Here is a 41,182-nt window from a genome sequence, read left to right as displayed (position 1 = left end):
TCCCATCCTGATATCGTTTGGTTCCCACTAGAGAAAAATAAACAAATCCCAATCGGAAAAGAAGATAATCCGGAAGAGTTCAGTATTCGATGGTTGATCAGAACAAGACTATATTATAGGCCTCATCTTTCTAAGATAAGATTCATTACTATTCCGGATGCATCTTTGATCGGAAATGAAGCAGAGACTGCGCTTTTAAAATCATTAGAAGAAGCTCCATCATTCACACGTTTTCTTTTTATCGTGAACGATCTGGAACAACTGAAAGAAACGATCATCAGTAGAGCAGTATGTATTCCATTCGGATATCTTCCTCAGCAAGTAGTCAAAGAACTACATTCTAAAAATTCAGTCCCATATTATCCTGCTAAAGGTGGAAGTATGGTAAGCTTTGATTGTCCTCCTGATATTATAGAACAAATTAATCAAAAGATAGAAGGAAACTTAAGACAACCTTTAGATTATTTACGATTGGAAGAATGGATCCTGGAATACAAAGAAGATCCTTCCAATTGGAAAGAAGATTTTTCCTTCAAAGACTTTTTAGATCTAGTCGGTTTATTATTACTACAAGAGTTTGCTAAGTCGGATTTCGATTCAAATCTTCCTAAGATGGATGCGATCTTTCGATTCAAAGAAAAACTTCATGAAAAAATCCACGGGCAAGAGAACATCGCACTCTCTTTGCTCATACACGAGCTCTCTCTACTGGAACAAAAATAAAATTTTATCGATATTTACGTTACGTTTCCATTGTTTCACTTCGCATAACAATTGTTAAATACTAAGAAAAACTAGCAATTCTACTAAGTGACATAATGATTTATCTATCTCTAATCCTCTTTGTTTTTCCTAATGTTTCCTTTCCGATTTCCGAATTTTCATTTGTAGGTCATCGACTGAAGAAAAATAGTGTAATCTCGTCGGATGGTCCTTCGGACCGTTTCCTAATTCAGTTTTTTCTTTTCCGAGACAAATACGAGTTCTCGTATCTATAAAGTCGTCGGTGCGTTTTGGATTTTTTCATTGGAGTTTTGTTTGGACCCTAGCTGGAAGCGTGTATTAGAGGAAGTCTCCAAGGAAATTCCTCCTACTTACTTTGATAAGTTCATATATACCTTACAATTAGAAAGTTTAACAGACGATCGTTGTATCCTTATAGCTCCTTCTTCTAATATCAAAACGCATGTAGAGAAAAAATACCAAAATCATATAGAAGAAGCTATCTTCAGAGCAAGCGGGAATAGAGTTCCTGTCGAGATTGTTCTAGAAGCTCAATCCAATCTAAACGTAGTTTTAGAGGAAAAGTTCAAAGATAAGTCTTATTCTTTTAATCCTGATTACTCTTTCGAAAATTTTATCGTAGGAAATAGCAATCGTCTTGCATTCAGCGCGGCGATGGAATGTGTAAAAAATCCTGCAGAGATCAATCCTCTTTATCTTTTCGGTAAAGTAGGAGTAGGTAAAACCCATTTACTTCACGCGATCGGTTCCGAAATTCTTAAAAAAGAACCTTGGAAAACAGTACATTACGTAGATATAAAATCATTTATGAGCGAGTTCCTATTTGCTCTTCAATCTAGAGACTCTATCGAATCCTTTAAGATCAAATACCAATCCTATAATTGTCTATTGATTGATGATATCCAACTCCTAAACACAGGAGCGGAGAAGACCCAGGAAGAGTTCTTTACGATCTTTAATTTCCTTTTTGAAAGAAAAAGACAGATCGTGATCGCTTCGGATCGTCCTAGTTCAGAATTACCTCTTCATGAAAGATTAAAGTCCAGGTTTGTAACCGGAGTTCAGGCTGATATCCAGGCTCCTGATCGAGAGATTCGGATCGGGATTTTAGAAAAGAACTGCCAAATTTTAAATTTAGGCCTTTCTGCAGAGCATATCGAATTTATCGCAGACCTGATCGAAGACGATACTAGAGCTTTACTCGGAGCTTTGAACGATCTTGCACTTCATAAAAGGGCATTCTCACATTTATTCTTCACAACTTCCATGATAGAAGATATACTGAAGAATCGGATCTTCCGTAAAAAGAATTTCCTTCTTAGCCAAGACAAGGTCATAGAACATATCTCTTCTCTTTATAACCTGGATCCGAATGAGGTGATGGGAAAGAGTAGAAAACCTGAGTATGTGATCCCTCGACATCTTTGTATGTATGTTTTACATAAGGGTTTCCGACTGAATAAAAGTCAGGTCGGAAGAATGTTTTCCGCAGAACATACAACTGTGATTCACGCAGTCCGTAACATCGAAAATAAGATGAAAGATGATAAAGACTTCTCCATTAAAGTGGAAGAAGTGCTAAATCGATTCCGTTTCCAATAAAAAAGTAAGTTTCAAAAACTTCTCTAACGCGACATAGAGATATAAATAACCTGTAAATAAATAGTTAATATTATCTCTATAACAAGTAAATAAGACATAACACAAAATTACTGTCCCTTAAATGCTTTGAACTGAAGGTTATTATAGCAGATATATAGGAGTTTTTTTCGGCACTTGGAAATTGTACTTTTCAATATAAATGCGACATATTTCCCTTATCTAAAGAGTTATGACTCTTATCTACATATGCACATGTACAAGTACTACAACAGTACATATATAAGATACTATATATAAACCATTCATATAAATGGAGAATGCAAATTGAAGATCAAAGTGAACACATCTGAATTTTTAAAAGCGATTCACGCTGTAGAAGGAGTGATCTCTGCTAGAGAGATCCGTTCCGTTCTATCCAATTTAAAATTAGAGGCCGAGTCTTCTTCTGTTTCTATTTCTGCTACTGACTTAGAAATCTCTATTAAAACTTCATTAAATGCTCAAGTGGAAAAATCGGGAGATATTTCTCTTCCTGCAAAACAACTTTCTAGTATTTTTAAAACGATCCATTTTGAAGAGGCTTTACTTTCTACTGAAGATGCAGACGCGGATTCAAGCATCACTTATATCACTGACGCTACTAAGAAGAATGATTATAAGAACAAACTGAATGGAATGGATGCGGAAGAGATCAAAACAATCCCGAAAGTGGATGCATCTCAAATATCCGATTTTCCAACTTCTATGTTCGCAGAAATGTTCCGTAAGACCTCTTATGCAATTGCTCATGAAGATCAAAGATATATTTTTAATGGATTGTTCATGGTTCCGAAAGGTGACAAACTTGTTTTCGCTGTTACTGACGGAAGAAGATTATGTAAAATAGAAAGACCACTTTCTACAGCTTTAAAATTTAAAGACTCCGTGATCATCCCTGCTAAAGCGATTAGAGAGATCTCTAAAATGATCGGAACTGCAGAGTCAGGAAAGATCGGGATCATTGATAATCAAATCTACGTAAATGCAAATCAAATCGAATTACTTTGTAAACTGATAGAAGGTAATTTCCCGAACTATGAACAAGTCATTCCTAAAAGTTCCAAGTTCTTTGCTGTAATTCCTAAAGAAGGTTTTCAAATCTATTTGAGACAGGCTTTGATCGCGGCTGAAGAGCCTACACGTCAAATTAGATTAACATTCTCTAAAAATAATCTGAACTTCTATGCGCAAACGCAAGGAGTCAATGAAGTCAGCATCAACATGCCTATCGAATATTCAGGAGACGAGATCACTGTTGCATTCAAAGGGGAATATTTATCGGACGTATTCAAGTCGATTGATGATAATGAATTCAGAATAGAGTTCAGTGATTCAAGCTCACCAGTTGTATTCAAGGATCCTTCCGATCCTGATTTTATATCGGTTATCATGCCGATGAAAATTTAAAAGAGAAGATCGTGTTTTTACGAAGCCTAAGGCTTCTCAATTTCAGAAATCACGAACAGATAAGCCTGGAGTTTCATTCCAGGCTTATTTTCTTTGTGGGTGAAAATGGAGAAGGAAAGACTAACTTATTAGAAGCGATTTCTATGATTTCTTGGCTGAAAAGTTTTAGAGAATCCGAAGAAGGAAATTTAATTCGTTGGAATTCGGACGGATATTATATAAAAGCGGAAGCGGATCGAGACAATAAAAGAGAAATATACGAATTAGGTTTTTCTAAAAAACCAGTAAGCCGCAGAAAATTAAAATTTAATCAGGAAGAAGTAAAAAAAAGATCCGACCTCGTAGGAAAATTCCTAAGTGTTTTAATGACTCCTTTAGATCTGATCATCGTAGAAGGAGGACCCTCCGAAAGAAGAAGGTTTTTGGATAGTTTACTTTCTTCTCTTGATCCTTCTTACTTAAATGATCTGATAGAGTATAATAGGATCTTAAAACAAAGAAACGCACTTTTAAAAAGTGGATCTTCCGATCTCGGTCTATATGAAATTTGGAATCAGAAGTTGATCGAAAAAGGGATTATTCTATTTAACAAAAGAAAAGAATTTATATCCGAATTTGATCCAATTTATCAGGAAAATTTACGGAAACTTAGCGGTGGTAGGGACCATCTAAATTTAGAATATAAGCCAAGCTTTTCTGATCTGGATCATTTTAAAGAGACTTTGCATAGGAACTTGGCGAGAGATCGTAAACTTGGTTATACTTCCGTTGGGATCCATAGGGACGATCTATACATTGGGGAGGATAATCGTGATATTATGGACTTTGCTTCCCAAGGTCAAAAACGAAGTACCGTTATTTCCTTAAAGGCGGCTGCCTTCGAATATTACCGCCGAAAATTGGGCAAGACGCCTATTCTACTTATAGATGACGTTATTCGAGAATTGGATGTAAAAAGAAGAGAATACTTTGTGGATCTAGTTTTGAATTCAGGGCAAGCATTCTTCACTACTACAGATTTAGAAGGGATCTCGGATTATGTAGGAAGACTTGAGGATGAGAAACAGATCTTTCTTGTCAAAGACGGACTCGTGAATGTTTACCAATGAGCGAAGAATCTAAAGTAAATAAAATCGATCCGAATGAGTTCAAAAGTATTTTAGAGAACTTAGGTCTTACTCAAGAAAGTTTAGAGGCAAGAATAGCCGTTCAAACTTTAACAAAACGTTGGGCTGACATAATCGGTCCTATATATGCAAATCATTCAGAACCATTTTCGTTAAACAACGATACGTTGGTAATCATAACAACACATTCTGCATATAAACAAGAGATCTTATTTATGAGAAAAAGAATCTTAAGTTATTCGGCACGATATTTAGGTAGAGACGTCGTTAAAAAGATAGAAATTCGTATCGGTAACTTAGTTCAAAAAAGACAAAAATCCCCCTCGTATACTGCGGATAAAACCGGATTGGAGGGCAAACAAGACCTAGTTTCTTTAATAGAAAAAGAAACGGATCCAATCGCAAAAAAAAGACTTTTAGAACTAATTGAATATCTCTGAGAAGGACATTCTTTCTAAAATATACACTGAATTTCCTTGCCTCCTTAGCGAATTCAGGAAAACTATTCCTAGACTCCGGAGGACTGGATGAGCGAACCAGAAAGCAGTTATAGCGCAGGTCAGATCAAAATCCTAGAAGGATTAGAGGCCGTACGCAAGCGCCCCGGAATGTATATCGGGACTCAAGATGAAACAGGTCTTCATAAGATGGTGTATGAGGTCGTGGATAACTCTGTAGACGAGGCCATGGCAGGTCATTGTACCGAGATTAACATCTCCATTCTTCCTGATAATATTATAGAAGTAAAAGATAACGGGCGCGGAATTCCGGTAGCCATCCATCCTGAAAAAAATATCTCCACGATCGAAGTCGTTATGACCATTTTACACGCCGGTGGTAAGTTCGAGAACGATGCCTATAAGGTTTCCGGCGGACTCCATGGAGTTGGGGTATCTGTAGTTAATGCACTTTCTGAATCGTTGGAAGTGGAAGTTTACCAAAATGGAAAGATCCACCAGCAAAAATATTCAAGAGGTGTGCCTCAAGGTCCTGTGAATGTAATCGGAGATACTACCGAAAGAGGGACGGTCGTTCGTTTTAAGCCGGATGCAAGCATCTTCACCACTACTGAATTTCATTTTGATGTGTTAACTTCTCGTTTTAGAGAATTGGCGTTTTTGAATAAGGGTTTAAAACTGATTGTTCAAGACAAAAGAAAGTCGGATTCCGAAAAACATGAGTTCATATTTGATGGCGGAATCGTTTCTTTCGTAGAATACCTGAACGAAAACAAACATCCGCTTCACAAGACTATTCACTTTGAAAGAAATAAAGATGATGTGGTCGCAGAGATCGCGATCCAATACTCTGATACATATTCTGAAAATATTTTTTGTTTCACCAATAATATAAACAACAACTTAGGTGGAACTCACTTAGAAGGTTTTCGTGCTGCTTTAACTAGAACTCTTAATGATTTTTTAAAAAAAGATCAACAGCTCGTAAAAAAACAACCGACTGCACTGTCTGGAGAAGATTTAAAAGAAGGGATCACTGCTGTAATTTCAGTAAAAATTCCTCAACCTCAATTTAACTCTCAGACAAAAGAAAAATTAGTAAACGCAGAGATCAAGGGGATCATGCAAACTCTAACAGGAGAAGGTCTTTCTCTTTTCTTTGAAGAGAATCCTGCGATTACTAAAAAGATATTAGAAAAATGTATATTATCAGCTAAGGCTCGCGAGGCTGCACGTAAGGCTCGTGACTTAACCCGTCGTAAATCAGTATTAGAAGGCGGCGGTCTTCCTGGAAAATTGGCGGACTGCTCCGAAAAAGATCCTGCTGCTTCTGAACTTTATATTGTAGAGGGAGACTCTGCAGGTGGTTCTGCTAAACAAGGAAGAGATAGACATTATCAAGCAATCCTTCCTCTAAAAGGAAAAATCCTGAATGTAGAAAAAGCACGTTTAGATAAAATTCTAGGTAATGAAGAAATTCGTACTTTGGTTTCTGCGTTAGGCACTGGGATCGGCGAAGATGAATTTAATATAGATAAAGCTCGTTATCATAAAGTTTTTATTATGACGGATGCGGATATTGACGGTTCTCATATTCGTACATTACTTCTTACATTCTTCTTTCGTTATATGAAACCTATCATTGAAAAAGGTTTTCTATATGTTGCGCAACCTCCTCTGTATTTGATTAAACACGGTAAGACTTCCACTTATCTATTTTCCGATAAAGAGAAAGATGAATATTTAAAATCTCTAGGAACAGAAAAGGCAGTCATCCAGCGATACAAAGGTTTGGGTGAAATGAATCCGGAGCAACTTTGGGAGACAACTATGGATCCTGAAAAGCGAGTAGTTCTAAAAGTAAAACTAGATGATTATGTAGAGGCTGAAGATACATTTAATATACTTATGGGCGACGAAGTAAATCCAAGACGTCGCTTTATCGAGGTCAACGCGGCGAAAGTTGCAAACCTTGATCTTTAATATATTGGTAATAGGAAATTCTAAATACAAATGAGCGAAGAGCTAGAGAACGAAACAAAAACTTTAGGATTCAGCCTTTCTTCTCGTCCGGATATTGGCGAGGCATTGAAGAATGGCGTCAGGGTAATTCCTGTCGAAATCGAAGATCAAATGAAGGAAGCCTACCTTGGTTATGCGATGAGCGTAATTGTAGGAAGAGCTTTGCCTGACGTTAGAGACGGATTAAAACCAGTTCACAGACGGATCCTTCATGCAATGAATGAAAGGGCCTGGAGAAGCGACCGGCCCTACGTTAAATGTGCAAAAATTGTCGGAGAAGTATTGGGTAATTATCACCCACACGGAGATAGCTCAGTATACGATGCATTAGTGCGTATGGTCCAAGAGTTTTCCCTTCGAGTTCCTCTTATTGACGGGCAAGGAAACTACGGATCTATAGATGGAGACAATCCTGCAGCGTATCGATATACGGAAGCAAGGCTTGCAAAAGTTGCCGAAGAACTTTTAAGAGATATCGAAAAGGAGACTGTAAATTTTTCTCCCAACTTCGATGATACAAAAGAGCAACCGGATGTTCTCCCTGCAAACTTCCCGAACTTATTAGTCAATGGTTCTTCCGGGATTGCAGTAGGGATGGCTACAAACATTCCTCCTCATAACCTAAAAGAAACGATTGAAGCGGTTATCACAGTAATCAGAAATCCTGATGTAAGTATATCAGAAATTCTTAAAATAATGCCTGGCCCGGACTTCCCTACCGGTGGCACGATCATCGGCGGAGAAGGTTTATTATCCGCCTATCATTCCGGCAAAGGTTCGATCCGGATCCGTTCCAAGGTAGAAATAGAAGAGAATAAAAAGGGCAGAGAAGTAATCGTAGTTACTGAAATTCCTTACCAAGTAAATAAAAAGACCCTTCTAGAAAGAATCGGCGAGCTCGTTAACGAAAAACTAGTCGAAGGCATTTCCGAAATTTTAGATCTCTCCGACAGAAAAGGGATTAGAGTAGAGATCCATATTAAAAAAGATGCAAATGCTCAGGTAATCCTAAATCAATTACTGAAACTGACCCAGCTTCAAGTAAGTTACGGGATCACAATGCTTGCGATCTTGGATAATAAACCAAAGATCTTTAATATAAAAGAGATCCTGGTTGCTTATTCCATTCATAGAAAAGAAGTAATCGTCCGCAGAACTCAATTCGATCTAGATAAGGCCGAAAAACGGGCTCATATCTTAGAAGGATTGAAAATCGCTCTCGAAAATATCGAAGAAGTGATCAAAGTGATCCGTGCATCTAAAAATGCTTCGGAAGCAAAAGAACAATTGATGGCGCGATTCGTTCTTTCGGATGTCCAGGCTGACGCGATCTTGGAGATGAGACTCCAAAGATTAACATCTTTAGAAGTCCAAAAGGTAATCGACGAGTTGGAAGAAGTTCGGGCTCTAATTCTGGATCTGAAAGATATTCTCGCAAAACCTGAAAGAGTGTCCGACATAGTCTGCACTGAATTGTCGGAAGTTTCTGAAAAATTCGGGAACAAAAGAAAGACGGATATCAGTTTAGAAAGCGTGGAATCTTCTTCTTTTAACGCGGAAGATTTGATCGCTGACGAAGAGATCGTATTACAGATCACCTTCGACCAGTTCGTAAAACGACTCCCGATCGATACTTTCAAAAGACAACGTCGTGGTGGTAAAGGGATCCAAGGTCTTTCTCAGAAAAGAGAAGACGTGGTGAAGATCATGAAAACCGCAATGACACACGATCATGTGATGTTCTTCTCTAATATCGGTAAAGTATATATGATGAAGGCTTATGAACTTCCACAAGCTTCTAAAGAAGCTAGAGGGAAATCCTTAAAAGCGATCATCGGTCTTGGAGAATCCGAAACTATCTCAGCAATCTTCACATTCAGAGAAGAAGATAAGGACAAAGATCTTTTGCTCGTTACCAAAAACGGGTTTATCAAACGAGTCGAATTATCCGAATTCTCAAACGTTAAAAAATCGGGTATTATTGCAATCGGGCTTAGGGATGGAGATCAATTGATCCAAGTTATTTCCGTAATCAAAGGTGATAACGTGATGATCTTCTCTGCGAACGGTCTTGCTTTAAGGATCGAAATGGATACAATCCGCGCTCAGGGTAGAACTGCTCAAGGTGTTACCGGAATGAGACTCTCTAGCGAAGATGCAATTGTAGGGCTTTCTAAAGTAGTAGAAGGAGATGATATTTTTGTAATCTCCGAAAACGGATACGGAAAACGATTAGGCTTCGAAGAGTTCGGAACCAAAGGTAGAGGAGGCAAAGGAATGACCTTCTTAAAAACCGGAGAGAAGAACGGAGCGGCAGTTGCAGTAAGTTCTGTGGGAGAAGATGACGAGATCATCTTAGTCAGCCAGCAAGGAATGGTTATCAGAACCGAAGCAAATCAGATCTCTAAAATGGGAAGAACTGCTGTAGGAGTTAGGGTCGTGGATATCAAGGACAACGACAAGGTCCAAGATTGTACTGTGATCCGAGAAAGTAAGGAAAAATGATCCGCATCGGTTCTGTCGAAATTCCCGGTTGGTTGGCAATGTCGCCAATGGCCGGGATCAGTGATAGCCCGACAAGGACCATGGCCCGCAGATACGGCTCTGCATTCTCTTATACAGAATTCGTTTCCACAGATAGCCTCGCAGTAGGATCTAAAAAAGCGCTTTCTCTATTACGTTTTCGTGAAGAAGAAAGACCGATCACCTTTCAAATATTTGGCAATAAATTAGAAATCATCGTAGAAGCCGCTAAAAGGATCCGTGATTTAAACCCCGACATCATAGATCTCAATATGGGTTGTCCTGCTAGAAATGTATCCATGAGAGGTTCCGGAGTCGGACTTCTTAGGAAACCGGTTTATGCAGGCAAGATCATAGAAGAGATGAGAAAAGCCTTAGATATTCCTGTAACTGCGAAGATCCGCTTAGGCTGGGATGATTCTTCTAGAAACTATATGGAAGTATCTCGGATACTGGAAGAATCCGGAGTGATGGCAATCTCAGTTCATGGCCGCACCAGAGAAATGGGATACTCTGGAAAAGCAGATTGGGACGCAATCGCTGACATAAAATCAGAACGAAAAGTCCCTATCTTCGGCAACGGAGACGTGGCGAGTTATGAAGAAGCTGTTCGTAGAAAAAATGAATCAGGTGTAGACGGAGTCTTAGTGGGTAGAAACTCTATCGGGAATCCTTGGATATTCTCTAATGTAAAAAAAGAAGATCTAAGTTATGAAGAGATTTTGAGTACCACATTCAATCATCTACAATTGATGAGAGAAACATTCGGAGATAAATACGGACTGATCTTACTTAGAAAACATTTAGTTCGTTATATCCAATCTCGAAAAGAAGTAGAACCGATCCGTTTAGAACTTCTTAAATGTGAAGATCCAGAAAGATTGATCCGCTTATTGCAAGATGCCGGATCCGTTTTAGTTTAACTTTCCAAATCCTTAAAAGGCAATAAAAAACCCCACCTTCTCAGGCAGGGTTTTTCGAATGCGCTAAATCAGAGAATAAAACTCTGATCTTGCAAACTTAGATTATTTACCGATTTCTTGAGCTTTTGCTACGAGAGCGTCGCGTCCGCCAGGAAATTTAGCGTAAATAACACACTGACATTCTTCCCAGTTGTCTTTGGAAACGTCATTAGGATCGGAACCTGGACCAGTAGCTTTACACTCGTAAACCCCTACTCCTTTCACGATACCTGCAGAAGTACCAACGATAACGGAAGCAGTTGCTTCACCGTCAGAAACTCCGGATGCGGATTCAACAGTCTCACCGACCATTTTTTTAACTACGTCGGAAGCACCTTGTAAGCGGGAAGCTTCACGGCAAGTAGACTGCATCATAGCGAGACTTTTTTTCGCGACTGCTTTAGCAGATGCGCGAGAAGCAAACTTCATGTAATAATAGTCTTTAGGATTGGTGTCTCTTGGAGTTTTACCGTCGTTTCTTTGCTCAGGTGGTCCACCCCAGCCTTCGAAAGACCATCCTCCGTCGCCAACAGAAGTAGCGTCTTTTTGAGCAGTATTAGCTCCGCAATAGGTAAGTAATGCAGCAGATAGCGCAATAACGATTACTTTCTTGATCATCATTTTCTCCTTGATCAGATGGAATTGAGGAATATATCCATTAAACGGATTCCGCAAGCCATTTTTTAATGAATACGTTTAATTTTAAACTCAGCCAACTTTTTAGTAAAAAAATATTTATTCGCAGCGCACAATTGTCAAAAAATTTCCAAATCTTTCTTTTTGTTCTGCTAACCCTATCAGCTAGCGACGCAATAGCGACGACAGTAGTATTTCTTCCAGGAAATTGGGAAGGACAAGCTCCTCAATCCTTGGAAGGAACAGGAGAAAAACCTTTCGAGTTAGCAAAACTCGGTCAGTTTTATGCTACTAGGATCTATTCACTCCAAATAAAAGAACAGCTCTCTCCGATTTCCGATCCGGAAATAAAAGATTTTCTAGTTCCTCAGGTATCGAGAGAAAAATTCAAACAAACTTGTTCCAAACTAAAACCGGATTATGTAGTCCGAGATCAGTTAGGGATCGAAGAAAAGATCCGTATCGATCGCTCAGTCTATGATTGTAATCTTTCTAAAATGGAAGAGTACTCCATCATAGGAAGAAAGGATTTATTTGAGACCTTAGAGAAGTTGACCAAGGATTCATTTCCTTTGGTTCCCAAAAAGAAGATAAAAGAATATTATAGAGAACCGGTTCGAACTGCTAAATCCCAAATTTTTGTTTTGGATGCTTCCCATTCCTACGCTCCTGAAAGGAAAGAATTTATGTCTCAATTGGAAGCTATCTCTTGGCAACCTGAGACAAAGTTTCGTTTAGTTGTGTTTAGCGAAACCAGTTCGAAAGTTTATCCAGAATCAAGTCGTTCAGAATTTATCAAACAATGGAAGGATTTTAAATCTGAAGGTAAATCGAATACGGAAGATCTTACCAATGCACTTATTAGATTAAGAAGGATTCTAACTTCGGAAGATTCTCCCGGAAAGAAAAAAGATAGAATGATCAGCATTCTCACGAATGCGAAAGCTTCTAATTCTTCTAGCGGATATGGAGCTTCAATCGAAGGTTTAAGTCAGATCGGGGCAAAAATCTCTATTCTATATTCTTCTTACGCCGGACCGGATTCCAGGAGAGAACATAAAGAAGCCGCTAAAAGAGGTGCAGAATTCCGAGAGATCTCCTACTTTCAGAAGATCGTAACTCCTCGAGATTCTAAAACATTGGTCTTTAAAGAAGGAAAACTGTTCAGTACGAGCTTATCTCCGGATTCTAAAATGAGAATAGAGGATTCTGCGCTGGAGAAAGTGGAATTTGCAGGAAAATATTCTTTGGGAGATTTTCTAAATCCCTGGAGTTTAGGAAACATTTACGAAGAAGTAAAAAAAGAAAAAGTCCTGACTTCCGAACCGGTTCGTAGTAATTTTTCTTCTCTTTTTGCGAATTCAGTAAGTGAGGCTTCCAACTCAGAATATTTCGGAAATTTTCCGAAAGTTTTGGTAAAATCGGGGTCTAAGGCATTCTGGATCAGGGTTCCTGACACTGGAAATTTTTCGGAAGGAAAAAAAGGAGTCTGGGCGGTAACGTTTCTTTCATCCTCTTTTTCCTCCGAGGGCGTCGAAGTAATACCGGATTCTTTGGAACGATATAGTTTCTCTACAGCAAAAACATTAGAATGTGATCCTTCCGTTGCTCGAAACTATCTTCGAAATACGGAAAAGTTCAAATTCGATTGTTTGGTTAAGGGAGAAATTTTGGAAGTTTCTCAGCCGTAACGAACATGGAAGATTCTAATTTTATCGCATTATCCCCTTCTACTCGCAAAATAATGGATCGAATGAAACAGTCGGTCTCTTCGGATCTACCCCTTCTTCTTTTAGGAGAAAGTGGGACCGGAAAAAGTTATTTAGGACTTTTGTTTCATTCATTCTGTAAGGATAGATTTCCACAGTATCAAGTATTCGACTTATCGGTTTCCGAATCGGAAGAAGAGACTGCGGAAATTTTTTCGAAACTGGATGGAAAAGTCGGGAGCACGATCTTTTTAGAAGGGATCTCCTTTTTAAACCCGAGTTATCAAGTACAACTTCTTCAGAAAATTCGAAACGAACGAGGAAAGAACAGGTATCTATTATCAGATTTTCCGGATCTTCCTGAAAAAGTAAAAATCGGAAAACTTCAAGAATCCTTAATGGTCGAGATCCAGACCTTACAAGTTAAAATTCCAACACTTAGAGATAGAAAGGAAGATATTCCTCCTTTAACTCGCTTCTTCTTGGACCTGATTGGAAAAAGATATAACCGAAAGAATATTAAGATCTCCGAGAAATTAGGAAAATTCCTTTTAGAGTACGATTATCCTGGGAATTTACATCAGCTAAAAAATTTATTAGAAGCAATGGTCTCTATGCATAACGTAAAGACATTGGATGTAAAACATCTTCCTCCTGAACTTTTCGAAACTGGATATAAACAGAATGAAGATCTTGCTGTTCGCACAGGAATTCCTCTTAGAGATTACGAGAGAGAAATTATTCGACGCAATTTGATCCTTGTGAATGGAAATAGAGAGAAAGCCGCAAGGATCTTGGGAATTTCAGAGAGAACGATTTATAGAAAGATTACCGAGTTCGAACTGTTCGGTTCCGAGGATGGAAAAAATCTTCCATCTTCCTGAAGAAGTAATAAACAGTTTCTTCTTTTTCAGATCCGGTTTTGATCTTTTGGTTCATCTCTAAAAGGAATTCGTATAATCCCTGGATTTCCATATCATTGAATACGGAACTTTCCTTTCTCAATCTTTTGAATGTATGATTCTTCCTTGCTGGAGAATAACTTCCAATTCCTAAAAGGTCCGATTGTTCCTTTTCACTCAATACCTTATCATACATTCTATAAATTATTTTATAAATTCGTAATTTATCTAAATGGTCTTTTAGTAAGGAGAGAAAGATTAGAAGCGAATCTTTGCCGATCTTAAATTTGGAAAATTCTCTGGAAAATCTTCCGTAGTCCTTTTCGAAAAAGTAATCTACGATCTCGGAAGAACTGAATTCCGAACTTTGAAAAAGTACTTCTTTTAGATCCGTGATCCCGAAACTTTTTTTACCTAAATAGAGTTTTAGTTTTTCTAAGTTTTTTAAATAAGCTCCGGCACTCGGGTTTACTTTCAGTAAAAATTCTTCTTCTGCTTCTTCATCCAACTTTACTTCCACTTCTTTAGATGCTCTTAGAAAAGCTTCCTTACGCTTATCCGGGAAAATTTTGGATGATTTGAAATGAGAAGTATGTTCTCCAAAAATAGATATAAGCTCTTTTGGAAGATCCCAATGATCATAGTGGATCAATATTTTTACTGTGTCCGGAACGGAGAAGGATTTGGGAGAAGACTTAGATTTGGTTTTTCCAAGCCAGGGTTTGAAGAATGTAACTCCCGATTTGATAATGAATAATTTCTGAGCGGCAAACATATCCAAGTTCCCCGCTTCGTTTTGAAAATTTTCTAAGTCACCTGGCTCTGCGACAAAAACTACAATCTCATAAGGATCTGCGCTTTTTTTATAAGCGGCCTTATACAAATCGCTTACCACTCCGAATTCGTAAGAATCCTGGGAAACTACAAATAAGATAGAAGGCAAAGATTCCAGAGATGGCTTTGTCTTATGCAGAAAATCGATTAGATTATCGTAGGAATTGGAAACTTTCGATTCGGCCACAATAAATCATTTTGAGCGGATTTGCGGGAGAGTCAAGCTCATGATCTGCGATCTTTTCCTAAAGTAAGTGGGGAATTTTCCGATAATAATATCAGGTTCGAGCCATATGAGAATCAGCGACGGTGTACAAAGAATTTCTTCCCAAGAAGACTATCTTGCTTATATCAAACCGATCTTGAATCAGTCTCGAGTTCCTGCGATCGAGCCGATCCGACAAAGGGATTTTTCTGATATGGGAAAATCTCTAAAACTGTACGGGCCGGAAGGTAGTTCTCAGGGACAGGATCCTTCTCTTTCCAAAGGCCGCATGCTAGACTTTTACGTCTGAGCATTCCTTTCCTTTAATACGATCAAAGATACTTTCTCCATAAAGAATGGTATTGGAAAAATTTTCGGATCGGAAACCCGAGTATATTTAAATAAGAACCATTGAAATTCTTTGCAGGAGAATTAATATCTTGGATGCCATACGATCCTGCTTTGTCAAAAGGTTTAGAGGTTCGAATATAATCTAAGATCTGCGGATCATTCCATGGATGAAATTCCACATCGGACATATCAAAGTCGAAGATCGTATCTTGGTTTGTTCTGATACCCAAACCGGAATACACTTGATGAGTTTTTCCTGAGAGCATTGAGATCATTTCGAACGCCTCTTGCTCGTTTGCAGGCTTTTGTAAAATTTTTTCATCAAACACTACGATCGTATCTGAGGAAATTATCACCTCATTCGGATCAGTTGGTAAAGGCCCTAACTTTGCTATGCTCACTCTTTCTAAGTACCGAACAGGTGTTTCTTTTTCAAAACTAGTTTCATCCGTCGGTATAGGAGCGATTTCAAATTTTAATCCCAGAGAATGTAGGATCTCTTTTCTTCTAGGAGATTGGGATCTCAGAATGAGCATATGTCCATTTTGAAAGAAAAGCCTTGCCAGACACTCCTTTTCCCAGTATCAATGTTCGCACGGATCGAACCAATGAATTTATTTCTTAGATCATTCTTCTCTATACGCACCCTAGTTTCGGTAATTCTTGTCTTACTCGTTGCTTTCACTTCTTCTTATTCCCAAGAAGCTAAAAAAGTTGCACCTGCTGATAGTCCGGAGGCCAAACCGAGTACTACGAATCCAAATGTAGATCCTAAATCAAAAGCGTATTCATTACGAAAAAAATCCTGGATATCTCTTAGATATCTAAGGACCAGTCTTTTGAATTTCGGAAAGAAGGCGGATTGGGATACTTCATTGAGTGATTATGCAAAAGCGGAGTCCGCCTTTCAAAGAGGAGATTGGGATCCTGCCGGAAACCAATTCCAAACTCTAAAAACGAAATTGGATCAACTTGCAGAGAACCAAGCAAAAGATGTTTTCAATCGTTCCGATGCTTTGGAGAAAGATATCCAACCGAAAGTGGTAGATCTAAAGTTGAACACCGAAGCTCCAGGAAGACAATATATTCCAGTCATGGAAAAACATCTGCAGATCTATAGAGATACTTGGCAGGCAGCAAAATTAGAAAGGGAGATCGGAAACCAAGGGCAAAATTTGTATTTTGCTAAGCAAGGCCTTTTACAACTTTATAAGGCTAAAATTCTTTTGGAAAAAGCAAAAGAAGGAAAGCTTGAATCGGAAGAAAGATTAAGTAAAAATAAAGTTTTAGAAACGGATTATTTAACCCCAGAAGAAGTGAAATACTGGGATGATTGTCTGGAAGTATTGAACGAGTCAGAAGAGAAAAATCGCCAAAAGGAAAAGCAAGCCATCCTAAGCGTATATCAATCCCGCACAGGAAAAAAACCGGCGGATCTGAAACCTCCGGCTCAAACCGAGTCGGAAGGCAAAAAATAGGGGAAATCACACCTTTCTTCCGAAAGTAAGAATAAGATATGAAGTCATTCAAAATAGTCTTACTTTTCTCCATTCTGTTTCTATCTTCCTGTAGGGGATTCAATCTTCAGAACTTTAGGAATTTTACTTTCGAGACAGGCTGCGATTGGTTCGGTATCTTTTGTGATAAGATCGTAGTGAATCCGGATCTTTCCGACTGTGATCCTTTTCATGAAGAATACGAAGGATACTCTCATTATATAGATCGTGGGATCCTGAAAAACGATTATAAGATAGAAGAGCAGGTTAAGCAGGAAAACGAACCTGAAGATCCTACTGAGCCTCTCTCTAAGAAAAAAGAAAAGATCAAAGCAACCAATACGGATTACGGAAATAACATGAGAATAGATTCTAAAAAGTTATTCGAAAGATACGATATTTCCGCAGGTAGGAGGTCCGACAAAGACCGTTCCAAACATCCTTGCAGTGTATTGGGAGAAGGCAACAAGCCTAAAGTGTATTATTCAGAGCCTAAAAATACCGAGAAAGGAGGAGAATTTTGAAAAACGTATTCGATTTAAGCGGCAAAACAGTATTAGTAACAGGTGCAACTAGAGGGATCGGTAGACAGATCGCTCAAGGATTTTTGGACGCAGGTGCGATCGTATATGGCACCGGATCTTCTGCAGAATCTATTAAACGTTTGGAAGGAAGTGGGATCGAAGCTTTTGCTGCTGATATTCGTCAACCCGGTTCAATGGATCCAATTATCGAAACATTGAGCAAAAAACATGGAAAGCTAGATGTGCTCGTTAATAATGCGGGAGTAGCAACGAATCTACCTGCAGGCTTTTTTAAAGAAGACGACATTCAGAATGTCACTCAAACGAATTTTGTAGGAGTGTTCCGCTCTTGTCAGGCTTATTATAAAATACATAAGAAAAAGGGTGGGAACATTATTAACATTGCCTCAGTCCTAGGTATTGTAGGAACTAAGTTCGCTTCCGTATATTGTGGAACGAAAGGTGCGGTTATCAATATGACCAAGGCACTCGCTGTAGAATGGGCAGGGTCCGGGTATAGAGTGAATGCCATCTGCCCTGGATTTATAGATACAGATATGACAGAAATGATCAAAGAAAGACCGGAAGTTTTAGAGCAGATGAAAGCAAGGATCCCTTTATCTAGACTTGGTAAACCGGAAGATCTTTCCGGAGCAGCTGTATTTTTAGCATCCGATGCGGCTGCTTATGTTACGGGACAAGCCATCATAGTAGATGGAGGTGTTACTTCCGGTATATGATCCTTGAATTACATCCCCAAAATCCCGAAATAAGGACCCTTGGACAAATTTCTAAAAAATTATCCGAGGGAGGGGTGTATGTATTTCCTACCGATACTGTCTATGGTCTGGTAGCAGATTCTCAATCCCATGCTGGAGTTGAGAAATTATATAAGCTGAAGAACATTTCTAAGAACCAACCCCTCTCTCTTTTGTGCGCGGATATTTCTACGGCTTCCAATTATATGGAGCAATTATCCAACGAAGCATTTCGTTTGATGAAGAGGATAACTCCAGGGCCTTTCACATTCATAGTAAAAGCGAACAAACACCTACCCAGAGTTTCGTTTTCCAATCAGAAAGATAAGAATATAGGGATCAGAATACCCGATTCTAAATACCTACAAACCTTGTTGGAACTTCATCCTAATCCGCTTACTTCTACATCTGTTTTCTTTAAGGATGAATTCGTGACGGATGTTGATATGATCGAGAAGGAATACGGAGCTAGAGTGGATGGGATTATAGACGGTGGGATCTTGGAATTAGAATTGTCCACCATTCTGGATTGTACCGGAGACGGTATTTCGATTTTACGAGAAGGAAAAGGAATCGAACAGATCAATAGTCTTTGATCTTCTATTCTTCTGAATTAATTTCTAAGAACTATAACTCTTAAATAAGTCTGAGAATAAGTACTTTTATCTTTATTCATCTTTGGAGGCAATCATGCAAAAAAGACAATTGGGAAAGATCGGGCCATTAATATCCGAGCAAGGATTAGGTTGTATGGGTATGTCCGATTTTTACGGACAAACGGATGATAATGAATCCATCGCTACAATTCACAGAGCCATAGATCTAGGCGTCACTCTATTTGACACTGCCGATATGTACGGACCTTATAAGAATGAAGAACTTTTAGGAAAAGCAATCCAAGGAAAACGTGATCAAGTTGTGATCGCTACCAAGTTCGGTATCGTGCGTGATCCGAACGATCCTTATAAAAGAGGATATAATGGAAAACCGGAATATGTAAAAGCTTCTTGTGAAGGAAGTTTGAAACGTCTCGGAGTAGATACAATTGATCTATATTATCAACACAGGGTGGATCCTGATACTCCTATCGAAGAAACAGTGGGTGCGATGGCCGAGCTCGTAAAAGAAGGAAAAGTAAAATACATTGGATTATCAGAAGCGGGAGCAGAGACGATTCGAAGAGCGGCGAAAGTCCATCCGATCTCAGCTCTTCAAACCGAGTACTCCCTTTGGACAAGAGATCCGGAAGACGGGATCCTCCAAGCTTGTAGAGAGTTTGGGATCGGATTCGTTGCTTATAGTCCTTTGGGCCGTGGGTTTTTAACCGGTCAGATCCAAAAATTTGAAGATCTGGATCCAAAGGATTTCAGAAGGAATTCTCCTCGTTTCCAAGGAGAGAACTTCCAAAAAAATATGGAGCTAGTCGCTAAGATCAAAGAGATCGCTTCAGAAAAATCTGTTACTCCAGGGCAACTCGCTCTCGCTTGGGTCTTGGCCCAGGGTGAAGATATTGTTCCGATTGCCGGAACAAAAAGAAGAAAGTATTTAGAGGAAAATATAGAAGCTAGTTCAGTAAAACTTTCCAAAGAAGATCTGAGCCGCATTGATTCGGTTGCTCCGAAAGGCGCGGCTCATGGTTTACGTTATCCGGCTTCTACGATCAATTCTGTAGGAAGATAATTTTGGATTTGGATGGCTTATTTCGATTTGAGAGCGGCCTTCCACTCTTCTTCTTTAAAGCCGACTAGTCCGAAGTTTTCTCCTAAGACGAAAGGTCTTTTTACTAAATTCCCATTTGAAGAAAGTAGCTCGAACTGTTCGTCCAGGCTCATTCCGGCAAGCTTATCTTTTAACCCTAATTCCTTGTAATCTCCGCCGGAGGTATTGAAAAGTTTTTTGGATTCTCCGCCTAGATACCCCAACATTTTTTTCAATTCCGCCTTGGTAGGCGGGGTTTCTCGGATAGCTTTCTTTTCGAAAGGGATCTTTTTTCCATCTAAGTATTTAAGAGCGTTCCTGCAGGTGCTGCAATTTTTGTATTCGTATACTTTCAGTTTCAAGGTTGGATCTCCTACCCGGGCTTCCCTTCCCAGATTTGGAATTTATGTCGTCTTTGCAAGCCGGAACTGGCAAAAAAACTTTACCTTGAAAATCGTGAGTTTTGCCGATAGTATTCCTTAGGACGCTCCCAAAGTGCTGAATAAAAAGACCTCTCTAACCGGAAGACAGAAAGCGGCCATATTTTTGATCGCCGTAGGGTCCGACGTATCTTCAGAAATTTTCAAACATTTACGTGAAGACGAGATCGAACAGATCACGTTCGAGATCGCACGTTTGGATAAGATCACTCCGGAAGATAAGGAGAAGGTCCTCGTAGAATTCAACGAGCTAATGATGGCTCAGGAATTCATTTCCAATGGTGGTATCGACTTTGCAAGAGGACTCTTAGAGAAAGCTCTTGGTAACCAAAAAGCGATCGATATTATCAATCGACTCACATCGAGTTTACAAGTTCGTCCTTTCGACTTCATCCGTAGAACTGACCCTCAGCACTTATTAAACTTTATCCAGAACGAACACCCTCAGACAATCGCATTAATTTTATCTTATTTAGATCCACAAAAGGCATCAAGTATCTTATCCGGATTGCCTCATACGATCCAGGCAGAAGTTGCAAAACGTATCGCTACGATGGACCGAGTTTCTCCGGACGTTCTCCGAGAAGTTGAGCGGGTATTAGAAAGGAAACTTTCCACATTGGCGAGTGAGGATTATACCTCTGCCGGTGGTATCGATTCAGTCGTAGAAATTCTTAACTTGGTAGACCGGGGAACTGAGAAAACGATCATCGAAGCTTTGGAAGAAGAAGATCCGGAACTTGCGGAAGAGATCAAGAAAAGGATGTTTGTATTCGAGGATATCGTTCTACTCGATGACCGCGCGATCCAAAAGGTATTGCGAGAAGTGGATAACTCGGATCTTGCAAAAGCCCTTAAATCGGTGGATACGGAAGTGCAGGAGAAGATCTTCAAGAACATGTCCAAACGTGCAGCCAACCTCTTACGAGAGGATATGGACTTCATGGGTCCGATCCGTATTAAAGACGTGGAAGACGCTCAGCAGAAGATCGTTAACATCATACGTAAGCTGGAAGAATCCGGAGACATCGTCGTCGCACGTGCTGGCGAAGACGAGCTCGTTATGTGAGGTCCGAACCCTGGACCTTACTTTATACAAACGATCTGTCTTCTATATCTGCGTAGCCTTATTGGTTTCGCAGTATGGATGTATTAAAGAAGAAAAAGCCGTAAGAAAGATCGATTTTTCTGATCTAGAATGGTCCGGCCGATTGATTGTAGAAAGCCCTACGGATAAGAAGCAAGATCCAAAGACTAAAAAAGCCGAAGCTAGCGCAGAAGATTGGACTCCTCTTCCGAATATTCCTTGGACATTCAATACTCTATTTCAAATCCCGATGGATTCGGGGCTCCACGAAGTGGAAATTAAGACTGAGTTTGTATTAGAAAAGAACGACGAACTTTTACAAGTTCCTACAGGACTTTTCATTACGGACATCGGTGAGAACTGGAAGATCCATATAAATGGAAATCTAGTAAGAGAAGAATGGTATAAGACCGAAGACGGAAAATTGACTAAAAACCGTTCTTTAAAAGGGCTAATCATTCCGATGCATTACGGAATTCTAAAATCGGGAAAAAACGAACTCAAGATCAGATTTAAGGGTCTTGCGGACAGTAATCCTGTAAAAGCAAATGATCATTTCGGTTTTTACCATCCTAAAAATTTCAGATTATCTACCCTAGAAGAGATCTATAATTCAACTTCAGAATATTTCGATATATTTCTATTCGGGATCTATTTTATTTTCGGATTCTATCATGTTCTCTTTTTCGTAACTAGAAAACAGGATATTTATTATCTGTATTTCGGATTATTTTCTTTAATCTCATCTGTTTACTTTTATCTCACTACATTCCATATTTATAATAAGTTTATAAATTATCCAGATGGCCCGGATACTGAGCTGTTCTTTCGTGGTGAAATTGCCGCATTGATCCCGATGGTTCCCGTCTTTATGCTCTTTGCTAAAGATTTCTTTTATCAAAAGGAAGGGAAATTTTGGATCATTCGGACTTTCTGCGTTCTTAGCGGAATATTATTCCTTACTAATTGGTTTCTTCCATTCGAGTATGTGCTTCCGAATTTGACGGTTTATCAAATTCTGCTCTTCGCAATGTTATTGTATGTGATCTTCTTTTCGATTAATGCAATCCGACTAAAGAAACCGGATTCGGTCAAATTAGCTGTAGGAATAGGGGTTTGTGGATTGTTCGGTCTTTGGGATACGATCGATGCAATGACAAAGATCGTAGGTTTCCATTATCCGTTCTTTAAGATCTCATTCTCTGTTTTCATAATGGTGATCATTAGTCTTTTGGTCTCTCGTTATGTAAGTCTATACAAACAATCACAAGCTTTGAACTTGGAAATTTCCAAGCAAAGGGATGCGTTTTATAGATTTGTTCCTTCCGAATTTATTTCAATTCTAGATCGTGAAAGCCCTGTGGAAATTAAGATCGGGGACTCTAAAGAGAAGACTATGTCTGTTTTCTTTGCGGATCTAAGAGGTTATACCACCGTCTCCGAGAAGTTAAGTCCCGATGAGAATATCAAATATCTAAATAGATACTTCTCTGCTTTTGAAGATATTATATTTAAGAATGCCGGCTTCGTAGATAAGTATATCGGTGACGCGATCATGGCATTATTTTCCGATCATAGCGATCGCGCAGAAAAAGAAAATTTTAACTCTGCGGACAATGCTCTTCAATCTGCTATTGATATGGTTCGATATGTAGAATCATTGAATGACGGGATCGGAATAGGAGCCGACCTAGGAATTGGTGTAAACACCGGGCCTTTGATCCTTGGAACAGTAGGTAGTGAGAGAAGAATTGATACTACAGTGGTAGGAGATACAGTCAATTTATCTTCTAGAGTACAAAGTCTTTCTAGTTTTTATAAATCGAAAATACTAGTAACCCACCATACCTTTCTACGTTTAAATTTACTTTCGGATGTTATGGCGCGCGAGATAGATACTGTAATCGTCAAAGGAAAAACACAGCCAGTTATTTTATACGAAGTATTTCAAGCGGATGAACCTGAATCAATTGATTGGAAAGAAGGCTCTAAAACCAAATTGAACGAAGGGATCGCTTTATATAAAGCCGGCCAGTTCAAGAATGCATTCTCAATCTTTAGGGAATTATACAAAGAGAAGCCTACGGACAATATCGTAAAATTATATGCTAAAAGGACCAAAGTGATCCTTGGGCAGACCCCACCCGGAGATTGGGACGGGATTTTCAGACTCCATAGGAAATAAATTCCTGAATTATAGTCATTCGTTCCGAATTCCGGGAACGTATTTCAAATTTTACTTTCAGATCCTTTATTCAGGTTTGTAATTCCTTTTACATTCCATTGAAATCGATCTCAGTAAAAAAGTCTTAGAATATGAAACACGGAATGCTTCCACTCTTACTTATTTTATCCTTTTTTACATATCAGCTTGGAGCAGAACCCGGGGAAAAACTTCCGAATTTCAAGCTAGCCGATCAAAGAGGAGAAGTTTTCCGTTCAACGACCGCGAAAGGTAAAACATACTTCTTACTCGGTTGCGGTTTCAAAGATATCGTTTCATGTAGAAAACATGGTCGCAAAATCTATTGGAAGATGCAGACCTTATTAAAAGACGAAGATAAAGTTTTATTTACAGCCTATTTGAATCTAAAGGGAGCTCCTTCTTCCGTCTTCGATTATATACTGAATGAAAAAGATAAAGATTATGAGAGCATCTTATTGGATAAGGAAGGAATACTTTCAGAAGGTTTATCGGAAGGTAAGTCCTTTCTAAGAGTCTACTCTCCTAAAGGTATATTGATCCATAAAGAATACTTCGAATCCGTAGACGACTCCAAGGTTTTGGAACTTTATAAATTGGTGAAAAAGGAAAATTAATATGAGAAGACATGCATATTTACTCTTACTAACGTTTCCTTTGATCACGGATTGTGTGAGAAAAAATCCTCAGGCAGCGGATTACTTCGAAAAATACTTCAAATACCAGAATTTTATCCAAACTGAGTTTAAAGACGATCCAGTTCGAAATATTTTATATGGAAACCCGGAACGAGACGGAGAAGAAAAATTCTATAAGAAGGATGATAATTATACTTTAGCATTTCGATTATCCGAAGAGGGAAATCGATATAAGAAAGAACTATCGGATTCTCCTTATCCTGTTTTTCCGGAAAGCCCCTATTCTATCTTTATAAAAGCGGAACCTACAGAATTCTATACGAAACCAATCTATAAGATCACTCGAACTGTGGAGATGATCTCACCAGAAATAAGCGTATTCGATGTGTTTCCAATGATCGAAGAAACTGTGGAATATCTTCGTAAATCTGAATCAAGTAAAGTAGAAGAGTCCTCTCATCTACAAAAATTCTTATGCCATCAGTTTGATTGCGAATTAAGAAAAGAAGGGAATTCTATCTTTTTAACTTATACAATTTCGGAAAGAATGAAGGAACAATTTCCGATCGCTTATAAAAAATGGACCAAACGATTAAATCAGGTAGCATTTCGATTTCAATTATTTCAGCCAGGTGGATTCGATAAAGGTTGGGAATTTTATAATGAAGGTCATAAACTTATATTAGGGATCCCGAATTCTCCAAAAGGATATTGGTCTAGTCCCAAAACTTTATATCTTCGCACATATCTATTCATTAATATATATGGTTTGAAGATAGATATCCGAGGACTTGGCTACACTCTAAAATTCTCTCGTACAGGAAATACGGATACAGTATCCGGATATTATAGCAAAATTCCGGAGACTACGATCGGTGGAAGATTTCTGTCGATCTTTCCACCAGGTGCTGTTAATTTTTTCATTCCGGGAAATATGGAAGAATATGCCGAGGGAAGTTTCAAACTATTAGTGGAAGGATCCGATGGGAAAGGTGGAACTCGCTTTGAAACTAGAACCAAACGGAATGGGAACAAAACCAAAGTTCTACTAACTTCCCACTCCGAAATTTTCAGAGATAGATTCCTTCCTTTTAAGTCGAGCGACGAAGATGATGAGCCCGCATTTTTTCCAGAGTTAGGAAAAAGTATCATAAAAGATTTAAGAGGCAATTGATTTGGAAGAACTTCAAGTTAACTTGAAGTATTGAAAACCAATTTAGAAACTTTCCAAAACTGCTTGACTGGACCTCTTTCACAAATAATTCTAATCTGATCCGGTTTATATATCGGATAAAATTTTTAGAACTGTGTTCGGAGGAATCATGGAATTTACCCTGTTTACCACGACGAACGGACTTTATTACTTAGTTAAGTACATTCATTTTCTTGCCGGGGTGACTTGGATCGGAATGTTGTACTACTTTAACTTCGTACAAGGCCCTTTCTTCAACGAAACCGATGCTGATACAAAGAAGAATGCAACTCAGAAATTGGTTCCACGCGCTCTATGGTGGTTCCGTTGGGGAGCAATGTTTACTTTCTTATCTGGGATCGCGATGATCGTAATCGCTCTCGGAGTTCAAGGTATTCCTCATAACTCTCAATGGGTCGTAGTAATTTTAGTAGGTGCATTATTCGGAACAGTTATGTGGGCGAACGTTTGGTTCGTGATCTGGCCGAATCAAAAAGTTGTAATCGCAAAGGCAAAAGGAGAAACGACTGTTGATCCTGCTCCGAATGCGAACCGCGCTTTTGTAGCTTCTAGAACAAACACTCTTTTCTCTATCCCGATGCTTTTCGCAATGGGAGCGGCTCGTAATCTTCCATTAAATTACAGCCCTGAAAAATTGAGAGTATTCTTAGGAATTATCGTACTTCTGATCATTATTTTCGAAGTGAATGCTTTGAGAGCTGATCAAAATGGACCGACTGTGAAGCCGATCAAAACGGTAAAAGCGGTAATTACAAGCGGAGTGATCTTCGCATTGTTTACCTATGTTCTGATGGAAGTTCTTTTAACTGCATAAGGAATATAGAATGAATCCATTCCAAGTAAATCGGAGTGGGAGCGAGAAGGGCGGTATTTACCGCCTTTCTTTTTTTGCTCTGCTACTCTCAGTTATTTTTGTAAGTTTTGGTTTTTGTAAAGAATCCAAACCTCTCTCTCCGGAAGCAGAAGCAGGGAAAGGCCTGTATATGGCGAGCTGTATCGCATGCCATAACACCAACCCGAAACTCGACGGAGCGGTAGGGCCTTCTGTTGCAAATTCATCCTACGAGTTATTGGAAGCGAGAATGAGAGGAGAATATCCTCAGGGTTACACTCCAAAACGTCAGAGTGCGGCTATGACTCGATTTAATTTTACAGAGGCTCAACTAAAATCTTTAGAAGAGTTTTTGAAACAGTGATCTAGATCAGTTTCTTCCGATGGAGATCCGAACATTTCTGAGAATATCAATGATCTGTTTATGGATCCTTCCATTGGAAGCGACTACTTCTGCCTGACCCGACAAGAAATGTTTTCCTTGAAAGTCGGTCAATTTTCCACCTGCTTCGGTTAAAATTACGGAACTAGCGACAGTATCCCAAAGTTTTACTCCCTTCTCCCAGATCCCATCCAGTACACCTTCTGCGACCCAGCAAGTATCTAAAACGAAAGAACCGGTTCTTCTCATAGATCTACCGCAGCTAATAAATGCTGTGATGTCGGAGATCACTTCGTTTAAGATCTCCTTTCTGTTTGTAGGAAAGCTGGAAACTAAAAGAGAACGAGCGAGTGCATCCGTATTAGAGACATCGATGCGGAGTCCGTTCTTAAAAGCGCCTTGGCTTAATATTGCAGAATAACGAGTGTCTAACTCAGGAGCGAATACAACTCCTGCTACTGGAGTTTCTCTATGTTCCAATCCTACGGAGACACAATACAAAGGGATCCCACGGACAAAGTTCATGGAACCGTCTATCGGGTCTAATACCCAGCGGAAAGAATTGCTGCCGTCGTGTTTAAAATAATCTTCCGATATGATGGAATCGTTTGGAAAGTTTTGGCGAATGAAATCGATTAGGAACTTTCCCATCAATTCGTCCGCTTTATGAATTCTTTCTTTTTCTTCTGAGTCGCTTACGATCCCGAAGACTCGGATCTCTTTTTGGAGTTTCCTTGCAGATTCCAGAATAAGCCCGGATACGGATTGGACTGATTTTACCCTCTTCTTCACTTCTTCGAGCGGGAAATCAATGGGAGGCGCTAACGATTCCATATTAGGTCTTATGTCCTTTCGCCTCGCAAAATCTTCCAAGCCATATTTCCTGACGGGGAAATAATCCTTTCCGCCTTATGAGAGCGGAGCCAAGCGAAGAAGGAATTTCGGGCAGATTCTTCTAAGGTCATGCTGTCTGGTCTTAACAAAAGATCAACAACTTGGTGAAAGGAATTAAAATCCTTTGCGATCATATTCAGAGAAGGTTCCAGAAAGCGGGCCGTCAAAGTCAGATACTCCACCGCTAATGGTGCAAAAATTTTTCCGAGGGTCCAATCTGCCGAAGTGATCCCGAGAGACTCATGTATAAGGGCTACTTGTTTAGAATAATCTATCTCTTCGAAAATTCCAAAAAACGTATGTCGGATGCCTTCCCCCGGGTCTCTCGAAATCTGGACCATAAAATCGGATTCTTGGTATCTCTTTGCAGTGAAATCAATGATCGCTCCTTCATGTACAGTTAATGAATCCAAAGGAACTACACGAGAAGAGAAATAAGCTCTCTTCGTATAAACCGACATAGTTTTCCCTTGAGAAGCTTGGGCATAAATATCTTCCTTAGGAGCTCCACCTAAATGCATCACATGGAAGCTTGTGACGATCGCATACGGAGGAAGTTTTTCTCTCCAAACTTCGGGTGTGTTTTCTCGGAAGACTTCTCCCTCAGTATAAAAAGGTTTTATTAGAAATAAACGATCTATATCCCGCTTAGGTCTTGGCTCTGGCAAGACCAAACTATCCGCGATCAATTCGGGAATTTGTTGGAGTAAGGATCTTAAATATTTTTCGGCGGCTTCGAATTCTATCTCAAAAACGGAAGTGGAAGGAAGTATGAATTTTTCCTCAAACTCAAGAAAGGAAGTATGGAGATTGTCCACATATAGGGATACATCCTTATTCCTTCCATTCGATTGATTTTGTAGGAGCCGATTTAATTCTTTCACTTCCTCCAGTTTCATTTTTTCTTTTTAGGAACGATCCTCACTTCATAAGGTTTTAGTAATTTCAAACCGGCAAGAGTCGTTTTACCGGAGTGATTGGAGAAGATCTCATAATCTTTTGTTTTCCCTTTTCTAAACATACGCTCAACAGTCGGCCCGTAAAATGTAAAAGGGATCCCCGCCATTCTTAAGGTTCTTCTATATAAAAGCATAAGAGATATTGGGCTCAAACTTGCTCCAACGTATACGACAGATCCTTTTCCAAAACGATTACAGGTGATAACTGGTTTTCCTTTATAAAATTTCTTTGAGTCCGTATATCTCGCCCAAACTTTCGCGGTGGTAGGCTCGAGTATCTCACAAACCTTAGAGCAGGTTCCCGACAAAACCCTAAAACGGAACTTAACGTTACGATTTCCCACAGCTTCGAATTTTCTGACCTTCACCCCTGCCATCTCGGAAAAAGGTCCTGGTACTTGTGAATCCAACATCCAAGAATTTTTATCCTTCCAGCCTGCCCTATACCCTAAGATAAGAACACCTCCATCCTGAACGAATTGCTCTAATTTTTTAACAATGGAATGATCAACCATAGAATAGAGTGGAAGGACCAAAACCTTGTATTTGGAGAAATCAGTTTTTGAAATAGGTAGAAAATGAGTGTTTACATTGAGGATATTGATCCCTGCAAACCATGTAGCCATCTCGATATCGTATCCCACTTGGGCAAAAGGGACCGGGTTGAATTTTAATCCGGAAGACAGGGGTTGGTGTTTGAATGTTCTAGCATTTTCTATATCATGAAGAACAGCTACTTCTGCAGGGAAATCTTCCGAGGCAAAATCTTCTGCGTCCGGAAGTATCTCTTGAATTCCTTTTTGAAGTTCAAAGTATCTTTCTGTTAAAGCTTTATCATGATCTAAGATCCCGTAACAGAGTTGTTCTTGTCCATATCTTGCGGTTCTGTATCTAAAGAATACGATTTGGTCTGATCCTTGGATGATAGCTTGTTTCATCCAAAGCTGAACTTGTCCGGGTGCAGGTAGATAGCCTAGGGTATCATGCCCTTGGAATCCGGAGATCTGCTCCATTACAGTAAAAGATTTATTCTTAAGTCCTCGGTTGTATTGATGCATCGCAGAGATAAAAGGATGAGGAAAAGGTTCTTCCTGGTCTCCCCAGGTAGGATAATTATCCCAGGATACGTAATCTAAATGAGTGAATAATTCACTCATATCGATCACTGGAAGAAAAGGACTCGGATATAAATTTGTGGTCAGTTTTCGATCTGGAGAAAACTTTCTAATGATATCCGTCTGAAGTTTTACAAAATCAATGATCGTATCAGAATGAAATCTATAAAAGTCTTGGATCATGGAAGGATTAAATCCTGCGCTTACATGCGGTCCAGGGATCGGGATCTCATTCCAATCGTTAAAGATCACTCCCCAAAATATATTCCCCCAAGTATCATTTAAGTTCTGGATCGTTTTGTATTTTTGTTTTAACCAAAGACGAAATGCTTTTAAAGAAGTTTCAGAATGATCTATATCGGAACCTTCATGCCCGATTTCATTATCAATTTGCCATCCGATAACTGCGGGATGTTTGCCCAAAGCCTGGGCCATTTTTGTAACCAAACGCTCTGTAGCTTTTTTATAATTAGGAGAAGAGAAGCAGGCCTGCCTTCTTGTTCCTATATTCCTTAGGATACCGTCTCTGACTTGAAGAACGTCCGGATATTTTTTAGATAACCATGGTGGGAATGTGGCTGTTGGAGTTCCTAGAATCACATCCATTTTATGTTTGTGAAAAAGATCCAACATCTTCTTCCAAAAAGAAAAATCGAATTTACCTTCTTTCGGTTCGACTAAGGCCCAAGAAAATTCGGCGAGACGGACTCTAGTTAATCCCATCTCCTTCATGATTCGAATATCTTCTTCCCAATCTTTGGGAGTCCATTGCTCCGGATAATAATCCGCTCCGAAAATCATTCGGTCCTCACATGTTTAAAAAGGTAGGGACGATGTTTCCCTTGAGGGAAGATCTTTCCAGAAAGAAAACCGGTAATTCCAAGGGAAATACGGAAAAAATACTGTCTTTTCGATACGATTCGGAGACAATAGATTAGAACCTTGTCCTGAGTAGGTCGGGAACCAAAAACCTTACATGGAAAATCAAGATACCTATCATTATGGGATCCTTCCCGACGTTCATTTTCGTTTTTCGTCCGCAGAAATTTCTTACGCAGTAACTGCTGCTTCTAACTTGCATGGCTTTGACGATCCGGGCACGGAACTTTTAGCAAGAACAATGCTTTCTGCATTCTTTCTTGCAGATCTTGTAAAAGAAGATACGAAAGTTAGCGTTCAGATCCGTTTCTATGATGATTCGGAAATTCATTCCGTACTCGCTTATAGCACAAAGGACGGAAGATTAAAAGCGACTCTTAGACATCGCCCGGAAGAAGATATAGAATCAGGACAGATCTCTGAAGAGAATTTAGGCATTCTGAAAGTATTCCGCTGGAAAGACGGAGAATGTATTTATCAATCCATCGTTCCTTTTCGGAATCAAAGTTTTGAAACGAATATTGAAAATTATCTTAGAGACTCCGAACAAGTTCCTTCTTTCTTAGTAGCTTATGTAAAATTAGAAGGACTACATTGGAGAGTGAAGGGTTTGTTCCTACAAGCATTGCCGGATGCTAAACTAGAGCATATAGACGCGGTTCGCGAACTTGCAGGTAAATTAGAGGAAGAAAAATCCAAAATTTACGACGGAACAGTTTCGGAAGCGCTGAATAAGCTGCAGTCTTCTTGGAATGTAAAATTCGAAACTTTGGAAGTAGGAAGACCGGAATATAGATGCGATTGTTCCGAGGAAAAGATCAAAGAATTGATCCAAAATTTAGGAAAAGAAGAAGCGATGGATATCGCAGAAGAGCAAGGTCAGATCGAGGTCACTTGTGAATTCTGTAATTCTATCTATAGATTCCAAAAGGACCAGGTCCTAGAATTATTTTAAAGACGGAAATGCACAGGCGGTTTGAAAATCTTACATTAGATTCGATCAATATTCCTATCAAAACTCTTGCGGGGATCATTGGGGCCGTCTGGAAAGAAGGAAATTATCCTTTAATTCTTTTGTCCGGCAAAATGGGATCCGGAAAGACAACTTTCACTTCCAAGTTCGTACATTCTCTATTGGATTTTTTGGAATATTCTTTGGATAGATCCAAATTATTTATAAACTCTCCTACTTATACTTTAATGAACGAATATCCTTTTCCTGAATTAAAAAATCAATCCGGTGCTGACCTTGAAATATTCCATTTCGATCTTTATCGGATCGGTTCTTCTGAAGAAGTTCCCGATCTAGGATTCGAAGAATACTGGAACGGCAAAGGAATCTCTTTAGTGGAGTGGTGGGAGAAAGCGGCCTCAGAGTTTAAAGATAGAAAATATATAGTTCGGATCTCGTTGGAAGAATTTTCAGAAGAAACTAGAAATCTAGATATTGAATTCGTTGGAGAAGAATGGAAGCGGAAGGATTTAGGATCCTTACTAAACTCGGAAAAGATAGTATGACAAAAATATTATTCTTCGATGCAACGAACTCGTGGATACTAGTGGGCTGTTATCAAAAATCGGATGATGGAACCCTAACTAAGATATCAGAATATAGAGAATTGCATAATAGAGAATCTTCCTTCGTCCTCATAAAAGAGATCTCAAACTGCCTGAAAATTGCGAATTGGGAAAAACCTGATATAATTATTACTGCAACCGGGCCCGGATCTTTTACAGGGATCAGAATTTCGGTTGCGACAGCTCGAAATTTTTCACAAATATGGGATTTGCCTGTAATCGGGATCGACAGCTTAGAATTGTATTCTTGTCAATATTTTGCAGAATCAGAATCTGCAGTAAGCGTAGGGATAGAAGCTAAACAAGGAAAATTATATTTTGGATTACGGGATTCGAGAGGATATTGGGGAACCTTGGATATCTCTCCGGATATGATCCCCGAAACTATCCCGGAAGATCGGATTGGATCTTATTTAACCGGTTTAAAGTTCAGTGATTCTCCTGAATTTTTCCCGGGACAAAATATGAAAGAAAACCTTCCATCTCCCGAAGCGATTTTAATAGAAAAAGCGGCCGAGATCAGAGCAGCTATATCAAAGCCCCAGGACTATACTTACTTACAGTTAGTTCCGAATTATCTGCGAGGAACTTATGCAGATGATAAACCTAAGGTATATTATACATGACACAAAAAAAGAAAATGGTTAAACCAAAACAAATAAAGAAAAAAGAAAAACCTGAAAAGAATAGTAAGAAGATAGAGGAACCGAAAAAGTTCGGTAAAAGTAAAAAGGACTCCGAAGAAGTGTCCTTACTACAAAAGATCAGGGAAGCAAAGGACAAAGTTTTCAAAAAGAAAAAAGATCATAAATCTTCCCGCTCTCCAAAATTGGAAATTTTCGAACCGGAAAAAAAATCAAACTTCTCCCCTATTCCTAAAAAAGAAAAAAAGAATAAATCCTTCAAACAAGAAGAAACAAAGACCACGAAAGAAGGATCAAACTTTTCAAAAAAAGAAGTCTTCTCTAAACCGAAGTCTCAGACCTTCTCTCCAAAGGAAAAACCTTCCTATTCTAAAAAAGAATCTCATGTTCCCGGCTCTAAACCTAAATATTTTGATCGAAGATCCGGATCTCATGATTGGGAAAGAGAAAATGAACCGGGTCGTAAACTTTTGAAATTTTTCCGTTCGAATGCGGGTAAAGTCCTCTCTATGCAGGAAGTGTATTCAAAATTTATAGCACATGCAGGAAAGAAAAAAGGTTTCAGAAGAGAAAGATGGGAAGCCCAAGAACAAAAACGTTCTGCAGAAGAGATCTTGATTTTCTTCGAAAAAGAAGGCCTGATCGAAGTTCAGAAAAAAAATATCATCGTTCGTCCTAACCAAACTCTACAAGGAACAATCTCATTAAGTAAAAAAGGAGACGGTTTCGTAAAGCTCACTACAGGCACAGAGGTCTTTGTCCCGGGCCAATATACTTCTTCCGCGATCCAAGGAGACTTAGTTGAAATTCTTCCAAGCGGAATAGGACGTAAAGGAAAGTTGGAAGGAGAGGTCCTCTCCGTTTTACGAAGAGGTAGAGAGTTATATCGAATGAAGGTGACCGATAAGGATCATAAATTTATCATCGGAACCTTTTTAGATATGGAAGGAGACTTGAAAGAAGGTTTCCTACCGCGCAAAACACTTTTGCAAGATTTGCAGGATGAGATCTCCATCGGGGATGTTCTGGTGGTTACTCTAAAACAAGATTCGGATCACGAAAAGAATTTATACGAAGCTCATTTTGTACGATTTGAATCGGACACGAAAGAAGACACGGACCTCATGAGAATGCTCATGAAATATAATTATTCTATTCTCTATCCGGATGAAGTAAAATTGGAAGATTTACCGGATGAGGTAGAAGAATCCTCCGTTGCAAATTGGGGAACAAGAGTGGATTTGAGAGATCTTAAATCCATAACGATCGACGGAGAATATTCTAAGGATTTCGACGATGCGATCTCATTCGTGGATGAAGGTAAGAAGATCCGTTTTTATGTTCATATCGCGGATGTTTCTCATTATGTAAGACCAGGTTCCGATCTGGATATAGAAGCTTATGCAAGAGCTACATCCGTATATTTGGGAAGTAGAGTGGTTCCTATGCTTCCTCCCGAATTATCCGAAAATCTTTGTAGCCTTGTGGCAAAGAAGAATCGACTCGCTTTCACTGTTGAAATGGAAGCAGATTGGAGTGGGACAATCTTTCACGCGAAATTTTATAAATCCATTATTAAGGTGGATGAAAGATATACTTATAATCGTGCAGAAGAAGAGATCAAAGCTGGAGATCCGAATAATTGGATCTTCCAAATGATGAAGTTTGCGGATATACTACGAAAAAGAAGGCTCAATTCGGGAAGAGTAGATCTCAACTTAAAAGAGAATAAAGTAGTTACTGATTCGGATCATAATGTGGTCGAGATCAAACCTGTGGATCGATTGCAGGCTCATATTTTGATCGAAGAGTTTATGCTTTCCGCAAATATCAAAGTAGCGGAGTTCATTCGAAAAAAAGAAAGACCTACCCTATATCGAGTCCACGAACCGATGGATGTCGAAAAGTTAGAGATGTTAAACTCTTTCTTAAGATTGAACGGAGTGAACGCGCAGCTTCAAGATACGAATTATGAATCTATTCGACATGTGCTTCAGGTGATCGAAGGGAGCCCTTCCGAAAGATTATTTAATATTTCTCTTTTAAGAAGTTTCATGCAGGCGTATTATTCCGGAGAACAACTCGGGCATTGGGGGCTTGGGTTTAAGGATTATTGCCATTTCACTTCTCCTATCCGTCGTTACCCTGACTTGGTTTGTCATAGAGTTTTGGAAAGTATCCTACTCTCGGAAGAAAATCCGTATTCTGAAGAGGACATCAAAGTGATGGGGCTTCACACTTCACACGAAGAAAGAAAGGCTACGGATTCTGAGCGTGACTATTATAAACTCAAAGCATGTAGATTTTTAGAAAAGACAGGTATCAAAGAATTTACTGCAACACTGATCGGATTTAAATCTGCGGTTGCGTTTGTTGAATTGAATAATCCTCCAGTGGAAGCCGTGATTCCTGCGATAGAATTTACGGACGAAGGAGAACTGCAGGCAGAGACAGATTTCACATTCTATTCTAAAAAATATACCAAACAATATTCATTAGGCGAAACATTCCCAGTGGAACTAGATAGAATTGATTTTGAAGAAATCAAAATTTACGTGAAGCTAAAGAAATTCCAAAAGAAAGGATAGACAAAGTATAACATATTCCAGAACATTCGTTACGGCAAATTTTGTTTTTTCGAACAAAGTTTAGGAGTTAGAATTGGAATCGTTTCTGGAAGAGAAAGTCACTCGTAGTCGCTTTCTAAAGTTTCTGCTCAAAACGGCCGCTGTCTCGGCCATCCTGTTACCTCAAGCTTCTTGTAAACCGGGCACGATCCCTAAATTACATGGCTTGAGTGATTCTGAATACCTTGCATTCAAATCCTTGGAAGAAGTCTTTCTCGTAGGAAATCCTATCCAAGGTTTCGATTTGGGAGTGGCTGCGGATAAATATATTTACGGTCACCCTTATCCAATCGATACCGAATCAGTTTTAAAATTATTAGCATTCCTTCCGGGTTCTTCTCTTGTTTCTTTTGCTCTCGATTTTTCTTTTACTTCGATGGTTGGGCTTTCTAAAGAAGATCGCGAGAAACGACTTCTGTCTTGGAAAAATTCTTCATTATCTTTGAAGAGAGGCGCATATAATATCATGCGTCAGCTAGCCTTCTTCTTAGTGTCTATGGAAAGAGAATATAACGAACTAGTGGGATATAAAGGTTAAGAACTATGGGCGGGATCCCTGAAGCAAATTATAAGATTATCACTCCGGACAAACATGAATCTTTGATTAAAGAGAACAATATCAAAGACGGAACCTGGACTCTTAAGTCTGAAGCGGTAATTATCGGTTCCGGAGCGGGAGGAGCAGTGGTAGCTGCAACTCTTGCAAAAGCAGGTTGGAAAGTAATCCTGATCGAAGAAGGCGGATATTTTAATCCCGCAAAATTCACAGGTGACGAATTCATTTCCCAAGCTAGACTATATAGGGATGCGGGATTTATCATCGCAGAAGAGCAGACTCTTTCTATTCTGCAAGGGCGGACTGTAGGAGGTTCTACAACCGTAAACTGGCAAACATCTCTTTATCCTCCGGAATATGTGACAGGAGAATGGGATTCCCGCTTTGGTTGGAAAGGATATGGAAGGCAGGAAATGGATGCTTTTATTTCCGAAGTCCATGAAAGGATTGGTGTTCACGAAGTTCCTCCAAATCTCATCAATGCAAATAATAACACTTTGATGAAGGGCGGAAAGGCTTTGGGCCTGCATCCGGAAGTATTAAAAAATAATAATAGAGGTTGTATTGGTCTAGGTCGCTGTGGATTAGGCTGTCCGATCAATGCAAAACAATCCGCATTCTTGACCTGGATCCCGGATGCGATAGAAGCAGGTGCTACCGTGATCTCGAATATGAGAGCTCAGTATATCAAAGACGGAGATATAAAAACCGTAGTCGCGGAATTCACTCCAGATCCTTATGAAAAAGCTCCAAACAACATAATCGAAAAATTAGTGATAGAAGCACCTGTAGTAATCGTAAGTGCGGGTGCTATCGAAGCTCCAGCCTTATTACAAAGATCAGGCTTGGGAAATGATTGGGTTGGAAGAAATTTAAAAGTTCATCCAACATCAGTGAACTTTGCGATCTTTGACGAAACGATCAATATGTTCTCCGGCCCTCCTCAATCAGCAGTGATCAAGGATGGTCATAATCAGGACAATACCGGATATGGATATTGGTTAGAAGTAGCTCCATTTCGTCCTACACTAGCGAGTTCACTCATTCCTTTTTACGGACAAAAACAATTCGATACAATGAAGAAGTATCCTAATATGAGTGCTGGTATCGTTCTTGTCCGTGATGGAGCGGATGGAGAAGCGAATGCTTCCGTAAAATGGTCTTTAGGAAGAAGAAAAGTCTATTTCGAGATCACTCCGACTGATGGAAAAAATCTTCTGAAAGGTCTTAAATCATTGGCAGAAGTTCAAGTTGCAGCTGGAGCAAAAGCGATCGTATTTCCTTTTCCTGATGTTCAAGATCCGATCCCAGTGGATAAAAATTCCAAATTTGATTGGATATTGGATAAGAGCATCGAGCCAGGAAAGATAGTGATCGGTTCGGCCCATCCTCATGGATCCGTTCAAGCTGCGAAATCTCCCGACCTAGGTGCGGTTGATTTGGATTTCCAACTCTATGGTCATAAGAATATTTTTGTAATGGATGCCTCTGTTTATCCTACAGGATTATCCGTAAATCCTCAAATCACGACTATGAGTGTGAATTTGAGGGCTGCAAGAGCATTGGCACAAAGAAAGGCGGAAGTATTAGGAAATAAATAATTCCTTTGGGAAGGCGAGAATTCCACTTTATTCGTGGAATTCTCTTCCAAAATTGGATAAATGCCTTCCTTCTTTTGTTATATTCGGGGTGAAAATCTCGGTCTTACTAGTATGCGTAAGTCCTTTTTTCCCCTGCTGCTATGTTCTATATTCTGCTTTTTATCCCTTCCGATATTCGCAGACCTGAAAGATGGTAAGAAGGCGTATTCAAGAAAGGATTATACCGAGGCATTAAAACAATTTCAGAAGTATAATGATGGAAATCCTTCATCCGGAGAAGCCTGGATGTATATGGGATATATTTACGAAAGTAAAAAGGATTATCCTAAGTCCATCCAAGCCTTCAAAAAAGCTGTCAGCTTAAACCTTCCAAAAAAAGATCTAGTCAATTCACTAACAAAGATCATTTTATATCATAATTACCAAAGAGATTACGGAGAAGTGATCTCTTATTCCAATCGTTTGCTTAAGATCGATCCGGAACTATCTCATATCCAAAAGATCAGAGCTGCCGCAGAAGAGAGACATTCTTCCGGTGGAACCTATCGTAAACCAACATACCATGAAGAAGAAGCTGAACAGGAAAGTGTATCCAGCCTAGAGAAAAAATTAAAACAGGATCCTAATAATAAAGAAATTCTCTGGCAACTTGCATTAGCATATTATAATGAAAAGGAATTTAGTAAATCCGAAACCATTCTCTCCGGTTTGGTAAAATCCGAACCTGATAATATAGAATATGGATATAAATACGGAGCATTACTCGTAAGGATCTCAAAATACGATGAGGCTCTTTCGGTATTAAATCGGATAGAGCCCAAGATCCCTTCTGAAAGAGAGAAACTTCTCTACTTCACTCATCTTACTCAAGCTGCCGCGTATCATAAAAAGAAAAATTTTGAAGAAGCCTCTAGGTATTATAAAAAGGCCCATGCGAATAAGCATACAGTTCTACCTTTGATCGGTCTGACCAAGATTAAATGGCAGTTAAAGGATTGTGAGAATGCCATTAAAACAGCCGAAAAAGCCTTAGAATACGGTGAGAAAACCAGAGAGATCCGAATGTATATCGGTCTCTGCAAAGTGCAGTTAGGTCAAAAAGAAGAAGGTTATGATCTTTTAAAAGAGATCGCCCATGCTATCGAAAAAGAGAATCCGGATCTAAAAGATCTGCCGGACGTTTATTACGATGGGTTTCTCAAATTAGCTAGATATTATACCAATAACGGGAATTATGAAAAAGCTCTTAAATATTTCCAAGCCGTTCAGCCGGACGAAGAGGAAGAAAGAGAATATAAATTTTATTTAGGAAAGGCTTATCTTTACACCGGATCAGTTGATAAAGCGATCTCACTTTTGGAAAGGGTCGAGGATTCCGCTGGAGCATACTATCTTCTCGCTAAATGTTATGCCGAAAAAAGTAATATAGACCAGGTAATGGTAAATATTAAAAAAGCAGCAACTATCAAAAGTTCCTATTGGGGATCTGCTGAAAGAGATAAGGCATTTAAAAAATTTAAATCCGACGATAGTTTTAAGAATTTTTTAGAAACTCGAGCCGGAACGAGAGATCCTAAAAGACCGGATGATAATAAAGATGATTCTGATTCCCATGATGGGGACTGATCTATTTTCTTTTAGAAAGTAAGGTGTCCAGATCAACTTGTCCGGGTGCTTTAGGCTCTCCCAAACAAGAGTAAGTAAATTGTGATCCGATCTTTTCGGGAAAGATCCTATATTCTTTTCCGGTTTCTCCCATCAAGATCCCACAAAATCCGATCGGGTTATTTTGTTTAGAACAGAGTTTCGAAAGTTTCAAAGAGGAATGTAGGAACTCCTCGGCCTCATCTTGATTTTTAGGAAGTGTTGCTATCTTAAAGATCCTTTGGAAAGGAAGATCTGATTTCCTTGTGGCTAAATTTTCTTCGATCACAGGTCCAAGATAGAACAACAATTCTTCGTAGTTAGGAACACCGGAAAAGTTATGGACTGATCGGACGATCCCGAAAGAAGACTCGTCTAGTTGAGTAAATACTGAATTATCTTTGTCAAGCTCCAGATCGATATAATGTTTTCCGGCTTCTAATCCTGAAAGTAAAGGCGCGATATTTTCCTGGTTCCAAGAACCTATTGCTTGAAGACTAGAATCTTCAGGTTGTCTATACGTGAATACACAACTTGCATTTAAGTTTTGGATCTTCTTTAATATTTTATCCGGACTATCAATATCTGAACGAAATTGATCCAAACGAATTTCCAAAAAATCCGCTTTAGGCAGATCTTTTAACCCGAAAAATTCCTCTTCGTTTAAAGTGAGAATGATCCGGACTTCGTTTGGTTTTTTACCGATCATATGAAGTTCTTAAAGACCTTTTTGTAAGAGATCGTGAATGGAAACGATCCCTAAAAGGTTTCCTTCTTTAGAAATTATCGGTGCGACAGAGATCGGTTTCTCTCTTCTTTCCATTGCTTGTAAAACATCATACGCCATGATCCCGCTTTCGAATACGATCGGTTTCGGGTTCATTAGTTCTTTTGCTTTGATCCCTTTATCGAACTTTCCGTCTTTCAGAAGTTTGCGAATATCAAAATCCGTTACGAAGCCGATCAATTTACCTGTAGGATCTACGACACCTGTCGCTCCAACTAATTTGGTAGTGATTTCTGAAAGGACTTCTTCTAAACTAGCATCAGAACTTATCTTTGCAAGTTTATCTCCCTTTCTCATCACATCGTCTACTTTTAAAGAAAGTCTTTTTCCGAGCCTTCCTGCCGGGTGATATAACGCGAAATCTTCTTTTTGGAAATTTCTAAGTTCCATTAGCGCCATCGCGATCGCGTCTCCCAACATAAGAGCAATTGTTGTGCTGGAAGTGGGCGCTAACTCTAGAGGGCATGCCTCTTTGAGAACAGGTGTTAATACGACGATATCACAATCTAAGGCTAATCTGGATTGAGGATTTGCAGTTAGTCCAATTAATTTTGCTCCGATACTTTTGATTGTAGGAAGAAGGTTGAGTAATTCTTCGCTTTCGCCACTTTTTCCGATCGCAATTACTACATCCCCTTCCCCTAAAATTCCTGCGTCTCCATGAGCGGCATCAGATGGATGAAGAAAATAAGAAGGAGTCCCGGTAGAAGATAAAGTGGATGCGATCTTTTTGCCCACGTCTCCCGATTTTCCGACACCTGTTACAATTACTTTTCCTTTGGATTGGAAAATTAACTCTACGGCTTTTTCAACATTCGGGTCTAAGTTTTCCCTAAAATGTACTATAGCTTCTATTTCCGTATCTAAGGCTTTTTTAACTTTATCTAATATATTACTCATTTCTAATTCTCCTCGCCCGTCTCCAGTTGTTCAGAATCCAATTCCAATGAAATTGACATTTTCATTTCTGAAATGGAAACGATGATGGAAGATCTACTTCCTTTTCGGATCACTCTAGCGTTTCTTCCCGCAAAAGGTCCTTTTTTGATTAGGACTTTTTTTCCGGGAGCCAACATCTTCTCTCTTTCTATTTTTATTCTTTCCGG

Annotated in this window: 39 protein-coding genes (1 of these 39 running past the window's edge); 29 read left to right on the top strand and 10 right to left on the bottom strand. The window is 39.2% G+C overall.

Going from position 1 to position 41,182, the window contains the following annotated elements:
* The 8 genes from EHQ64_RS14970 to EHQ64_RS14935 all read left to right on the top strand — a co-directional run.
* Positions 1–723 (top strand): hypothetical protein (locus EHQ64_RS14970; RefSeq protein WP_135650531.1); only part of this gene is annotated, 723 nt, incomplete at its 5' end.
* 315 nt (positions 724–1,038) lie between these two features.
* A complete protein-coding gene (dnaA, locus tag EHQ64_RS14965) occupies positions 1,039–2,346 on the top strand; it encodes a chromosomal replication initiator protein DnaA (RefSeq protein WP_135650529.1) in 1,308 nt (435 codons plus the stop codon).
* A 324-nt stretch (positions 2,347–2,670) separates the two neighbouring features.
* A complete protein-coding gene (gene dnaN, locus EHQ64_RS14960; RefSeq protein ID WP_135650527.1) occupies positions 2,671–3,792 on the top strand; it encodes a DNA polymerase III subunit beta in 1,122 nt (373 codons plus the stop codon).
* 11 nt (positions 3,793–3,803) lie between these two features.
* Positions 3,804–4,901 (top strand): DNA replication/repair protein RecF, encoded by a 1,098-nt coding sequence (gene recF / locus EHQ64_RS14955; RefSeq protein WP_135650525.1) that lies wholly within the window; start codon positions 3,804–3,806, stop codon positions 4,899–4,901.
* A complete protein-coding gene (locus EHQ64_RS14950) occupies positions 4,898–5,359 on the top strand; it encodes a DciA family protein (protein ID WP_135650523.1) in 462 nt (153 codons plus the stop codon). The genes recF and EHQ64_RS14950 overlap by 4 nt, the downstream gene beginning before the upstream one ends.
* 87 nt (positions 5,360–5,446) lie before the next feature.
* The gene (gene gyrB / locus EHQ64_RS14945; protein ID WP_135650521.1) at positions 5,447–7,360 is read left to right on the top strand and encodes a DNA topoisomerase (ATP-hydrolyzing) subunit B; all 1,914 of its coding nucleotides are present in this window, start codon (positions 5,447–5,449) and stop codon (positions 7,358–7,360) included.
* A 30-nt stretch (positions 7,361–7,390) separates the two neighbouring features.
* Positions 7,391–9,904, top strand: a complete 2,514-nt coding sequence (gene gyrA / locus EHQ64_RS14940) for a DNA gyrase subunit A (protein WP_135650519.1) — start codon at positions 7,391–7,393, stop codon at positions 9,902–9,904.
* Positions 9,901–10,845: a tRNA dihydrouridine synthase gene (locus EHQ64_RS14935; protein WP_135650517.1), complete on the top strand. Its 945-nt coding sequence runs from the start codon at positions 9,901–9,903 to the stop codon at positions 10,843–10,845. The genes gyrA and EHQ64_RS14935 overlap by 4 nt, the downstream gene beginning before the upstream one ends.
* Before the next feature lie 102 nt (positions 10,846–10,947).
* Here EHQ64_RS14935 and EHQ64_RS14930 read toward each other — a convergent pair whose 3' ends face one another.
* Positions 10,948–11,502 (bottom strand): lipoprotein LipL21, encoded by a 555-nt coding sequence (locus tag EHQ64_RS14930; RefSeq protein WP_008589617.1) that lies wholly within the window; start codon positions 11,500–11,502, stop codon positions 10,948–10,950.
* Between the two features lie 134 nt (positions 11,503–11,636).
* Here EHQ64_RS14930 and EHQ64_RS14925 point away from each other — a divergent pair, with 134 nt between their 5' ends.
* The gene (locus EHQ64_RS14925) at positions 11,637–13,211 is read left to right on the top strand and encodes an LIC10012 family protein (RefSeq protein WP_135650515.1); all 1,575 of its coding nucleotides are present in this window, start codon (positions 11,637–11,639) and stop codon (positions 13,209–13,211) included.
* Positions 13,212–13,216: 5 nt separating this feature from the next.
* A complete protein-coding gene (locus EHQ64_RS14920; RefSeq protein ID WP_135650514.1) occupies positions 13,217–14,113 on the top strand; it encodes an AAA-type ATPase lid domain-containing protein in 897 nt (298 codons plus the stop codon).
* Here EHQ64_RS14920 and EHQ64_RS14915 read toward each other — a convergent pair.
* Positions 14,058–15,152: a DNA polymerase III subunit delta gene (locus tag EHQ64_RS14915; protein ID WP_425460436.1), complete on the bottom strand. Its 1,095-nt coding sequence runs from the start codon at positions 15,150–15,152 to the stop codon at positions 14,058–14,060. The genes EHQ64_RS14920 and EHQ64_RS14915 overlap by 56 nt on opposite strands.
* A 106-nt stretch (positions 15,153–15,258) precedes the next feature.
* Here EHQ64_RS14915 and EHQ64_RS14910 point away from each other — a divergent pair, with 106 nt between their 5' ends.
* On the top strand, positions 15,259–15,480 hold the full coding sequence (locus EHQ64_RS14910; RefSeq protein WP_135650510.1) for a hypothetical protein: 222 nt from the start codon (positions 15,259–15,261) through the stop codon (positions 15,478–15,480).
* Between the two features lie 22 nt (positions 15,481–15,502).
* Here the strand turns inward: EHQ64_RS14910 and EHQ64_RS14905 are convergent, their stop codons facing one another.
* Positions 15,503–16,057 (bottom strand): nucleoside triphosphate pyrophosphatase, encoded by a 555-nt coding sequence (locus EHQ64_RS14905; protein ID WP_135650508.1) that lies wholly within the window; start codon positions 16,055–16,057, stop codon positions 15,503–15,505.
* A gap of 72 nt (positions 16,058–16,129) precedes the next feature.
* On the opposite strand from EHQ64_RS14905, the gene EHQ64_RS14900 reads away from it, so the two are divergent.
* The 5 genes from EHQ64_RS14900 to EHQ64_RS14880 all read left to right on the top strand — a co-directional run bounded on the left by EHQ64_RS14900 (position 16,130) and on the right by EHQ64_RS14880 (position 19,979).
* The gene (locus EHQ64_RS14900) at positions 16,130–16,999 is read left to right on the top strand and encodes a hypothetical protein (RefSeq protein ID WP_135650506.1); all 870 of its coding nucleotides are present in this window, start codon (positions 16,130–16,132) and stop codon (positions 16,997–16,999) included.
* 38 nt (positions 17,000–17,037) lie between these two features.
* Positions 17,038–17,541 (top strand): hypothetical protein, encoded by a 504-nt coding sequence (locus EHQ64_RS14895; protein ID WP_135650504.1) that lies wholly within the window; start codon positions 17,038–17,040, stop codon positions 17,539–17,541.
* Positions 17,538–18,281 (top strand): SDR family NAD(P)-dependent oxidoreductase, encoded by a 744-nt coding sequence (locus EHQ64_RS14890; RefSeq protein ID WP_135650502.1) that lies wholly within the window; start codon positions 17,538–17,540, stop codon positions 18,279–18,281. The genes EHQ64_RS14895 and EHQ64_RS14890 overlap by 4 nt, the downstream gene beginning before the upstream one ends.
* Complete coding sequence (locus EHQ64_RS14885; protein ID WP_135650500.1) at positions 18,278–18,895, top strand: L-threonylcarbamoyladenylate synthase; 618 nt, start codon at positions 18,278–18,280, stop codon at positions 18,893–18,895. Before EHQ64_RS14890 ends, EHQ64_RS14885 begins: the two co-directional genes overlap by 4 nt.
* A gap of 94 nt (positions 18,896–18,989) precedes the next feature.
* Positions 18,990–19,979, top strand: coding sequence for an aldo/keto reductase (locus EHQ64_RS14880; RefSeq protein WP_135650498.1), 990 nt, complete (start codon positions 18,990–18,992; stop codon positions 19,977–19,979).
* Between the two features lie 17 nt (positions 19,980–19,996).
* On the opposite strand, the gene EHQ64_RS14875 is transcribed toward EHQ64_RS14880, so the two are convergent.
* A complete protein-coding gene (locus EHQ64_RS14875; protein WP_135650496.1) occupies positions 19,997–20,359 on the bottom strand; it encodes an arsenate reductase family protein in 363 nt (120 codons plus the stop codon).
* A 133-nt stretch (positions 20,360–20,492) separates the two neighbouring features.
* Between EHQ64_RS14875 and fliG the strand changes: the two genes are divergently transcribed.
* The 6 genes from fliG to EHQ64_RS14845 all read left to right on the top strand — a co-directional run bounded on the left by fliG (position 20,493) and on the right by EHQ64_RS14845 (position 26,774).
* A complete protein-coding gene (fliG, locus tag EHQ64_RS14870) occupies positions 20,493–21,506 on the top strand; it encodes a flagellar motor switch protein FliG (protein ID WP_008589915.1) in 1,014 nt (337 codons plus the stop codon).
* A 268-nt stretch (positions 21,507–21,774) separates the two neighbouring features.
* Complete coding sequence (locus tag EHQ64_RS14865; RefSeq protein ID WP_135650616.1) at positions 21,775–23,709, top strand: adenylate/guanylate cyclase domain-containing protein; 1,935 nt, start codon at positions 21,775–21,777, stop codon at positions 23,707–23,709.
* Between the two features lie 143 nt (positions 23,710–23,852).
* Positions 23,853–24,344, top strand: a complete 492-nt coding sequence (locus EHQ64_RS14860) for a hypothetical protein (protein WP_246048782.1) — start codon at positions 23,853–23,855, stop codon at positions 24,342–24,344.
* A gap of 1 nt (position 24,345) precedes the next feature.
* Positions 24,346–25,539 carry an LIC10025 family lipoprotein gene (locus EHQ64_RS14855; protein WP_246048781.1) on the top strand — a complete coding sequence of 398 codons (1,194 nt, stop codon included), beginning with the start codon at positions 24,346–24,348 and terminating at the stop codon, positions 25,537–25,539.
* Positions 25,540–25,687: 148 nt separating this feature from the next.
* Positions 25,688–26,392, top strand: a complete 705-nt coding sequence (locus tag EHQ64_RS14850) for a urate hydroxylase PuuD (RefSeq protein WP_167882409.1) — start codon at positions 25,688–25,690, stop codon at positions 26,390–26,392.
* Between the two features lie 10 nt (positions 26,393–26,402).
* The gene (locus EHQ64_RS14845) at positions 26,403–26,774 is read left to right on the top strand and encodes a c-type cytochrome (RefSeq protein WP_135650490.1); all 372 of its coding nucleotides are present in this window, start codon (positions 26,403–26,405) and stop codon (positions 26,772–26,774) included.
* A gap of 6 nt (positions 26,775–26,780) precedes the next feature.
* Here EHQ64_RS14845 and EHQ64_RS14840 read toward each other — a convergent pair whose 3' ends face one another.
* Genes EHQ64_RS14840 through EHQ64_RS14830 form a run of 3 tightly spaced genes read right to left on the bottom strand, consistent with a single transcriptional unit; the run spans position 26,781 to position 30,561 of the window.
* Positions 26,781–27,626 (bottom strand): inositol monophosphatase family protein, encoded by an 846-nt coding sequence (locus EHQ64_RS14840; RefSeq protein WP_008589950.1) that lies wholly within the window; start codon positions 27,624–27,626, stop codon positions 26,781–26,783.
* An 8-nt stretch (positions 27,627–27,634) separates the two neighbouring features.
* On the bottom strand, positions 27,635–28,585 hold the full coding sequence (locus EHQ64_RS14835; protein WP_135650488.1) for an LIC_10030 family protein: 951 nt from the start codon (positions 28,583–28,585) through the stop codon (positions 27,635–27,637).
* Entirely contained in the window at positions 28,582–30,561 is a 1,980-nt protein-coding gene (locus tag EHQ64_RS14830; protein ID WP_135650486.1) for a beta-galactosidase, read from the bottom strand. Before EHQ64_RS14830 ends, EHQ64_RS14835 begins: the two co-directional genes overlap by 4 nt.
* 175 nt (positions 30,562–30,736) lie before the next feature.
* Here EHQ64_RS14830 and EHQ64_RS14825 point away from each other — a divergent pair, with 175 nt between their 5' ends.
* The 7 genes from EHQ64_RS14825 to EHQ64_RS14795 all read left to right on the top strand — a co-directional run bounded on the left by EHQ64_RS14825 (position 30,737) and on the right by EHQ64_RS14795 (position 39,271).
* On the top strand, positions 30,737–31,594 hold the full coding sequence (locus EHQ64_RS14825) for an Hsp33 family molecular chaperone HslO (RefSeq protein WP_135650484.1): 858 nt from the start codon (positions 30,737–30,739) through the stop codon (positions 31,592–31,594).
* 8 nt (positions 31,595–31,602) lie between these two features.
* On the top strand, positions 31,603–32,157 hold the full coding sequence (tsaE, locus tag EHQ64_RS14820) for a tRNA (adenosine(37)-N6)-threonylcarbamoyltransferase complex ATPase subunit type 1 TsaE (protein WP_135650482.1): 555 nt from the start codon (positions 31,603–31,605) through the stop codon (positions 32,155–32,157).
* Positions 32,154–32,843, top strand: a complete 690-nt coding sequence (gene tsaB, locus EHQ64_RS14815; RefSeq protein ID WP_135650480.1) for a tRNA (adenosine(37)-N6)-threonylcarbamoyltransferase complex dimerization subunit type 1 TsaB — start codon at positions 32,154–32,156, stop codon at positions 32,841–32,843. Before tsaE ends, tsaB begins: the two co-directional genes overlap by 4 nt.
* Complete coding sequence (locus tag EHQ64_RS14810; protein WP_135650478.1) at positions 32,840–35,449, top strand: ribonuclease R family protein; 2,610 nt, start codon at positions 32,840–32,842, stop codon at positions 35,447–35,449. The genes tsaB and EHQ64_RS14810 overlap by 4 nt, the downstream gene beginning before the upstream one ends.
* Before the next feature lie 73 nt (positions 35,450–35,522).
* The gene (locus EHQ64_RS14805) at positions 35,523–36,026 is read left to right on the top strand and encodes a hypothetical protein (RefSeq protein ID WP_135650476.1); all 504 of its coding nucleotides are present in this window, start codon (positions 35,523–35,525) and stop codon (positions 36,024–36,026) included.
* Positions 36,027–36,031: 5 nt separating this feature from the next.
* Complete coding sequence (locus tag EHQ64_RS14800; RefSeq protein ID WP_135650474.1) at positions 36,032–37,645, top strand: GMC family oxidoreductase; 1,614 nt, start codon at positions 36,032–36,034, stop codon at positions 37,643–37,645.
* A 111-nt stretch (positions 37,646–37,756) separates the two neighbouring features.
* Entirely contained in the window at positions 37,757–39,271 is a 1,515-nt protein-coding gene (locus EHQ64_RS14795) for a tetratricopeptide repeat protein (RefSeq protein ID WP_135650473.1), read from the top strand.
* 1 nt (position 39,272) lies between these two features.
* On the opposite strand, the gene EHQ64_RS14790 is transcribed toward EHQ64_RS14795, so the two are convergent.
* The 3 genes in view from EHQ64_RS14790 to EHQ64_RS14780 are tightly spaced (at most 9 nt apart) and all read right to left on the bottom strand, a layout consistent with a single transcriptional unit that may run on beyond the window.
* Complete coding sequence (locus EHQ64_RS14790) at positions 39,273–39,998, bottom strand: type I 3-dehydroquinate dehydratase (RefSeq protein ID WP_135650471.1); 726 nt, start codon at positions 39,996–39,998, stop codon at positions 39,273–39,275.
* Between the two features lie 9 nt (positions 39,999–40,007).
* Entirely contained in the window at positions 40,008–40,976 is a 969-nt protein-coding gene (locus EHQ64_RS14785; protein ID WP_135650469.1) for a KpsF/GutQ family sugar-phosphate isomerase, read from the bottom strand.
* Positions 40,977–40,978: 2 nt separating this feature from the next.
* Positions 40,979–41,182, bottom strand: the final stretch of a protein-coding gene (locus EHQ64_RS14780) for a UpxY family transcription antiterminator (protein ID WP_210410873.1). It continues 318 nt past the right edge of the window; the window shows 204 of its 522 coding nt (coding positions 319–522); its start codon lies off the right edge, out of view; it ends in the stop codon at positions 40,979–40,981.

Origin of the sequence: Leptospira sarikeiensis, assembly GCF_004769615.1 — a bacterium.
Taxonomy (GTDB): Bacteria; Spirochaetota; Leptospiria; order Leptospirales; family Leptospiraceae; genus Leptospira_B; species Leptospira_B sarikeiensis.
This window is presented reverse-complemented; position numbering and strand designations above follow the sequence as displayed.

Excerpts from the sequence above, each read along its gene's own strand:
- EHQ64_RS14950 (WP_135650523.1), top strand. The coding sequence starts at position 4,898 with ATGAGCGAAGAATCTAAAGTAAATAAAATCGATCCGAATGAGTTCAAA.
- gyrB (WP_135650521.1), top strand. The coding sequence starts at position 5,447 with ATGAGCGAACCAGAAAGCAGTTATAGCGCAGGTCAGATCAAAATCCTA.
- gyrA (WP_135650519.1), top strand. The coding sequence starts at position 7,391 with ATGAGCGAAGAGCTAGAGAACGAAACAAAAACTTTAGGATTCAGCCTT.
- EHQ64_RS14935 (WP_135650517.1), top strand. The coding sequence starts at position 9,901 with ATGATCCGCATCGGTTCTGTCGAAATTCCCGGTTGGTTGGCAATGTCG.
- EHQ64_RS14930 (WP_008589617.1), bottom strand. The coding sequence starts at position 11,502 with ATGATCAAGAAAGTAATCGTTATTGCGCTATCTGCTGCATTACTTACC.
- EHQ64_RS14920 (WP_135650514.1), top strand. The coding sequence starts at position 13,217 with ATGGAAGATTCTAATTTTATCGCATTATCCCCTTCTACTCGCAAAATA.
- EHQ64_RS14910 (WP_135650510.1), top strand. The coding sequence starts at position 15,259 with ATGAGAATCAGCGACGGTGTACAAAGAATTTCTTCCCAAGAAGACTAT.
- EHQ64_RS14905 (WP_135650508.1), bottom strand. The coding sequence starts at position 16,057 with ATGCTCATTCTGAGATCCCAATCTCCTAGAAGAAAAGAGATCCTACAT.
- EHQ64_RS14900 (WP_135650506.1), top strand. The coding sequence starts at position 16,130 with ATGAATTTATTTCTTAGATCATTCTTCTCTATACGCACCCTAGTTTCG.
- EHQ64_RS14895 (WP_135650504.1), top strand. The coding sequence starts at position 17,038 with ATGAAGTCATTCAAAATAGTCTTACTTTTCTCCATTCTGTTTCTATCT.
- EHQ64_RS14885 (WP_135650500.1), top strand. The coding sequence starts at position 18,278 with ATGATCCTTGAATTACATCCCCAAAATCCCGAAATAAGGACCCTTGGA.
- EHQ64_RS14880 (WP_135650498.1), top strand. The coding sequence starts at position 18,990 with ATGCAAAAAAGACAATTGGGAAAGATCGGGCCATTAATATCCGAGCAA.
- EHQ64_RS14865 (WP_135650616.1), top strand. The coding sequence starts at position 21,775 with ATGGATTCGGGGCTCCACGAAGTGGAAATTAAGACTGAGTTTGTATTA.
- EHQ64_RS14860 (WP_246048782.1), top strand. The coding sequence starts at position 23,853 with ATGCTTCCACTCTTACTTATTTTATCCTTTTTTACATATCAGCTTGGA.
- EHQ64_RS14855 (WP_246048781.1), top strand. The coding sequence starts at position 24,346 with ATGAGAAGACATGCATATTTACTCTTACTAACGTTTCCTTTGATCACG.
- EHQ64_RS14850 (WP_167882409.1), top strand. The coding sequence starts at position 25,688 with ATGGAATTTACCCTGTTTACCACGACGAACGGACTTTATTACTTAGTT.
- EHQ64_RS14845 (WP_135650490.1), top strand. The coding sequence starts at position 26,403 with ATGAATCCATTCCAAGTAAATCGGAGTGGGAGCGAGAAGGGCGGTATT.
- EHQ64_RS14840 (WP_008589950.1), bottom strand. The coding sequence starts at position 27,626 with ATGGAATCGTTAGCGCCTCCCATTGATTTCCCGCTCGAAGAAGTGAAG.
- EHQ64_RS14835 (WP_135650488.1), bottom strand. The coding sequence starts at position 28,585 with ATGAAACTGGAGGAAGTGAAAGAATTAAATCGGCTCCTACAAAATCAA.
- EHQ64_RS14830 (WP_135650486.1), bottom strand. The coding sequence starts at position 30,561 with ATGATTTTCGGAGCGGATTATTATCCGGAGCAATGGACTCCCAAAGAT.
- EHQ64_RS14825 (WP_135650484.1), top strand. The coding sequence starts at position 30,737 with ATGGAAAATCAAGATACCTATCATTATGGGATCCTTCCCGACGTTCAT.
- tsaE (WP_135650482.1), top strand. The coding sequence starts at position 31,603 with ATGCACAGGCGGTTTGAAAATCTTACATTAGATTCGATCAATATTCCT.
- tsaB (WP_135650480.1), top strand. The coding sequence starts at position 32,154 with ATGACAAAAATATTATTCTTCGATGCAACGAACTCGTGGATACTAGTG.
- EHQ64_RS14810 (WP_135650478.1), top strand. The coding sequence starts at position 32,840 with ATGACACAAAAAAAGAAAATGGTTAAACCAAAACAAATAAAGAAAAAA.
- EHQ64_RS14800 (WP_135650474.1), top strand. The coding sequence starts at position 36,032 with ATGGGCGGGATCCCTGAAGCAAATTATAAGATTATCACTCCGGACAAA.
- EHQ64_RS14795 (WP_135650473.1), top strand. The coding sequence starts at position 37,757 with ATGCGTAAGTCCTTTTTTCCCCTGCTGCTATGTTCTATATTCTGCTTT.
- EHQ64_RS14790 (WP_135650471.1), bottom strand. The coding sequence starts at position 39,998 with ATGATCGGTAAAAAACCAAACGAAGTCCGGATCATTCTCACTTTAAAC.
- EHQ64_RS14785 (WP_135650469.1), bottom strand. The coding sequence starts at position 40,976 with ATGAGTAATATATTAGATAAAGTTAAAAAAGCCTTAGATACGGAAATA.